Origin of the sequence: Bradyrhizobium sp. 139 (assembly GCF_023074175.1) — a bacterium.
Classification (GTDB): Bacteria; Pseudomonadota; Alphaproteobacteria; order Rhizobiales; family Xanthobacteraceae; genus Bradyrhizobium.
The window spans coordinates 1-57671 of the sequence record NZ_JADPKS010000006.1 but is presented as its reverse complement, the minus strand read 5'-3'; the positions used below and the strand labels follow the sequence as shown (position 1 = coordinate 57671).

General features: G+C 64.9%; 48 protein-coding genes and 4 pseudogenes (1 of these 52 running past the window's edge). 25 read left to right on the top strand and 27 right to left on the bottom strand.

The features are described 5' to 3' along the window. Nucleotides 1–1146, bottom strand: the 5' portion of a protein-coding gene (locus tag IVA80_RS00775; RefSeq protein ID WP_247424496.1) for an oligosaccharide flippase family protein. Its footprint begins 291 nt before the window's first position; the window shows 1146 of its 1437 coding nt (coding positions 1–1146); it begins with the start codon at nucleotides 1144–1146; the stop codon falls past the left edge of the window. Nucleotides 1147–1466: 320 nt separating this feature from the next. On the opposite strand from IVA80_RS00775, the gene IVA80_RS00770 reads away from it, so the two are divergent. Then, complete coding sequence (locus IVA80_RS00770; RefSeq protein WP_247424494.1) at nucleotides 1467–2534, top strand: endo-1,4-beta-xylanase; 1068 nt, start codon at nucleotides 1467–1469, stop codon at nucleotides 2532–2534. 12 nt (nucleotides 2535–2546) lie between these two features. On the opposite strand, the gene IVA80_RS00765 is transcribed toward IVA80_RS00770, so the two are convergent. From IVA80_RS00765 to IVA80_RS00755, 3 genes are all read right to left on the bottom strand, one after another. Then, nucleotides 2547–3497: a DUF6492 family protein gene (locus IVA80_RS00765; RefSeq protein WP_247424492.1), complete on the bottom strand. Its 951-nt coding sequence runs from the start codon at nucleotides 3495–3497 to the stop codon at nucleotides 2547–2549. Between the two features lie 95 nt (nucleotides 3498–3592). Further along, the gene (locus IVA80_RS00760; protein WP_247424490.1) at nucleotides 3593–4387 is read right to left on the bottom strand and encodes an rRNA adenine N-6-methyltransferase family protein; all 795 of its coding nucleotides are present in this window, start codon (nucleotides 4385–4387) and stop codon (nucleotides 3593–3595) included. Beyond that, nucleotides 4384–7848 carry an AAA family ATPase gene (locus IVA80_RS00755; RefSeq protein ID WP_247424488.1) on the bottom strand — a complete coding sequence of 1155 codons (3465 nt, stop codon included), beginning with the start codon at nucleotides 7846–7848 and terminating at the stop codon, nucleotides 4384–4386. The genes IVA80_RS00760 and IVA80_RS00755 overlap by 4 nt, the downstream gene beginning before the upstream one ends. A gap of 136 nt (nucleotides 7849–7984) precedes the next feature. Between IVA80_RS00755 and IVA80_RS00750 the strand changes: the two genes are divergently transcribed. The 4 genes from IVA80_RS00750 to IVA80_RS00735 all read left to right on the top strand — a co-directional run bounded on the left by IVA80_RS00750 (nucleotide 7985) and on the right by IVA80_RS00735 (nucleotide 16657). Continuing rightward, on the top strand, nucleotides 7985–14431 hold the full coding sequence (locus IVA80_RS00750) for a non-ribosomal peptide synthetase (RefSeq protein ID WP_247424486.1): 6447 nt from the start codon (nucleotides 7985–7987) through the stop codon (nucleotides 14429–14431). A 141-nt stretch (nucleotides 14432–14572) separates the two neighbouring features. After that, nucleotides 14573–14743: a hypothetical protein gene (locus IVA80_RS00745; protein WP_247424485.1), complete on the top strand. Its 171-nt coding sequence runs from the start codon at nucleotides 14573–14575 to the stop codon at nucleotides 14741–14743. A gap of 205 nt (nucleotides 14744–14948) precedes the next feature. Further along, nucleotides 14949–15680 carry a 4'-phosphopantetheinyl transferase superfamily protein gene (locus tag IVA80_RS00740; RefSeq protein WP_247424483.1) on the top strand — a complete coding sequence of 244 codons (732 nt, stop codon included), beginning with the start codon at nucleotides 14949–14951 and terminating at the stop codon, nucleotides 15678–15680. Beyond that, nucleotides 15677–16657 carry an LLM class flavin-dependent oxidoreductase gene (locus tag IVA80_RS00735; protein WP_247424481.1) on the top strand — a complete coding sequence of 327 codons (981 nt, stop codon included), beginning with the start codon at nucleotides 15677–15679 and terminating at the stop codon, nucleotides 16655–16657. Before IVA80_RS00740 ends, IVA80_RS00735 begins: the two co-directional genes overlap by 4 nt. A gap of 40 nt (nucleotides 16658–16697) precedes the next feature. Here IVA80_RS00735 and IVA80_RS00730 read toward each other — a convergent pair whose 3' ends face one another. Then, nucleotides 16698–17723 (bottom strand): histone deacetylase family protein, encoded by a 1026-nt coding sequence (locus IVA80_RS00730; RefSeq protein ID WP_247424480.1) that lies wholly within the window; start codon nucleotides 17721–17723, stop codon nucleotides 16698–16700. Between the two features lie 293 nt (nucleotides 17724–18016). Further along, nucleotides 18017–19016, bottom strand: a pseudogene (locus tag IVA80_RS00725) (PQQ-dependent sugar dehydrogenase); the annotation flags it as partial. A 201-nt stretch (nucleotides 19017–19217) separates the two neighbouring features. Here IVA80_RS00725 and IVA80_RS00720 point away from each other — a divergent pair. Further along, complete coding sequence (locus tag IVA80_RS00720; protein WP_247424477.1) at nucleotides 19218–19451, top strand: hypothetical protein; 234 nt, start codon at nucleotides 19218–19220, stop codon at nucleotides 19449–19451. 9 nt (nucleotides 19452–19460) lie between these two features. Beyond that, nucleotides 19461–19637: a hypothetical protein gene (locus tag IVA80_RS00715; protein WP_247424474.1), complete on the top strand. Its 177-nt coding sequence runs from the start codon at nucleotides 19461–19463 to the stop codon at nucleotides 19635–19637. Between the two features lie 21 nt (nucleotides 19638–19658). Here IVA80_RS00715 and IVA80_RS00710 read toward each other — a convergent pair whose 3' ends face one another. Continuing rightward, the gene (locus tag IVA80_RS00710) at nucleotides 19659–20432 is read right to left on the bottom strand and encodes an enoyl-CoA hydratase-related protein (protein ID WP_247424472.1); all 774 of its coding nucleotides are present in this window, start codon (nucleotides 20430–20432) and stop codon (nucleotides 19659–19661) included. A gap of 171 nt (nucleotides 20433–20603) precedes the next feature. Between IVA80_RS00710 and IVA80_RS00705 the strand changes: the two genes are divergently transcribed. Beyond that, a complete protein-coding gene (locus tag IVA80_RS00705; RefSeq protein ID WP_247424468.1) occupies nucleotides 20604–22193 on the top strand; it encodes a gamma-glutamyltransferase in 1590 nt (529 codons plus the stop codon). A 97-nt stretch (nucleotides 22194–22290) separates the two neighbouring features. After that, the gene (locus IVA80_RS00700; RefSeq protein WP_247424466.1) at nucleotides 22291–22503 is read left to right on the top strand and encodes a hypothetical protein; all 213 of its coding nucleotides are present in this window, start codon (nucleotides 22291–22293) and stop codon (nucleotides 22501–22503) included. A gap of 49 nt (nucleotides 22504–22552) precedes the next feature. On the opposite strand, the gene IVA80_RS00695 is transcribed toward IVA80_RS00700, so the two are convergent. The 4 genes from IVA80_RS00695 to IVA80_RS00680 are packed head-to-tail and all read right to left on the bottom strand — an operon-like array spanning nucleotide 22553 to nucleotide 26016. Further along, nucleotides 22553–23839 carry an FAD-binding oxidoreductase gene (locus tag IVA80_RS00695; protein WP_247424463.1) on the bottom strand — a complete coding sequence of 429 codons (1287 nt, stop codon included), beginning with the start codon at nucleotides 23837–23839 and terminating at the stop codon, nucleotides 22553–22555. 12 nt (nucleotides 23840–23851) lie between these two features. After that, nucleotides 23852–24583, bottom strand: a complete 732-nt coding sequence (locus IVA80_RS00690) for an amino acid ABC transporter ATP-binding protein (protein WP_247424461.1) — start codon at nucleotides 24581–24583, stop codon at nucleotides 23852–23854. After that, entirely contained in the window at nucleotides 24580–25233 is a 654-nt protein-coding gene (locus IVA80_RS00685) for an amino acid ABC transporter permease (protein ID WP_247424460.1), read from the bottom strand. The genes IVA80_RS00690 and IVA80_RS00685 overlap by 4 nt, the downstream gene beginning before the upstream one ends. Before the next feature lie 24 nt (nucleotides 25234–25257). Then, nucleotides 25258–26016, bottom strand: a complete 759-nt coding sequence (locus IVA80_RS00680; RefSeq protein ID WP_247424457.1) for an ABC transporter substrate-binding protein — start codon at nucleotides 26014–26016, stop codon at nucleotides 25258–25260. 180 nt (nucleotides 26017–26196) lie between these two features. On the opposite strand from IVA80_RS00680, the gene IVA80_RS00675 reads away from it, so the two are divergent. Further along, complete coding sequence (locus tag IVA80_RS00675; protein ID WP_247424455.1) at nucleotides 26197–26841, top strand: XRE family transcriptional regulator; 645 nt, start codon at nucleotides 26197–26199, stop codon at nucleotides 26839–26841. A gap of 202 nt (nucleotides 26842–27043) precedes the next feature. Here the strand turns inward: IVA80_RS00675 and IVA80_RS00670 are convergent, their stop codons facing one another. Both IVA80_RS00670 and IVA80_RS00665 read right to left on the bottom strand, forming a co-directional pair. Beyond that, complete coding sequence (locus IVA80_RS00670) at nucleotides 27044–28309, bottom strand: D-amino acid dehydrogenase (protein ID WP_247424453.1); 1266 nt, start codon at nucleotides 28307–28309, stop codon at nucleotides 27044–27046. A gap of 70 nt (nucleotides 28310–28379) precedes the next feature. Beyond that, complete coding sequence (locus tag IVA80_RS00665) at nucleotides 28380–29708, bottom strand: aspartate aminotransferase family protein (protein ID WP_247424450.1); 1329 nt, start codon at nucleotides 29706–29708, stop codon at nucleotides 28380–28382. Nucleotides 29709–29856: 148 nt separating this feature from the next. Here IVA80_RS00665 and IVA80_RS00660 point away from each other — a divergent pair, with 148 nt between their 5' ends. Beyond that, on the top strand, nucleotides 29857–30405 hold the full coding sequence (locus IVA80_RS00660; protein ID WP_247424447.1) for a cupin domain-containing protein: 549 nt from the start codon (nucleotides 29857–29859) through the stop codon (nucleotides 30403–30405). Between the two features lie 41 nt (nucleotides 30406–30446). On the opposite strand, the gene IVA80_RS00655 is transcribed toward IVA80_RS00660, so the two are convergent. From IVA80_RS00655 to IVA80_RS00645, 3 genes are read right to left on the bottom strand one after another with little or no spacing between them, the layout of a single operon-like run. Further along, entirely contained in the window at nucleotides 30447–32708 is a 2262-nt protein-coding gene (locus tag IVA80_RS00655; RefSeq protein WP_247424445.1) for a xanthine dehydrogenase family protein molybdopterin-binding subunit, read from the bottom strand. Continuing rightward, nucleotides 32701–33756, bottom strand: a complete 1056-nt coding sequence (locus tag IVA80_RS00650) for a xanthine dehydrogenase family protein subunit M (protein ID WP_247424442.1) — start codon at nucleotides 33754–33756, stop codon at nucleotides 32701–32703. The genes IVA80_RS00655 and IVA80_RS00650 overlap by 8 nt, the downstream gene beginning before the upstream one ends. Beyond that, a complete protein-coding gene (locus tag IVA80_RS00645; RefSeq protein ID WP_247424439.1) occupies nucleotides 33753–34250 on the bottom strand; it encodes a 2Fe-2S iron-sulfur cluster-binding protein in 498 nt (165 codons plus the stop codon). Before IVA80_RS00645 ends, IVA80_RS00650 begins: the two co-directional genes overlap by 4 nt. Nucleotides 34251–34491: 241 nt before the next feature. Here IVA80_RS00645 and IVA80_RS00640 point away from each other — a divergent pair, with 241 nt between their 5' ends. Beyond that, nucleotides 34492–35133 (top strand): TetR/AcrR family transcriptional regulator, encoded by a 642-nt coding sequence (locus IVA80_RS00640; protein WP_247424576.1) that lies wholly within the window; start codon nucleotides 34492–34494, stop codon nucleotides 35131–35133. 53 nt (nucleotides 35134–35186) lie between these two features. Here IVA80_RS00640 and IVA80_RS00635 read toward each other — a convergent pair whose 3' ends face one another. Next, complete coding sequence (locus tag IVA80_RS00635) at nucleotides 35187–36452, bottom strand: MFS transporter (RefSeq protein ID WP_247424573.1); 1266 nt, start codon at nucleotides 36450–36452, stop codon at nucleotides 35187–35189. Nucleotides 36453–36630: 178 nt separating this feature from the next. Here IVA80_RS00635 and IVA80_RS00630 point away from each other — a divergent pair, with 178 nt between their 5' ends. The 9 genes from IVA80_RS00630 (at nucleotide 36631) to IVA80_RS00590 (ending at nucleotide 44925) form a co-directional block, all read left to right on the top strand. After that, the gene (locus tag IVA80_RS00630) at nucleotides 36631–37053 is read left to right on the top strand and encodes a hypothetical protein (protein WP_247424436.1); all 423 of its coding nucleotides are present in this window, start codon (nucleotides 36631–36633) and stop codon (nucleotides 37051–37053) included. 76 nt (nucleotides 37054–37129) lie between these two features. Next, complete coding sequence (locus tag IVA80_RS00625; RefSeq protein ID WP_247424418.1) at nucleotides 37130–37414, top strand: hypothetical protein; 285 nt, start codon at nucleotides 37130–37132, stop codon at nucleotides 37412–37414. A 21-nt stretch (nucleotides 37415–37435) separates the two neighbouring features. Then, entirely contained in the window at nucleotides 37436–38860 is a 1425-nt protein-coding gene (locus IVA80_RS00620; protein WP_247424416.1) for a TolC family protein, read from the top strand. A gap of 13 nt (nucleotides 38861–38873) precedes the next feature. Next, nucleotides 38874–40238, top strand: a complete 1365-nt coding sequence (locus IVA80_RS00615) for a copper oxidase (RefSeq protein ID WP_247424413.1) — start codon at nucleotides 38874–38876, stop codon at nucleotides 40236–40238. An 82-nt stretch (nucleotides 40239–40320) separates the two neighbouring features. Further along, nucleotides 40321–40587 (top strand): copper-binding protein, encoded by a 267-nt coding sequence (locus tag IVA80_RS00610; protein WP_247424410.1) that lies wholly within the window; start codon nucleotides 40321–40323, stop codon nucleotides 40585–40587. 51 nt (nucleotides 40588–40638) lie between these two features. Then, complete coding sequence (locus tag IVA80_RS00605; protein ID WP_247424407.1) at nucleotides 40639–41253, top strand: cytochrome c; 615 nt, start codon at nucleotides 40639–40641, stop codon at nucleotides 41251–41253. Between the two features lie 240 nt (nucleotides 41254–41493). Then, nucleotides 41494–41985: a DUF305 domain-containing protein gene (locus IVA80_RS00600; RefSeq protein WP_247424405.1), complete on the top strand. Its 492-nt coding sequence runs from the start codon at nucleotides 41494–41496 to the stop codon at nucleotides 41983–41985. Nucleotides 41986–42288: 303 nt separating this feature from the next. After that, complete coding sequence (gene flhA / locus IVA80_RS00595) at nucleotides 42289–44430, top strand: flagellar biosynthesis protein FlhA (RefSeq protein WP_247424402.1); 2142 nt, start codon at nucleotides 42289–42291, stop codon at nucleotides 44428–44430. Nucleotides 44431–44724: 294 nt separating this feature from the next. After that, the gene (locus IVA80_RS00590) at nucleotides 44725–44925 is read left to right on the top strand and encodes a hypothetical protein (RefSeq protein WP_232994286.1); all 201 of its coding nucleotides are present in this window, start codon (nucleotides 44725–44727) and stop codon (nucleotides 44923–44925) included. A gap of 294 nt (nucleotides 44926–45219) precedes the next feature. On the opposite strand, the gene IVA80_RS00585 is transcribed toward IVA80_RS00590, so the two are convergent. The 6 genes from IVA80_RS00585 to fliI all read right to left on the bottom strand — a co-directional run bounded on the left by IVA80_RS00585 (nucleotide 45220) and on the right by fliI (nucleotide 51483). After that, the gene (locus tag IVA80_RS00585; RefSeq protein WP_247424399.1) at nucleotides 45220–46440 is read right to left on the bottom strand and encodes an NAD(P)/FAD-dependent oxidoreductase; all 1221 of its coding nucleotides are present in this window, start codon (nucleotides 46438–46440) and stop codon (nucleotides 45220–45222) included. A gap of 127 nt (nucleotides 46441–46567) precedes the next feature. After that, nucleotides 46568–47527: an AraC family transcriptional regulator gene (locus tag IVA80_RS00580; RefSeq protein WP_247424397.1), complete on the bottom strand. Its 960-nt coding sequence runs from the start codon at nucleotides 47525–47527 to the stop codon at nucleotides 46568–46570. A 231-nt stretch (nucleotides 47528–47758) separates the two neighbouring features. Then, nucleotides 47759–48814: an anti-sigma factor gene (locus IVA80_RS00575; RefSeq protein ID WP_247424394.1), complete on the bottom strand. Its 1056-nt coding sequence runs from the start codon at nucleotides 48812–48814 to the stop codon at nucleotides 47759–47761. A 74-nt stretch (nucleotides 48815–48888) separates the two neighbouring features. After that, entirely contained in the window at nucleotides 48889–49434 is a 546-nt protein-coding gene (locus IVA80_RS00570; protein ID WP_247424390.1) for a sigma-70 family RNA polymerase sigma factor, read from the bottom strand. 182 nt (nucleotides 49435–49616) lie between these two features. Beyond that, the gene (gene fliJ / locus IVA80_RS00565; RefSeq protein WP_247424387.1) at nucleotides 49617–50036 is read right to left on the bottom strand and encodes a flagellar export protein FliJ; all 420 of its coding nucleotides are present in this window, start codon (nucleotides 50034–50036) and stop codon (nucleotides 49617–49619) included. Nucleotides 50037–50157: 121 nt separating this feature from the next. After that, a complete protein-coding gene (gene fliI / locus IVA80_RS00560) occupies nucleotides 50158–51483 on the bottom strand; it encodes a flagellar protein export ATPase FliI (RefSeq protein WP_247424384.1) in 1326 nt (441 codons plus the stop codon). Between the two features lie 450 nt (nucleotides 51484–51933). On the opposite strand from fliI, the gene IVA80_RS00555 reads away from it, so the two are divergent. From IVA80_RS00555 to IVA80_RS00540, 4 genes and pseudogenes are all read left to right on the top strand, one after another. Then, complete coding sequence (locus IVA80_RS00555; protein WP_007600544.1) at nucleotides 51934–52635, top strand: response regulator transcription factor; 702 nt, start codon at nucleotides 51934–51936, stop codon at nucleotides 52633–52635. 168 nt (nucleotides 52636–52803) lie between these two features. Beyond that, a pseudogene (locus IVA80_RS00550) lies at nucleotides 52804–53207 on the top strand (DUF350 domain-containing protein). A gap of 14 nt (nucleotides 53208–53221) precedes the next feature. Then, nucleotides 53222–53632 (top strand): annotated as a pseudogene (locus IVA80_RS00545) (hypothetical protein). Nucleotides 53633–53635: 3 nt separating this feature from the next. Beyond that, nucleotides 53636–54796, top strand: a complete 1161-nt coding sequence (locus IVA80_RS00540; protein WP_247424381.1) for a glutathionylspermidine synthase family protein — start codon at nucleotides 53636–53638, stop codon at nucleotides 54794–54796. 168 nt (nucleotides 54797–54964) lie between these two features. Here IVA80_RS00540 and IVA80_RS00535 read toward each other — a convergent pair whose 3' ends face one another. The 4 genes and pseudogenes from IVA80_RS00535 to IVA80_RS00520 form a co-directional block, all read right to left on the bottom strand. Further along, a complete protein-coding gene (locus tag IVA80_RS00535) occupies nucleotides 54965–55837 on the bottom strand; it encodes a protein-glutamate O-methyltransferase CheR (protein ID WP_247424377.1) in 873 nt (290 codons plus the stop codon). Beyond that, nucleotides 55834–57030 carry a chemotaxis response regulator protein-glutamate methylesterase gene (locus IVA80_RS00530; RefSeq protein WP_247424374.1) on the bottom strand — a complete coding sequence of 399 codons (1197 nt, stop codon included), beginning with the start codon at nucleotides 57028–57030 and terminating at the stop codon, nucleotides 55834–55836. Before IVA80_RS00530 ends, IVA80_RS00535 begins: the two co-directional genes overlap by 4 nt. Before the next feature lie 74 nt (nucleotides 57031–57104). Continuing rightward, the gene (locus IVA80_RS00525) at nucleotides 57105–57470 is read right to left on the bottom strand and encodes a response regulator (RefSeq protein ID WP_007600538.1); all 366 of its coding nucleotides are present in this window, start codon (nucleotides 57468–57470) and stop codon (nucleotides 57105–57107) included. 71 nt (nucleotides 57471–57541) lie between these two features. Further along, nucleotides 57542–57671 (bottom strand): annotated as a pseudogene (locus tag IVA80_RS00520) (chemotaxis protein CheW); the annotation flags it as partial.

Here is a 57671-nt window from a genome sequence, read left to right as displayed (position 1 = left end):
GGCGAGCGTCGCCAGCGCCGCACCGTAAAGGCCGTAGCCGGCGACCAGGGCGAACATCAGGGCCACGCTCACAACAAGCGTGAGGAACGACTGCGCCGCCAGCATGAAGGGCCGCTCGGCGAGCTGGAAACTGATCTGCACATAGAATTGATTGGCGATGCCGAAGAAACGGGCGAGCACCAGCGTCGGCAGCAACGCCGACACGCCGGCGCGGAAATCGACGCCCACGAGCGTGCCCGCGACCTGGTCCGCCGCAAGCGCGAGCCAGACGGCGACGGGCGCGACGACGACGAGCAGCAGCTCGAGGCTCTCGGTCAGCCGCTCCCGCGTTACCTCGTTGTTTTTCTCCGACAACGACCGGAACACCAGCGGCACGGTTGCCGCGGCGACGCTGGAAGCGATCATGACCATGAACTGGCGCGGCAGATCGGCGGCGACGCCAAAAATCCCGGCGGCGTCCTTGCCGAGCCAGTAAGCGACAATGAGGCGGTCGCAGGCCGAATAGACCGCAACGGAAAGGCCGGCCAGCGTCAGCGGCAGGCCGTAGCGCGCCAACTGCATGAACTGGCTGCGCCGGAAGCGCGCGATCCTGGTCCGGTCGCCGACGAGGTTCAGGATGATGCCCGTAAGCGAACCCAGGCCGAATGCAGCGAGCAGCCCCAATCCCCCCCAGCCGAGCCAGATGCCGAGCAGGCCAAAGCCGACGCTCGACACGCTGCGCACGATCGAGATCGCCGCAAACCTGTAGGGGCGCAATTTGGCGCGTTCGAATTCCTGGCCGACATCGACGGCGTTGGCCATGATCGCGACGAACATGCTGGCGAGCAGCAGCTCAGCACTCACGTCGCTGCGGAACAGAAAGACCAGCGGCGTGGTGGCGCAGAGGACCGCGACCGTCAGCGCGAAGGCAACCATCGCCGTGCCGCGGAAATCCACCTCCGCCGACATCGCCTGATAGCGGGACACCGACAGCTTGATCCAGGCGAAGAAGATCGCGCCCAATATGCCGGCAAGGCTGATGCCGACGACATAGACGCCGTACTCCGCCGGTGTCAGCAGCCGCGTGTAGGCCGTGACCGCAAAGAAGCCCACCGCCGCGGGCAGGATGTAGGCGACGAGATAAATAGAGAAATGGCGGTTCAGCATGCGAGCACGGGACCGGCAACATTGTTGCGATTGTGACGGCCGTTAATCAATTGGACCGTGGCGGGGCGAATGAACTGCGCCGCAGCATCTCTCAAGAGTGTCACATAAGTCTGGAGATCGGGCGGCGAATCAAGCTGAGCGGCCGCTTTCGCGGGTTAGCGTTAAATTTGCCCTTTCCTTCAAGCGGCCTGCGCAATCACCGAAAAGAAACCACGATCTTAGACGTCTTCCGACACTTTCCAGTTAACCCAACAAGGGAAAACCCCGGCGTCGCAAGGCGCCGCTTGGTACATTCCTACGTTGGTTCCGAAAGGAAGGCCGTGACCAGTCTCGACAGACGCGAATTTCTCCTCGGCAGCGCGGCAGCACTCGCGGCGGGGGCATCGGCGTCTGCCGCGCCGGCATCAAAACTCGCCCAGCGGCGTCCTGGTTTCGGCGCTGCGGCCACGCTCTGGGACCTGCAAGCCGATCCGCGGCTCGGCGACGCCATCAGCACCTATTGCACGCAGGTGGTGCCGGTGCTCGAGCTGAAATGGCCGATGCTGCGACCGGACGCGCATACGTTCGCTTTCGAACGCGCGGACGCGATCCTGGACTTCGCCCGGCAGAACGATCTGACGATGCGCGGCCACGCGCTCGCCTGGTATCACGACATTCCGGACTGGACCAAGCAGATCAAGGACAGCAAGGGCGTCGAGCGCGCCTACGTCGACCACATCGGCACCGTCGTCTCCTACTACAAGGACAAGCTGACCTCGTGGGACGTCGTCAACGAGCCGATCCCAGACAATCCCCACAGTCCGAAAGACCGGCGCGACACGTTCTGGACGCAGCATCTGGGCAACAACTGGATTCCGCTGGCCTTCCGCACGGCGGCCGCGGCCGATCCGTTCGTCAAGCTTGCGATCAACGAATATGACATCGAGTCGGCGAAGGATTCGTTCATTGCCAAGCGCACGGCGTACCGCAATCTGATCATGGACCTGCTCGACCAGGGCGTGCCGTTGCACGCCGTGGGCCTGCAATCGCATCTGCATGCCGAGCTCGATATCGACACGCATGGGCTCGCCGAATTCGTCACCGAGCTGCGCTCCTGGGGACTGGAGGTTCTCGTCACCGAGCTCGACGTCGACGACCAGAAGCTGACGGGCAATCCGGCGCAGCGCGACGCCATCGTCGCCAAGCGCGTCGATGATCTCTTGACGGCGATTTCGACCAGCGGACCGGTGCGCTCGATCCTGACCTGGGGCCTCTCGGATCGCTATAGCTGGATCAACGGCACCTTCGCCCGCGCGGACAAGCAGCCGAACCGCCCCTTGCCGCTCGACGGCGAGTTCAAGCCGAAGCCGTTCATGGACGTCATCAGCAAGTTCACGAAGGACGCCTGAGAGCGTCGGATCTCAGCGCGTCTTCGGCACCTCGAATTCGGCCTCGTCGCCTATGTGGTCGGGTGACAGGCTCGGACCGCGGCGATCGCGCGAGCCGAAGCGGAACACGTCGCGGATGTCGTCGATCGAGGTCGACGAATAGGACTGGATGCAGAGCGCGACCTGCTCCGGCGAGGCGGCGATCATTATCGCTTCGATCGCCGGGCGGTCGAGCCGCGTGTCGTCCCAATGCGAGACGGCGATGCTGTTTTCCGTCACCCGGTGCGCCGCCAGATGCTTCGGCGAATTTGCGACGAAGTGGCCGTAGAGCAGATACTCCGAGAACTTCTTCTTCCGGCATAGTGCCAGAATCCAGTTCAATCCCGTCGCCGACTTGATTGCGTCGGTCATCGCGCGCGCGGTGTCCCTGTCCCAGACCAGCGCGTTGCCGACATAGTCGTCCGCGGGGAAGGACCTGTCCTTTACGCCTAGGAGCTGGTCGACCGTGCGCAGCCACAGGCCGTGCAGGGGCGCATCGGCGCTGATGGCCTTCGGAGTGACAAACAGCGGCGTCTTCTCACTGCCGGCATATTGACCGACGTCGAATTCGCGGAAGAACAGATTGTCCGAATCCAGGATGCAGACGCGCTGCTCCGGCGCGTTGAGGACGCCGGCGATCTTGAGGATCTGCTGGATGTGCCAGCCATGGACGGGCGACGACAGCAGCGAGAGCCAGACGCGCCGTTTGCTGATGAACTGGAGAGCCGGCGGCAGCGCCCAGAGCCATTTCGGCAAATAGCGCGAGGCCGGAACGATGACGCGCTTGTCGGAAGCGAACCGCGCGAACAGCGGCAAATCCTCATCGTTAACGAGAACATAATGCCGCGTGTAGCCCGTGAGCCAGGTGTCGATGCTCTCGCTGAGCAGCGAAAAGCGTTCGATATCCTTGGCGTAGCTGGCGGTCAGCAGGGCAACGGAATGCATGGATCGTGCTCAAATGGCCATCAAGCCGCACTCATAGCCGCGTCGAGACGCGTTGGATACTTACATTCGCAATCAAGGTAAAATGAAACGAAGCATTAGCCATCCGACGGCAACCCCTGCTCGATGCTGCGAAAGCGCAGCGGCGCCAGGGCGGAGGCGCGCTGCCACCAGTCGGCGACGCGGTCGTCGAGCACGGTCGCGCCGCGGCCCTGGCCGGGAAAGATCCGGATCTGCTGAACCGCCTCGGCTTCGAACCCTTTGCTCTTGCGGGTGATCTTGAGGGCGGCGCCCTCGCGGTCGCGCTGGGTCAGCGGGACCAGCAGGCGGCCGCGCGGGCGGAGCGACTGAAGCCAGAGCGGATGCGGGTGCGAGAAGCCGGCATGCACGATGATCACGTCGGCCGGCGCGCCGGTCTTCTCACATCCATCCCCATGGACGACATCGACGTTGCGATAGGGGCGAAGGTAATTCGCGGCGCGAGCGGCAAGCCGCCCGTCGCATTCGATTGCATGCACCCTGCCCTTGGGGCCCACGATCTTCGACAACACCGCCGAGAAATAGCCGAGCCCGCAGCCGATCTGGACCACGCGGTCCTTCTCCCCGACGTCGAGCAGATCGACGAAATGCGCCCACAGGCTCGGCAGCCCGGTGTCGAGCCTGCGGCGCGCATCGATCGCGACCAGCACATTGTCGTAAAGATGAACGGGATCGGCATCTGGCGTCAGCCGGTAGCTGCGCGCCGCCTCGCTCTTGATGCGCCAGGGTCCCTTCGCCAGAAAATCCTCGCGCGGGATCGCGGCGAGTGCTTCGAGCAGGCGTGGCGAGGAGATCCGCTCGCGCTTCGCAATCAACTCGGCGTAACGCACGCGCGCGGCGGTCAGATCGCTCATCTCACGGGATCGGCCTGTTCACGGACGGGCGCGTCCCCTCCGAGCTCGTCGACGAGCTGCATCGCCTGCTTCAGATCCGGGGTGGAAAAGCCCTCGCTGAACCTGCCGACGATTGGCACGAGCAGGAGACTTGCGTGCTCACGCTTGCCGGCTTCGTGCGACAGGCGTGCAAGGCTGACCGCGGCCCGAAGCTCCCATGACAGCGCGCCCTGCTTGCGCGCGGTCTCCAGCGACAGGGCGAACAGGTCCTCGGCCTCCTGCACCGACGCCGGATCACCGTTCGACATCGTGATCTCGCCTTGCAGGCGATAGACCTCGGCGAGATAGGAGTGATCGCCGGTCCGTCTGGCGGTCGCGAGCGCGCCGTCCAGCGCGCGCAAGGCGGCATCGCGCATCCCGACCTTGGCGTAGGCCTCCGCAAGCAGGCAGCGGAACCAGCAGCCGGCGAGCCAGGAATCCATCGCCTCGTATTCGTCGAGGCCGAGGCGCATCTGGCTGAGACCTTCGTCGGCCTCGCCGAGCTGCGCCAGCGCCCAGCCGCGCAGGATCGCCGCCTGCTGCTTCCAATGCAGGAAATTGTGCTCGGTGGCGATGATCATGGCGCGGTTGGCGTGGTCGCGCGTGCCCTCGACGTCGCGCAAATGCTGGCAGAGATAGGCGCCGAACACGAGCGCGAAGGCGAGCGTGAAGGGATGGCGGATCTTCTCGGCATTCGCGATCGCCTGCTCGTTGTGCTGGCGCGCCGCGTCGGGCCGGCCGAGGAACCAGAGGAGATAGCCGAGATAGGACAGCGAAACGACGCCGGGATCGGTGCCGTGCCGCTCCATCAGATCGGAATGCAAATCGGGGCTGTAGAGATTGATGCAGCGGTGCAGATGATGTTGTGAAGCAGCAAAGCGGCCGCGATAGAGCATGGTCATCGCGATCGAGCGGTGCGCCTCGATCAGATAGCCGGTCTGCTGCGCCGGCTGCGTCCGCTCGTTCAGCCGCTCGCGCTTGGCGAACTTCAACAGCTCGACGCTGAGATCGTGCGCGCGGGTGAGATCGGCGCGGATGAAATGGCAGACCCAGAGCCCGCGCGTGGCGGCAAAGGCCTTTTCGTCGTCGTCGAGCTGCTGGCCGAGCTCGAGCGCGCGGATGTAATTCTCCTCGACCTCCTGCACGGCGTAGCCCCTGGCGGCAATCAATGCGTTGCCGAGCGCGATGCGCAGCTCGAGCTCCATCTCGTCGGCGCCCTGCATGCGCGCATTGGCCTGCACGACGCTCAAGCCCCGGCGCAAATGCCCGATCGCCTCCAGATTGGCGCCGCTCTTGGCCGCCTGCTTGCCGGCCTTGAGCCAGAAGCTTGCGGCGCCCTCGCTCTGCCCGGACTCGGTGAGGTGATGGGCGAGCAGTTCCGGTTCGCGCTCGGTCTTCTCCGGATACATCTCGGCGAGCACCTGGGCGATCCGAGAATGCAGCTTGCGCCGCTCGCTGTGCAGCAGGCTCGCATGCGCGGCGTTCTGGATCATCACGTGCTTGAAGGAATAGAGCGCGTCCGGCGGATGGCCGCGGCGCATGATCAACCCCGCCTCCTCCAGGTGATTGAGCGCGGCCTCGACCTGCTCCGCCGGCGTGTTGGCGACCGCGTGCAGCGTCTTGTAGGAGAACTCGCGGCCGATGGTGCCGCCGATTTGCGCGATCCGCTTGAACGGCCCCATCCGGTCCAGCCGCGCCATCAGCGAGTCGGTCAGGGTTGCCGGGATCGCGAGCTGCCGCCACGGGCCCGACAGCACGTAGCGCCCGTGCCGCTCGGTCAGTAGATCGGATTCCAGAACGGTCTTGGTCAGCTCTTCGAGGAACAGCGGGACGCCATCGGTCTTGACGATGATCTCCTCGACGACCTCCTTGGGAAGCTCGCGGCCCGCAACGCGCTCGACCAGCGTCGCGCGCAGCTGCCGGCTCAAGCGGTTCAGCACCAGCGTCGTGATGTGCGAATGCGCGTTCCAGCTTGGCTGGAATTCGGAGCGCGCGGTGATGATGACCAGGATCGGCCGGTTCTGCACGCGGTCGACCAGGAGGTCGATCACCTCACGGGAGGTCGGATCGATCCAGTGCAGATCTTCAAAGGCGATCACCAGCGGCAGCTCGCGCGCAAGGCCGAGGAAGTGATTGACCAGCGCCGCGACGGTTGCATCCTTCTGCTGCTGCGGCGACAGCTCGAGCGGCGGATAGCGATCCCCCGTCGGGATCGACAGCAGCGCGGCAAACAGCGGCGTGACCTGCTCGATATCGCCATGAGCGGCGGTGATCGCGGTCTCCAGGCTCGCCAGCGACTGCGCGGAAGCATCCTCGCGGTCGAGGCCGAGCGAGAGTTTGAGCTGCTCGGCGAACGGATAGAACGCCGTGGAGGTGTAATAGGGTGAACACTGGAACGAGACCTGTCCATGGCGGTCGCCCGATATCCGCTCGAAGATCTCCTGGATGATGCGCGACTTGCCGATGCCGGGCTCGCCGAACTTGACCACGACCTGGCCCTCGCCCTCCTTGACCTGCAGCCAGCGCCCCATCAGGAGCGCAATCTCTTCCTCGCGGTTGACGAGCGGGGTCAGCCGCGTGCCCATGGCGGCGGCGAAGCGGGTCTCCACCCGCGAGGCGCGCATCACGTGCCAGGCCTGTGCTTTCTCGGAGATGCCTTTCAAGACATGGGCGCCGAGATTGCGGTAGTCGAACTTCCCCTTCAGCAGCGACTGGGTCGAGGAGGAAATCACCACGCCGTTGGGCGGCGCCAGTCCTTGCAGGCGTGCGGCCAGATTGACGGTCTCTCCAACCGCGGAATCGCGCTCCTCGGTGCCCTGTCCCACGAGATCGCCGACCACGACAAGACCGGTCGCAATTCCGATGCGGACGGCGGGAGCGTGGCTCAGCGCACCGCGCGGCTCGGTCGCGCGCGCGGTCGACAGCATCCGCACAATATCGAGCCCGGCCCGCACCGCGCGCTCGGCATCGTCCTCATGCGCGGTCGGATAGCCGAAATAGACCAAAATGCCGTCGCCGACGAAGCGGGCGGCAAAGCCCTCGTAATGCTTCACCACACGGACGCAGGTTTCGCGGAAGCTCGCGATCAGGTCGCGCACGTCTTCCGGATCGAACTGCACCGACAGCGAGGTGGAATCCACCATGTCGCAGAACATCGTGGTGAGCTGACGCCGCTCGGCGCCGACCTCCGTGCGGGCTTGCGGACGCGCCGCAGCGAGCGGCGCTTCGGCCCCTTCAGCCTGGAACAACGCCGCCATCGCCCGCTGGAGCCGCTTGCGATCGCCCAGCGGCAGTCCGAGCGCGACGAGATCGGATTCGGTCAGGTCGCCCATGACGTCGAGATCGAGGCGGTGCTGCACGAACAGATCGCTGTACTGGCCAAGACCGATGCCTTCGAGCCAGCGCTGCAATCCGCCTTCCGTTCCCGGTTCTATCTCCAGCATGGTGATTTCCGCCCGACAATTACTCCGTCGAAGGGCTTAAGGCCCCTCAACCACAGATTTTGGGGCCCAAACTTCACCTCGGACTGGACGCGTTCCCTTAGTTCCTGAAAGAATAGCTCAATCAGATCAAAAGGGAATGGACTTGTCGGACATTGCATCCCGAGCCGGAGAGGGATCAACCGAAACCAAGGTCTTTGCCCATCTCGGCGGCCTTCTCGACTTCTATGCGCGGAAGACGCCGGCGGCACCTGCCCTCCTTGCCCCTGGCCGTCCGGCCCTTAACTACGGCGTGCTTGGCCAGCGGACGCAGGATCTCGTCCGTACGCTGCGCGGGCTCGGCATTGCCCCTGCCGACCGGATTGCGGTTGCACTGCCGCGCGGCGCCGACAGCGCGCTGGCATTGATCGCGGTCGCCTCAAGCTGCGCCTGCGTCCCGGTCAATCCCGATCTGACCGCGGACGAGCTGCAACGCTGTTTCAGCGAATTGAAGCTGACGGCGCTCGTCACGGGGGCCGACATGAACTCAGCCGCTCGCGGCGTCGCCAAGGCGCTCGATATCGCGGTGATCGATTTCGTGCCGGGGCCGCAGCACGATCTCGGCGGCTGCGCGTTCGTCGGCCCGGCTGTCGGGCCCGCGACCGCCAGCGGCGCCTCGCGCGGCGATGACGATGCGTTCATCCTCTTGACGTCAGGCACGGCGGCGCGGCCGAAAATGGTGCCGTTGACACATCGCAATGTGTGCCTGTCCGCCACCAATGCCGGCCGCGTGCTGTCGCTCGCATCCCAAGATCGACTGCTCAACATCCTGCCGCTATTCCACGCCCATGGCCTGATCTCCGGCCTGCTGACGGCGCTGGCCGCGGGCTCCAGCGTGATCTGCACCAACGGCTTTGACGCATCGTCCTTCTTCGGCTGGATGCGGGAGCTGCAACCGACCTGGTACACGGCGGTGCCGACCATCCATCGCGCGCTGCTCACGGCGGCGGAAGCGAACCCGGACCGCGCCCGGTCGTCGTCGCTGCGCGTGATCCGCTCGGCTTCCGCCTCGCTTGCGCCTGCGATCCTGAACGGGTTGGAGGCGACGTTCGGCGTTCCCGTGCTCGAAACCTACGGCATGACGGAAGCGGCCTCGCAGATCGCGGCCAATCCGTTCGAGCTGCGCAAGGTCGGATCGGTCGGCCGCGCCGCGGGCCCCGAGATCGCGATCATGGACGAGGCGGGCCGCACGCTTGCGCGTGGCGAGCATGGCGAGATCATGCTGCGGGGACCGAATATGAGCCGCGGCTATTATAATGACGAGGCGGCGACACGGGCCGCGTTCCGCAACGGCTGGTTCCGGACCGGCGACCTCGGCTATCTCGACGCCGATGGCTATCTCTTCATCGTCGGCCGCATCAAGGACGTCATCAACCGCGGCGGGCAGAAGATCTCGCCCCTGGAGGTGGAAGAGATCCTGCTCAGCCATCCGGCGGTGCTGGAGGCCGGCGTGTTTGCCGTCCCGCACCAGACGCTCGGCGAAAACGTCGCCGCCGTCGTGGTGCTGCGACCGAACTCCGAAGCGACTTCGGACCAGCTTCGGCAGTTCGCGCGCAAACGTCTTGCGGCCTACAAGGTACCGAGCCTGATCCGCAGCGTGGCCGCACTGCCGAAGGGCGCGAGCGGCAAGGTCAAGCGCAACGCGCTGGCCGATCTGATCGCAACCGCGGAGCATGGCGAGGAAGCGCAATTGCCGCGCAACGCGCTGGAGAGTCAACTCGCGGGGATCTGGGCCGGCCTGTTGGAGCTGCCGCAGGTCGGCATCGATCAGGACGTCTTTGCGCTCGGCGCGGACTCGCTCGCGGTGACGCAGATGCGCTCACGCCTGCGCGAACGCTTCAATGTCGAGTTCTCGTTCGAGGATATCTTTGATTGTGCCACGGTCGCATCGCTTGCGGCCCGGATCGAGACCGCCACAATTCATCGCGAGGCGATGCTGCCGGCATGGCACCAGACGGCGGCAGGAGACGCGCCGCTGTCGTTCCAGCAGCACCGCATGTATGTGCTCTCGCGGCTCGATCAGACCCGTTACAACTATAATGTCGTTGAACTCGCTGTTCTCAAAGGCCTGGTCGACGTCGCCGCGCTTTCTGCGAGCCTCACATCGATCTGCGCGCGCCACGAGGCACTGCGCTCGGTCTTCATCGAACGCCAGGGCGAGCCGGCGCAACGGGTGCTGCAATCACCTCCACGGTTCGAGCGGATCAAGCTCAAGCCCTGCGCCGCGGACAAGCGGGCCGCGGTGATCCGGCGCGAGGCGCTCAAGCTCGCGCAATATCCGTTCGACCTGACGCGCGAGCCGCCGCTGAAGGTCACCCTGCTGTCGTTCGACAAATCCAGCCACGCGCTGGTGGTCAACGTCCATCACCTCGTCACAGACGGCTGGTCGCAGCGGCTGTTCTGGGAGGAGCTTGCCGCCCATTATGTCGCCGCGCGCAAGGCGAGCGCGGCGACGCTGCCGCCGCCCGCCTGCCAGTATCGCGACTTTGCGCTGTGGCAGCAGAGCTGGGCCCAGACACCGGCGGCGAAGGAGCAGCTCGACTACTGGAGGACGCAGCTCGACGGCGTCACCACGCTGCCGCTGCGGACCGACCGGCCAAGACCGGAGATCTGGAGCGGTCACGGCGCCCGTCACTATCTCGAATTCTCCAAAACGCTGTCGGCTGGTGTGAGAGCCCTGAGCCAGGACCAGGGCATCACGCCTTTCATGACGCTGCTCGCGGCTTTCCAGTGCCTGTTGTTCCGCCACACCGGACACGAGGATGTCGCGACGGGATCGCTGATCGCCAACCGCAACCAGATCGAGAGCGAGCGACTGATCGGGCTGTTCGCCAACACCCTGATCCTGCGCAACGATTTTGCCGGCGACCCGAGTTTTGGCGAACTGTTGCGGCGGGTGCGGCAGGTCACGCTTGATGCCTACCGCAACCAGGACCTCCCGATCGAGGAAGTGCTGCGCGCGCTCCAGATCGCGCGCCGGAGCGATGGCAATCCACTGTTCCGGATCATGTTCATTCTCCAGAACGCCTCGATCGAGACGGCACGTTTCCCCGGCCTGTCGACGCGCCGGCTGGAGCTCGACCCGAAAGTCGCGCGCTTCGACATCACACTCGAACTGGTCGAGGCCGACGGCGGCTTCACCGGCTTTTTCGAATACGCCACTGATCTGTTCGACGCGGCGACCATCGAAGGCATGGCCGTTCAGTTCAAGACTCTGCTCAAGGCCGTGACCGCCAATCCGGAGCAGCGCATCTCGCGGCTGCCGCTCCTGACGGAGGCCGAACGCCGGCAGTTGCTGGCGAAAGGCCAGGGCGTAGCGGCCGATTTCATCACGCGCGGCAACTTAAGCGAACGCTTCGACCGCCAGGTCAGGCGGACGCCGAACGCGATCGCGGTGTCGGACCGAAGCGCAACCCTGACCTATCGCGAGCTGGCCCGCCGCAGCGAGGCCGCCGCGCGCTGGCTGGCGCGCGAAGGCGTCGGTGCCGAGAGCGTGGTCGCCTTGCTTGCGGATCGCGGGCTCGACCTGCTCGCCGCGATGATCGCCGTGCAGCGCGCAGGCGCGGCCTTCCTCAATCTCGATCCCGACCAGCCGCCGGCGCGGCTCGCGACGATCCTCGGATCGAGCTGCGCCCGCATGCTGCTGACCGGGCGTGCGCAGTCGCCCATGGTCGAGGCGCTGCTCGAACCACTGGTCGAACGCATCCATGTCGCCAAGCTCGAGGACGTGATCGCGCCCGGATCGACCAGGCCGGCCCGCGCCGCGCGGCGCGCAGCCTCGAGCCTCGCCTATCTCATCTACACATCCGGCTCGTCCGGAGCGCCGAAGGGCGTCATGATCGAACAGCGCGGTCTGTCAAACCATCTGGCGGCGCTCATTTCCGAGCTTAAACTTTCGGCCAGGGACGTGATCGCGCAGACGGCGCCGCAGAGTTTTGTCATCTCGGTGTGGCAGTTCCTCGCGGGCCTCATGGTCGGCGCGCGCGTCCATGTCTGTGCCAGCGCGATCGTGCAGGACCCGATCCTGCTCGCGCGGGAAATCGAGCGCGAAGGCATCACGGTGCTCGAGATCGTGCCTTCGCTGTTGCGCGTGATCCTCGATCGCATGAACGAGGCGCCGATCCGGCGCGCCTTCGCAAGGCTGCGCCTCCTGATCTCGACCGGCGAACCGCTGCCCGTCGATGTCTGTCGCGCCTGGTTTGCGCGCTGCCCGAAGGTACCGCTGATCAACGCCTATGGCGCGTCGGAATGTTCCGACGACGTCTCGCTGCATCGCCTGACCAAAGCGCCGGCGGCCGCGACGGGCAACGTCCCGGTCGGTGCGCCGCTGCCGAACACCCAGCTCTACGTGCTCGACGCAAACCTCCAGCCTCAGCCGGTCGGCGTGACCGGTGAACTCTGCATCGGCGGCGCCGGAATCGGCCGCGGCTATGTCAACGATCCCGCGCAGAGCAAACAGCGCTTCCTGCCCGATCCATTCGCTCGCCGCACCGGCAGGCTTCTGTACCGTACCGGCGACCTCGCGCGCCGCCGCGACGATGGGACGATCGAATGCCTTGGCCGCGCCGACCACCAGGTCAAGGTCCGCGGCTATCGTGTCGAGCTCAAGGAGATCGAGAACGCGCTTGCCGACCATCCCGCTGTGCGCGCCGGCATCGTCGAGCCGCGCCGCGAGGCGAGCGGCGATGTCAGGCTGATCGCCCATATCGTCGCAAGGACCGGCGGCCAGAGCAGCGCCAGCGAGCTGCGCCAGTTCCTGAAGAGCCGGCTGCCGGGCCATGCCATCCCGTCCGCATTCCTGTTCCTGGATCAGGTGCCGCTCAATGCCCATGGCAAGATCGACCGGTCCGCGCTGCTGGCGCCGGCGCAGCAGGAAGTCTCCGGGCCGGACGCCGCCGTGCCGGCACGGCGCTTCACCGAAAAGGCGCTCTCGGACATCTGGATCGACCTGCTGAAGGTCGAGAGCCTTGGCGTGACCGACAATTTCTTCGATCTCGGCGGCCATTCGCTGCTGGCGGGCCAGGCGATGGCGCGCGTCGCCCGTGCGCTCGGCGTGTCGCTGCCGATCAAGACCATCTTCGAGGCTCCGACGATCGAAGAACTCGCCCGGCGGGTCGACGAGGCCGTGGCGGCGAAGCCGCGCAAGCCGGCAGCAGGCGTGCCAAGTTTGGCTGGAACAAGGCTGGCTGAAAGCGGGCCACCAACGCTCTCGATCGCGCAGGACCAGATGATGCGGATCGAGCAGAACCTGCCGGACTTGCCGCTGTTCAACCTGCCTTTTGCCTTCCGCCTCCGAGGTCCGCTCGATCCAGCTATCCTCGCGCAGGCGTTCGGCGACATCGTGCGCCGCCACGAATCGCTGCGGACCGGGTTCGGCTGGAGCGGCGAAGAGCCCGTCAGCCGCATCGCCGCACTCAGCGAACTCGGACCTGTCCTCACCGTCGAGGTCATCGGCGACGGACGTCCACACAACAACAAGCGGCGCAAAGCCCTCGAACTCAGGAAAATCGATCTCCTGATCGAGCAGGCGACCTACGTCCCGTTCGACACGGCGCGGCCGCCGCTGTTGCGGGCGCGGCTGTTGCGGCTCCATGCCGACGATCATGTGCTGCTACTGACGCTGCATCATGCCATTGCCGACGGCTGGTCGATCGGCGTGCTGTTCGAGGAGTTGTCCAACCGCTATGCGGCGCTGGCCGGACGTCCGTCTGTGCCGCTGCCGAAACTGCCGCTCGCCTTTTCGGACGTCGCTCGCTGGCAGCGCTGGTGGTGCGGCACCGACGCTGCCCGCCGCCAGGCTGCCGACTGGACCGAGAATCTACGCGGCGCGGCCCCAGTCTTCGACGGCGAACCGAGCCCGAGTGCGTCCACCGGGCATCATCCGGTCAGCATCGAGCGCGAGCTGATCGGCCGGCTCACGGCGTTCGCCAGCCAGCATAACAGCACGCTGTTCACGTGCCTTCTCACCGGCTTGAAAGCCCTGCTGCTGGCGCAGACCGGCCGCAACGACATTTCGGTCGCCACCGCCATGGCCAATCGCACCCAGCCTGACACCGACCGGGTCGTCGGACCGTTCGAGAACACGGTGATCGTCCGTACCCTGATCACGCCGGAGCTGTCGTTCGCGCAAGCCCTGGCCCGGGTGCGTCAGAGCGTACTAGACGCGCATGCGCGCCAGGAGCTGCCGTTCAACATCCTGGCCGACCATCTGGAGCGGGAGGGGATCGATCCAGCCTCGCTGCTCCAGGTCTATTTCACCCTGCAAAATCCACTGCGCCAGCCGCTCGATTTGCCTGACGTCACGATGGAATCGATCGGCCGCATCGCGCGCGAAGGTCAGCCCGTGCTGCCGATCGACCAGACCTGGCTATCGCTGATGCTCAAGGAGCGCCCCACCGGAATCACCGGCTCATGCAATTACAAGAACGAATTGCTCGATGGCCGCAGGGTCGGCGCGTGGATGGCGCATCTCGTCGCGCTGCTGGAGGCGGCCGTCGCCCAACCCAACACGCCGCTCGGCCGATTGCTCGCTCGCAGGGCGGCATGACCGGCTGTACAGGACGTGCGAACACAGATTCACTCGTCAAAGCTGTGAATGACCAAGTTGCATCTTGATTATTCGGCGCCAGCGCGCAAGATTATTCTCGCGTTTTGATTTGGATGAATATTTTCGACCGGGGAGTTTGTTATGGGTTTCATCAAATTTACCAAGGGTACCTCGTTGAGCGACAAGGATCGCAAAGCACTGCAAAAGCTGCTGGGCGCCGAGAAGAAGAAGCTCCAGTCCGCGCTCAAGGATGTCGACGCCAGCCTTTCGGTGCTGGGCGCGTCGAAGAAAGCCAAGAAGACAAAGAAGTAAGGCTCGTCGGCCGGGACGCCGCACGAATCTTCAGGCTTCACTTTTCGGATATAGGCCGCTCGCTCGTCGAGTTGGGGTCTCGCACAAGCTTGCGCCTGTAAACCGGCCTGCAAAATCGACAAGAAATTGCCCGGGCGGTCCGCTCAGTTGATTCTTCCGTCAGGATCGGAGACCTGGGCTCCGTCTGACTCCATGGGCCTTATTGATGGCAGACGACAGAATTGAACTGTTTGTCGGACTGATCGAGACCATCGACGCGCCGGGCGCAGTTGATGCATGCCGACGCGTGCTCTCGGTCGACGAACGGATCCGCGCCGACCGCTTCATGTTCGAGCGGCATCGGCGGCAGTATATCTTCGCGCACGCGATGCTGCGTCTGGCGCTGTCGCAGGTCGCGCCCATTGTCGCGCCTTCCGACTGGTCCTTTGCAGCCGGCCGTGACGGGCGGCCATTTGTCGCAGCGCCCGCGATCTCGACCGCGCTGCATTTCAGCCTGTCCCATGCCGACGGCTGCGTTGCCTGCGTCGTCTCTGGGCACGAGACCGTCGGCGTCGACGTCGAAACCGTGTCACGGCGTGTCGCGCCATTGTCCACCGCGCTTCGCTTCTTTGCGCCGGAGGAGGTCGAAACGTTGCGCGGTCTGCCCGAGCCCGCCGCGATCGAGCGCTTCTTCGACTACTGGACGCTCAAGGAGGCCTATCTGAAGGCGAGGGGCTTTGGGCTCAATTTGCCGCTCAACGGCTTCGCGATGCGAGTGTCGCGGGAGGCCATCGAGATCAGCTTCAAGCCCGATATCGCCGACGATCCGCTGGGATGGCGCTTCTCGCTATGCTCGCCATCGCCCTCGCATCGCCTCGCGATCGCCGATGGCTCCCGCGCGGACGGCGGCCTTCCCATCACCCGCAATGCCTGGCCGCTCCAGGAAGCGGCTGCATGACGCCGCCGCGGCTGCGCGTCTTTCCCGCGATCTCGCGCAACCGCGATCCCAAAAAATATGTCGGCGAGCTGATGCGGGTCGCACAATTCGCCGACCGCAACGGCTTCGAAGGCATCCTGCTGTTCGAAGGCAACGACGTGTTCATCGAGCCCTGGGCGATGGCCCAGCACATCATGGGTGAGACGACGCGATCTTCGCCCCTGATCGCGGTCAATCCGGTCTACATGCACCCGTTCACGGCGGCGAAGTTCGTCTCGTCCCTTGCGCAGCTCCACGGCCGCAAGGTCTATCTCAACATGATCACGGGGACCGCGGTCAGCGACTTGCACGGACTGGGCGACGAGCAGTCGCATGCGGACCGTTATGTCCGGCTCGGTGAATTCGTTGCGCTGATGCGCCAATTGCTGGAAAGCCCCCGCCCCGTGAATTTCGAGGGACGGTTCTACCGCGCGCGCAATCTGCAGCTTCGCCCGCGCCTGCCGGCGGAGCTGATGCCGGAATTTCTAGTCGCGGGCCAGTCGGAGGCGGCGCAGCGCGTGGCGAAAGAGACCGGCTGCATCAAGATGCAGATGCTGCCGCCCGATCTCGATCGCGGTCTCGATGCGCCCGGAATGAATTTTGGAATTTTCGCCCGCGAGGGACGCGACGAGGCACGACAGGCGGCAAGGGCGCGCTTTCGCGACAACCCCGACGATCGCGGGCTGCTCGCGCTCACCGTGGAGAACAGCGATTCCGTGTGGAAGCGGCGTCTCTATGAAGGCCAGAGCGGCGAACTCGCGGACAACGGCTATTGGCTGCTGCCGTTCCTGACCTTCCAGTCCGACTGCCCCTATCTCGTCGGCAGCTACAAAGAGATCGGCGCGAAACTGAAGGAGTTTGCCGCGAAGGGCCTGACCACGATCATGCTCGACATGGTCGCAGACGAGACCGAGATGCAGCACGTCTGCAAGGCGCTCGCGGCGAGCGGGATGTTTTGAGGTTCTTCTTTCTCGCCCCGCAAGCGGGGAGAGGCGAAGATCACCGCGCCTCTTCGAATCCGGCCAGCACCGAGGTCAGGTTCGCGCCCAGAATATCCGAGAGATAGCCGCCCTCCTGCACGAATACGGTCGGCAGGCCGATCTTCGCGATGGCCTGGCCGATGCGGCGGAATCCCGGCGTGGTGACTGCGAGGCCGCGAAGCGGATCGTGCTCGGAGGCGTCGAGGCCGAGTGCGATGACGAGGGCGCCGGGTGCAAAGGATTCGATTGCCTTGCGCGCAAGATCCATCGCCTGAATGTAACCGTCGTCGCCGGTCCCGATGGCCAGGGGGATGTTGAGATTGGTGCCGAGGCCGGGTCCTTCGCCGCGCTCATGCGCGTAGCCCCATACGTAAGGATAATACGCGACGGGATCGGCGTGGATCGACACCGTGTACACGTCCGGCCGCGCGTAAAAGATGCCTTGCGTGCCGTTGCCGTGATGAACGTCGACGTCGAGGATCACCACGCGCTCATGCTTGAGCCGCAAATGTGCAGCCGCGATCGCGCTATTGTTGAGGAAGCAGAAGCCGCCGGCCATGTCGCGATAGGCGTGATGGCCGGGCGGGCGGCAGAGCGCATAGGTCGCATTCTCGCCGTCCATCACCATCTGCGCCGCCGTGACCGCAACATCAGTGGCGGCGCAGGCCGCGGCCCAGGTGCCGGGACCGATCGGCGCCGCGGTATCGGCGGTGTGCCAGCCGAGCTTGCCGACGATGTGAGTCGGATAAGTCGCGGCATGGCGCACGGGATGGATGTTGCCGATCATCTCCGGGCCGGCATCGCCAAGCGCGGTCCAGGCGTCCCAGGCTTCGCTGAGGAACGACAGATATTCCGGGCTGTGAATGCGCGCGCGGGGTCCCTGCCCGAACGTCGTCGGCTCGACCAATTGATGCCGGCCATCCTTCAATCCCTTGAGCAGCCGATCGGCGCGCTCGGGCTGCTCGGTAGTGCGCTTGACGACACCGCGAACCAGGAAGAATTGCGGATCGTGGCTGCGATGCAGTTCGGTATGGACGGCTTTCACTCAACACTCCGTGGTCGCGGGCTCTTGACTCTCGTTTTGACGCGTTTTCTTTACGCGAACCGGTATCCACTTCGCTCGAAAACGCTCTGACGGTGCCACAAATGTCTAAATCCGTGCAGCGGCCAGATGCAAGCAAGAAGAATGCCGCCCCTGTCACGCCGTCCTGCGCCGGAAGCAGATCGCCTACGCTCAGCAGCGTCCGCGCTGAAGGCAGTGCTCGCGGCCCTGCTGATCGCTACGAGAGGTTTCAGCTCGTGTTGACGATCATCCTCCCCTCCTGTTCTCCTGACGCTACCGGATTGCAGCACGAGCTTGAATTCGAGGCTCGTCGTCGACAGGTCGTAGCAATAGGGCCAGCCGTAATGCTTGCCCTGCTCGATGGCGTTGATCTCCTCGTTCGGCTTGAAGATGTCGGGCAGGTCGCGGCCGTTCTCGCCTTGCAGGAAGGCGTAGCCGGTATCGGGAAAATTCGGGTGCAGCACCAGCGCCATCGAATTGCGCAGGCCGCGTGCATAGACGGTGTGCGGCGGGTCGGGATCGCTCGGCTTCAACGCCGGGAAGCTGCCGCCAGCGGCGGCGCGAACAGCCAGATCGATGCCATCGCGGAAGCGCCCTCGGCGGCCGCGCAAGGCTTTGTGATCGGCGACGGTGTGATGCAGTCGTCGCTGTGCGAGCCGACATTGACGAACAGCCGCCCGTTCCTGTCAAAGACGAACTGCTTGAGCGGATGAGCGCTCTCGTCGAGCCTGGTGCCGTCAGGCAATGTGATCCGGCGACCGGGCATGTGCCGGATGATGGTCTCGACCGTGCTGCGGGGATTCTCGGCGAGCGGATCGAACCGGAAGATCGTCTCCGCGGTCGAAGCATAGAGTTTCTTGTCAGGCCCGATCACGAGACCGAACGGGTATTCGATCGCCGTCAGCAGTTCCTTGAATCTCTGGTCCTGGGGCGTATGCAGATCAAGCAGCAGCAGCGTCCGTCGGTGTGGCCCCAGCCGCCCATATCGGCGACGACGAACAGCTCACGGCCCGGCACCTGGACGATTGAACGGGGAAATTTGAGATGATCCTCTTCGCTGGCGACGAGACCGGCGCATAATCCCGCCTTCATGTCGATTTGGATTTTGGGAAAAGCAAGATCGCCGCTGCCGCAGGTTTCCGTGCCGATCACATAGCCGCTCCTGCGGACCGGCTCGCACGAGGCACCCGGGGCAAGACCGAACAGCGCTCCGGCGACGGCCGCCGCAAACAGGCGCCGGCTTCGCCGCCCCCGCGAGAATGTGAGCTGGTTCACGGCGGCCTCCCGGACTTTCTGTCCAAAGTTGTTCCATGGGAACGCCGTCCAGTTGACGATCACCCCCTGTGATCAAACCCGCAGGGGTCTTGGCGCCGACCAATCTCCGTAGATTCCCTTACCGGGTTCGCCCCGAATGTTTCGCGAAGGCCTCGGGTGGTATCACTTTGCCGTCCCAATCGCTCTCGACAGGAGACGCATATGGTCCAGGTGTACTTTCACTGCTCCAATAACGACGGCACGCTGATCGATCGCAGCGGCACTGCGGTGGCCAACCTGACCGAGGCGCGTGACCGTGCCGCTCAGATCATGAACACGATGATCCTGACGCCCGGCGCTGAAGACTGGCGCGACTGGGTGATCCATGTCAGCGGCTCTGACGGCGAGGAGATCTTTGATCTCCCCTTCACCGCCATGCTCGGCAAGCCGCATTGAGGTGATGCCGTGCTGTTCGCTTCACTGACCCTGATCTGCCAGCCGCTGAACTTCGTTGCCACCAAATGGCAGAAGCTGGTGCGGATCGCTGGCAATCCGTACCGCCCAGAGCTTCATTACATGCGCGGCCCTGGCCCGAAATGGCACGCCAAGCATCGGGCCGGCCGCCAAGACGGCGCGCTCTGAGCGCTTCTCGCGTCTCCTCCCCTACTTACCCGTAAACTTCGCCTTGCGTTTCTCGACGAAGGCATTGCGGCCTTCGATGGCATCAGTGCTTTTGCGGATCGTGGCCTGAACCTCGATCTCGCGGCGGAACTGCGCCTCGTAAGCTGCATGCTCGCTCTCCTCGACAAGCGCACGCGTTGCGACGAGCGCGCGCGTCGGGCCGTCAGCCAAACGGCGCGCCAGGACCAGCGTCTCATCCATTAGCTTCGCATCGTCGACGACTTGCCGCACCAGGCCGATCTCCTGGGCGCGTTCGGCCGTTAGCGGTTCGTTCAGCAGCATCAGTTCGAGCGCACGCTGGCGACCGATCAGGCGCGGCAGCAGCCAAGTCGAACCGAGATCAGGCACCAGGGCGATCCGGCTGAACACCTGGACGAAGCTCGCCGACCGCGCCGCAACAATCATGTCGCCGGCCATCGCAAGGCTGAAGCCGCCGCCGGCCGCGATGCCGTTCACGGCAACGACAACAGGCACGCGGCATTCGCGCAGCGCCCTGAAGGCCGGCCAATAGAAGCGCATGACGCCGGCCGCGATGTCCTCGCCGAGCGCCTCCGATGCCTTCAGATTCTGGCCCGAGCAGAAGCCGCGTCCCGCGCCGGTCAGGATCAGGGCACGAACCTCCTCGTCCCGCGCCGTCTCGGCGACGGCCGCGGCGAGTGCGCCGAGCAGGTCGGGCGTCATCGCGTTCAGGCTCGCCGGCTCGTCGAGGGTCAGAATCCCGACCGCGCCATCCCGCGTCTGTTTCACACCTGCCATGTCGCGTCTCTCTTTCGATGTTTTCGTTGGCGGCAATGTGCCATTGTCCGTGCGCTCCGCCAATGCGGAGCTTCAAAGTCGGCGCAACGAAGCCAAGACAACCAATCCAAGACAACCAAATCCAAGACAACCGAAGCCAAGACAACCGAAAACCGCACACAAGACGACATCATGCCTCATCAGTTCAGCCTCGCCCAAGCCGTCCGGAAAACCGCCATCAAATCCAAGGGCGGCATCGTCGCCTCGCAATCGCGGCGGGCGGCCGAAATGGGAGCGCAAGTGCTGGCGGCGGGTGGCGACTGCGTGGACGCGATCGTCGCGACCACCTTCGCGCTGAACGTGCTGGAGCCTTGGAACAGCGGCATCGGCGGCGGCGGCGCGATGGTGCTGTACCGCGCCAAGGAAAATCGCTACGAGGTGATCGACTACGGCATGTGCGGGCCGCAGAGCCTGCGCGTCGCCGACTATCCGCTCAGCGGCGCAGGTGCGGCCTCCGATCTCTTTCCCTGGCAGCGGGTAAAGGACGATCGCAACATCCATGGCCCGGGTTCGATCGCCGTGCCCGGCGTCGTCGCCGGCATGGAGGAGGCACATCGCCGCCACGCCAGGCTGCCGTGGAAGGATCTTGTCGCGCCGGCCGCCGCACTCGCCGGCGAAGGCATGCTGGTCGATTGGTGGACCACGCTGATGATCACGGCCTCGGCGGCCGACCTTCGGCGCTATCCCGCGAGCGCGGCAATGTTCCTGAAGGATGGCCTGCCGCCGAGCGCGCCGTGGGGCATCAAGGCCGAGACGCGGCTGCCGCTGGCCACCTTGCAGGCAACGTTGTCGCATCTGGCCGCTGCCGGTCCGCGCGATTTCTACCAGGGCGATCTCGCCAAGAGCATCGCGTCCGACATCAAGGCCGACGGCGGCTCGCTGTCGGTGGAGGATCTCGCCGCGTTCCGAGCGCACCTGCGCGAGCCGCTGGCGATCCCCTATCGCGGCGGCAAGGTGTTTGCCACACCCGAGCTCACGGCCGGACCGACAATGGCGCACGCGCTGCGTTTGCTGCAGCAAAATTTGCAGCCGACAGCCACGCCCGACGCAGCCGCCTATGCCGAATATGCGCTCGCACTGCAATCGGCCTATCGCGAGCGGCTCAAGGATATGGGCGATGCCGACGGCAAGCGCTCGCTCGGCGCCGAATATCTGGCGCCCGCCTGCACCACGCATTTCTCCGTGGTCGACCGCCACGGCAACATCGCAGCGGTCACGCAGACGCTGCTGTCATCCTTCGGCTCGAAATATGTGACGCCGAACACCGGCATCGCCATGAACAACGGCATCATGTGGTTCGATCCGACGCCGGGCACCACCAACTCGCTCGCCCCCGGCAAGCGCTGCCTCACCAACTACACGCCCGTCATTGCCGAGACCAGGGACCGCAAGCGTCTCGCGGTCGGCGCCTCCGGCGGTCGCCGCATCCTGCCGTCTGTGATGCAGCTCGTGTCTTTCGCAATGGATTTTGGCATGGATCTCGATACTGCCATCCACCAGCCGCGCATCGACGCCAGCGAAGGCGAGATCGTGATCGGCGATGTCAGACTGCCGGCGGAAATACGCAAGACGCTGGCAGAGCGCTTCGACTATGAGGAGAGCCGGGTGCAGTCCTTGCCGCAGAAGTTCGCCTGCCCGAGCGTGGTGATGCGCGAAGGCGACACGAACTCCGGTGCGGTCGAGATCTTCCAGCCCTGGGCCGATGCGGTGGCGGAACGCTGAACGCCGCGACTCCTCCACATTCACATTTGCACGGAACTTACGTGCGCGCAGTCCATTCATTGACCGGACAAGTGCGCTCGCCCTCATGGAGGACATGATGAAGAAACTCGCCCTCGCCGCGTCGCTGATCATTGCGGCCGGCTTCACGCTTGCCAACCCTGCTCTCGCCAGGGGCGGACACGGGCACGGTCATGGCCATGCGATGGGCCATCATCGCCATGGCACGCCGCCGGGATGGTACCACGGCCGCAAGGTCGGCTGGCGCGGCATGGGCTGCCCGCCCGGCCTGTGGAAGCAAGGCCGCTGCTAAATCTCGGCAACGATCTGGCGCCGTTCTTCAAAAGAGCGGCGCAACGCTTTTAGATCCCCAGCCGGTCCCGCACCCGGCCCGCGATCACGGCGGTCGTCACACCCACCGGCCAGAACGCATGCATCGGGATCGGCTTGATGCCGGTGACGGGCATGTCGATCTCGGCCTTGGCGCCGCCGATCAGGCGGCGGGCGAGCTGGGCGCCCATCGCGGTCGAGAGTGCGACGCCGCGGCCGTTGCAGCCGAGCGAGATCAGGATGTTTTCCGCGGGCTCGTGCACATGCGGATAATGGTCCTTGGTGATGGCGAGCCGGCTGTTCCAGCCATGGGTCCAGGCGACGCCTGCAAGCTGCGGCCACAGCCGCTCGGCATAGCGGATGAGATAAGCGACGTCGGACGGCGACTTGATCCAGCGCATCGGGCCACGACCGCCCATCAGCAGACGATTGTGCTGATCGATGCGGTAATAGACGGTGATGTGGCCGCTTTCGTAGAGCACCGGCCGCGTCGGCATGATCGAACGGGCGACCGCGTCGGAGAGCGGCGCGGTGGCGGCAATCGACGAGAACACCGGCACGATGGTGCGGCGGAGCGCCGGCCAGAGATCGTCGGTGAAGCCGTTGGTCGCGAGCAGCACTTTTTCCGCATGCACCACCGCGCGCGGCGTTTCGATGCGCCAGCGCGTGCCCTTACGGCGAAGCGATAGCGCCGGCGTCTCACCGTAGACCTTCGCACCGGCCGAGATCGCGGCGCGCGCGAGACCGCGGGCGTAGCTGAGGGGATGCAGATCGCCGCCGCGGGTGTCCAACATGGCGCCGATATAGCGATCCGTGCCGGTCATCTCGCGCAATTGCTTGCGATTCAGGTACGTCACCGGCATGCCGCGGCGAATGCATTGCTGCGCGGTCTTCTCGATCGCGGCGGCGCTCGCCTCGTTATAGGCCGCCCGCAGCGTACCGTTCTGCCGTGCCTCGCAGGGGATTTGGTAACGGCGAATCAGGTCGTGCGTGAAATTCGTGGTGCCGTAGGAGAAGTCGATCATGCGGCGGCCGAGATCAGTGCCGAAATCGGCCTCGATCTGATCGGGATCGTGCTTCAAGCCTGGATTGGTGTGGCCACCATTGTTGCCAGACGCGCCCCAGCCGGGCTCCTGCGCTTCCAGCACCAGTGCCTCAACACCCTGCTCCGCCAAATGCAACGCGGTGGACAGGCCGGTGTAGCCGCCGCCGACAATCGCGACGGAGACGGTCTTGTCTGCGTCGAGCGGCGGCGTCGCGACCGGCGCGACGGCGGTGTCGGCATAGAGCGAGGGCGGCAGAGGCAGGCGCGTAGTCATGGCATAGACCGGTCAGAGCGGATGCAGCACACGCCGCAAAAAGTCCTGCGTGCGCGGATGCTGGGGTTGATTGAGCAGCGCCTTCGCGGCCCCCTGCTCGACGATGACGCCGCCGTCGATGAACAGCACGCGGTCGGCGACGTCGCGGGCAAAACCCATCTCGTGGGTGACGACGACCATGGTCATGCCGTCGTCGGCGAGCTTGCGCATCACTCCAAGGACGTCGCCGACGAGTTCGGGATCGAGCGCTGAGGTCGGTTCGTCAAACAAAATCGCCTTCGGCTGCATGGCGAGAGCGCGTGCGATCGCGACGCGCTGCTGCTGGCCACCAGAGAGCTGCGGCGGATGCACGTCGGCTTTCTCGGCGAGCCCGACTCGGGCAAGCAGCGCACGGCCCCGCTCGAACGCCTGGGCGTGAGATTCTCTCTTGACGTAGAGCGGCCCCTCGATGACGTTTTCGAGCGCGGTGCGGTGGGGGAACAGGTTAAAGCGCTGGAACACCATCGAGACCTGGGTGCGGACTTTCACAATCGAAGACGCGTCGCGGTCGACCTTCAATCCCTCGACGCTGATCTCGCCGCGGTCGTAGCTTTCAAGCCCGTTGATGCAGCGCAGGATCGTCGACTTGCCCGAGCCGGATGGGCCGATGATGCAGACCACCTCGCCCTTCTGCACCGACGCCGTGATGCCCTTGAGCACCTCGACCTTGCCAAAGCTCTTATGGACGTCGCTGAGCTCGATCATCGCTTGCCGGCCCGCTTCTCAAAATGACGGACCAGCAGGATCAGCGGGATGCTCATGGTGAGATACATCAGCGCCACCAGCGTGAACACGTTGGTGTTCTTGAAGGTCGAGGAGGCGATCAGCTTGCCTTGCAACGCAAGCTCGGCGACGGTGATGGTGGAGGCTTGCGAGGAATCCTTCAGCATCATGATCATGACATTGCCGTAGGGCGGCAGCACGATCCGCACCGCCTGCGGCAGCACCACGCGCCGCATGGTCAGCCACCAGCCCATGCCGATCGACTGCGCCGCCTCGATCTGGCCCTTGTCGATCGCCTCGATGCCCGCACGGAAGTTTTCCGCCTGGTAGGCCGAGTAGGCGATGCCGAGCCCGAGGATCGCGGCCTGCAAGGCCGACAGCGTGACGCCGAGATCCGGCATCACGAAGTAAAGATAGAACAGCAGCACGATGATCGGGATGCCGCGGATCACGTTGATTAGGCTGGCGCTGAGCATCGACAGGACGCGGATGCCGGAGACCCGCATCATCGCCCAGATCAGGCCCAGCACCGTCGAGAGCAGCAGCGAACCGATGGTGACGACGATCGTCAGCGCGACGCCGCTCATCAGGATCGGGAAGAACTCGGCGGCGTCGTGCCAGAAGCCTTTCATCGACTAGCCTTCAATGAGCCTCTATCAGCCTTGCGCCTTCAGGCCCCATTTATCGAGGATCTTGTCGATGGTGCCGTTGGCCTTAAGCTTCGCGAGCGAGGCATTGATCTTGCCGAGCAGCGCGCTCTCGCCCTTGCGCACGCCGATGCCGACCGAACCGACGGTGACCGGCTTGTAGCCGTCGACGAGACGCACCTCGGGGAAGCCGCCCTGCTTCAGATTGTAGGCCAGGATCGGATAGTCGGCGTAGCCGGCCTTGAGGCGGCCGGTGTTCACGTCGCGCAGGATGTCAGGGATGGTGTCGTAGGCCTTGACGTCGGCGAACAGGCCGGACTTCTTCAGCGCGTCGACGAAGGCGGTGCCGACCTGGGCGCCCACCGTCTCACCTTTCAGATCGTCCTGGGTGACATAGGTCTTGGTGTCGCTCTTCGGCACCACCAGGCCTTCACCATAGGTGTAGATCGGGTCGGAGAAATCGACGACTTCCTTCCGCGGTGCCGTGATGAACATCGCGGCCGCGATGATGTCGATCTTGCTCGAGGTCAGCGACGGAATCAGCGCGGAGAACTGCATCGGCTCGATCTGCACGTTGAACCCGGCATCCTTGCCGATTTCGGTGACGAGATCGACCATGATGCCCTGGATGGTGTTGGTCTTGGTGTCGAGGAAGGTGAAGGGAATGCCGGTTGGCGTCGAGCCGACCTTCAGCACCTGCTGCGCCGAAGCCGGCACGATTGCGGCTAGTGCGAGCGCCGCGACCGCGGCCTGGACAAAACGCTTCATCGCATCCCCCTTTGGGTCCGGCCGATGCGGCGCTCGCAGATGTCGTGATCGCAGACATTGCGGGCCGAGCCGTTTCGGCCTATTTTCACCAATATGAAAATTTGGTCATACTTTCACGAGCGACGCAAGCAGTTTTCATGCAGATGAAGGAAGCGGTTTGACGTGAGCGGTGGCAAGAGAATGCGCAAACCGGCCGCCGCAAAGCCGGCAAAGAAGGTGAGAGCGAAGGCTATCACCAAGCCGGCCGAGCCCGCGATGGTCATTGCGGTCGGCCGCCGCATCCGCGACCTCCGGCGCGTCAGGCGATTCTCGCTGGAGACGGTCGCAGCGCGCGCGGATCTTTCGATTGGCTTTCTCAGCCAGATCGAGCGCGGCCTGTCGTCGCCGTCGCTGCGCGTGCTGGCGACGCTCGCCGACGTGCTCGGCGTCGGCATTGCCGCACTGTTCGGCGCGAGCCCAAGTGCCGACGGCGTCTCCGATCATGTGGTGACGCGCGGGCTTGAGCGGCCCGAGCTGAAGCTCTGGCGCACCGGGGTGTCGAAGCAGTTGCTGAGTCCGGCAAGCGCGGAGAATCGACTCAATCTGTTCCTGGTGCATCTCGAGCCCGGCGGCTCGACCGGCGACGAGCTCTACACCCATGACGGCGAGGAAGCGGGCCTTGTGCTCGAAGGCGAGATGATGCTGACGGTGGACAGCCAGACATGGTCGCTGAAGACGGGCGACAGCTTTCGCTTCGCGAGCCGGCGGCCGCACCGGTTTTCCAATCCGGCGCAGGATGCGAAGGCCGTGGTGCTGTGGGTGAATTGCGTGACGGGGGCGGGGTAGCTCTCTCCTCCCTCCCAGAGCGCTCTCAGTCCCGTCATCCTGAGGCGCGAGCCGTGCGGCGCAACGCGCCACATGGAGAGCCTCGAAGGATGCGCGGCCCCGATAGAGCCGGGCCGCCCCTTCGAGGCTCGCCGCACGGCGCGTTGCGCCGCGCAGCTCACGCCTCAGGGTGACGGGATGGACTAGCGGAGCGGAGAGAGCCTCACCCAAACCGGTGATTGTACCGATCCACCGTCAGCGCGCTCACGTCGACCTCCGGCTTCCTGCCCGACAGCATGTCCGCGAGCACGCGGCCGGAGCCGCAGGACATGGTCCAGCCGAGCGTGCCATGGCCGGTGTTGAGGTGGAGGTTGCCGTACTGCGTCGGACCGATCACCGGAGGGCCATCCGGCGTCATCGGACGCAGGCCGCTCCAGAATGTCGCCTTGGAGAGATCGCCGCCGCGCGGGAACAGATCGGTCAGGGAGTGATCGAGCGTGGCGCGGCGGGCGTCGTAGAGCTTGGCCGAGAAGCCGGAGATTTCAGCGGTGCCGCCGACGCGGATGCGATTGCCGAGGCGGGTGATCGCGACCTTGTAGCTCTCGTCCATCACGGTGGATTCCGGCGCGCCGGAGGCGTCCTTGATCGGCACCGTGATCGAATAGCCCTTCACGGGGTAGACCGGCAGCGAGATGCCGAGCGGCGCGACCAGCCGCGACGACCAGCTTCCGAGCGCAAGAACGTAGGCATCCGCCTGCAACATCCCTGCGCTGGTCGCAACACCACTGACGCGCGCCCCGTCGGTGACGATGCGGTCGATGCCGGTGTTGAACAGGAAGCGTACGCCGAGCGCTTCGGCATGCTTGGCCAGCGCCTGCGTGAACATGTGGCAGTCGCCGGTCTCGTCCTGCGGCAAGCGAAGTCCGCCGGCGAATTTTTCTTTCACGCCCGCAAGTGCGGGCTCGACCGCGATGCAGCCTTCGCGGCTCAGCACCTCGAAAGGCACGCCATATTGCTTGAGCACGGCGATATCTTCAGCCGTGCCGTCGAGCTGGGCCTGATAGCGGAACAGCTGGAGCGTGCCCTGCGAGCGCTCGTCATATTGAATGCCGATGTCGCGGCGCAGGTCGCGCAGACAGTCGCGGCTGTATTCCGCAATCGGGATCATCCGGCTCTTGTTGACCGCGTAGCGCGCGCTCGTGCAGTTGCGCAGCATCTTGAGCAGCCAGACCCACATCACAGGATCGAGCTTCGGCCGGATCACCAGCGGGCCGTACTTCATCAGCAACCATTTGACCGCCTTCACCGGCACGCCGGGACCGGCCCAGGGCGAGGAATAGCCGGGCGACACCTCGCCGGCATTGGCAAAGGAGGTCTCCAGCGCCGGCTCGGGCTGACGGTCGACGACCGTCACCTCATGGCCGGCACGCGCAACGTAGTAGGCAGAGGTGACACCGATGACACCGCTGCCGAGGATCAAAACTTTCACGCTTCGTCAAACTCCCGCGGCATCACGCTCGCCGCTGCCAGGAAACAACTCGCAACGGCGAGAGCAATTATCAGGCCACCCGCTTGATGGCGTCGCCGAGGATCGAGACCATATCGTCGATGTGGCTCTTCTCGACGATGAGCGGGGGCGACAGCGCAAAGGAATCGCCGCTCATGCGGAAGTACAGCCCGCGATTGAAGCAATCGACCATGACGTCGTAGCCGCGCGCACCGACCGTACCGTCACGCGGCGACAGTTCCACTGCGCCCATCAGGCCGCAATTGCGGATGTCGACGACGTTCGGCAGGCCCTTCAGCGAATGCAGCGCATCGCGCCAGTAGTCGGCGATCGACGCACCGCGCGTGAGCAGGCCCTCGTCCTTGTAGATGTCGAGCGTCGCGATGCCGGCGGCGCAGGCCGTCGGATGCGCCGAATAGGTGTAGCCGTGGAACAGCTCCATCTGGTTCTCCGGGCCGACCATCAGGCCGTCATGAACCTTGCGGCTCGCGAACACCGCGCCGCAGGGAATGGTGCCGTTGGTGATGCCCTTGGCTGTCGTCATCATATCAGGCGTGACGCCGAAGAAGTTGGCGGCGAACGGCGTGCCGAGACGGCCGAAGCCGGTGATGACCTCGTCGAAGATCAGGAGAATGCCGTGCTTGTCGCAGATCTCGCGCAGGCGCTGGAGGTAACCCTTCGGCGGCGGCAGCACCGCGGTCGAGCCCGGCACCGGCTCGACGATCACGGCGGCGATGGTCTCGGCGCCGTGCAGGGCCACCAGACGCTCGAGATCGTCGGCGAGCTCGGCGCCATGCTCGGGCTGGTCCTTGGCGAAGGCATTGCGGGAGAGATCATGGGTGTGGCGGATATGGTCAACGCCCGGCAGGAGGGTCGCAAAGGCGCGGCGGTTGGCGACCATGCCGCCGACCGACGTGCCGCCGAAGCCGACACCGTGATAGCCGCGCTCGCGGCCGATCAGGCGGGTGCGACTCGACTGGCCGTTGGCGCGGTGATAGGCCAGCGCGATCTTCAGGGCGGTATCGACCGACTCCGAGCCGGAATTGGTGAAGAAAATGCGATCGAGCCCCTTCGGCGCGATCTCGGCGAGCCGCTCGGCGAAGTCGAATGCCAGCGGATGGCCCATCTGGAACGACGGCGCGAAGTCCAGCGTCATCAGCTGGCGCTCGACGGCAGCGGCGATCTGTTTGCGGCCGTGGCCGGCGTTGACGCACCAGAGACCGGCGGAGCCGTCGATCACCTTGCGGCCGTCGACGGTGGTGTAGTGCATGCCCTCGGCCGAGGAGAACAGGCGCGGCGCCTTCTTGAACTGCCGGTTGGCCGTGAACGGCATCCAGAACGAATCGGTCTTGATGGTGTTCGGAATCTGATGAAGGGTCACGGCCACGCTCCTTTGCTGACCCGCTAGCAGAGCCACGGCTTCAACAGGGCAGCAAGTCCTTTTCTGGCGGCCTGCAAGCCATTGATTTAACTGGGGCTGCCGGTCCATATTTGCGCGATCCGCAACACGTGCAACACAGGACCAGGGCATGAGCGTCGACATCGGTGGACGGCTGCGATTCATCCGGGCGCGGCAGAAGCTGTCGCAGCGGGAGCTCGCCAAGCGCGCCGGCGTCACCAATTCGACGATCTCGCTGATTGAATCCAACCAGATGAATCCGTCGGTCGGCGCGCTCAAGCGCATCCTCGATGGCATCCCGATGGGGCTCGCGGAATTCTTTGCGCTCGAGCCGGAGACGCGGCGCAAGATCTTTTACCGCTCAGAAGAGCTCACCGAAGTCGGCAAGAAGCCGATCTCGTATCGCCAGATCGGCGACAATCTGTTCGGCCGCACCTTGCAGATCCTGAAAGAGCGTTACGAGCCCGGCAGCGACACCGGGCGCGTTCACCTGGTCCACGACGGCGAGGAAGGCGGCATCGTGATTTCAGGCAAGCTCGAAGTCACCGTCGAGGATGAGCGGCGCATCCTCAACCCGGGCGATGCCTATTATTTCGAGAGCCGCCGCCCGCATCGCTTCCGCTGCGTCGGCGGCAAGCCGTGCGAAGTGATCTCGGCCTGCACGCCGCCGACGTTCTGAGGAGGCGGCGGGCCCGGATTGCTCCCGCCTGCCGCGATCCGTCAGAGCTGCGTCAACAACTCCTCGATCCGAATCGGAAAACGGCGGACACGCACGCCGGTCGCATGCCAGACCGCGTTGGCGACCGCACCGGCGCTGCCGGTGATGCCGATCTCGCCGACACCCTTGATGCCGAGCGCATTCACATGCGGGTCGTGCTCCTCGACCGTGATCACGTCGAGCGGCGGCACGTCGGCATTCACGGGGATGTGGTACTCGCCGAGATTGGCATTCATGATCCGACCGCTGCGGCGATCGGTGATAGCCTCCTCATGCAGCGCAAAGGACATCCCCCAGATCATGCCGCCGAAGAGCTGGCTCTTCACCAGATGCGGATTGACGATGCGTCCCGCCGCGAAAGCGCCGACCATGCGGCTGACGCGGATCTGCCCGAGCTCGGGATCAACCTTCACCTCCGCGAATACGGCGCCGTGGGCATGCATCGCATATTCCTCCATCGCGGCCGGGTTCGGCGCGCCCGTGCCGCGCGCCTCGACCTCCGCGACGCCCGCGCGCGCAAGAATCTCGGCGTAGCTCTCGCCGCGGCTTTCGTCGTCGCGCCGGATCAACCTGCCATCGCGTGCGATCACGCCGGCATTGCCGGCGCCGAACAACGGAGATCGCTCATCACCGGTGGCGAGATCGGCGAGCTTTGCGATCACGGCGGCACCAGCGCCGTGGATTGCCGCACCTGCGGTCGCCGTGTGCGCCGAGCCGCCGGCAATGCCTGCATCGGGCAAGTCGGATGAACCGGCTTCGAACTCGACACGGTCTATGTCGAGCCCGAGTTCGTCGGCCGCGATCTGGGCCAGGGCCGTCCAGGCGCCCTGCCCCATGTCATGCGCGCCGATCTCCATCGCACCCGTGCCGTCGCGGCGAATTACCGCACGCGCCTCGGCCTGGAACATCAGCGCCGGGAAGGTCGCGGTGCCCATGCCCCAACCGACCAGATGGCCGGCATCATCGCGCATCTGCCGCGGCTGGAGCGGTCGCTTCGCCCAGCCGAAGCGCGCCGCGCCCTGCTCGTAACAGGCGCGCAGCGCCTTCGACGAGAACGGCTTGCTGGTGATCGGCTCGACCTCGGCATAATTCTTCAGGCGAAAGGCGAGCGGGTCGATGCCGCAGGCCCAGGCCATCTCGTCGACCGCGCTTTCGAGTGCAATCGATCCGGTCGCCTCGCCGGGCGCCCGCATGAACAGCGGCGTGCCGGTGTTGACGCGCACGGCGTCGTGCGAGGTGCGGATCGCAGGCGCCGCATAGAGCGTGTGCGAGGCGTCGGCCGCGGGCTCGTAGAAATCGTCGAACGTGCTCGATACGGTCCGGGCGTGATGATCGAGCGCGGTCAGGCGCCCGTCACCGTCGGCGCCGATGCGCAGCCGCTGACGGGTCGGCGCGCGATGGCCGACGGGACCATACATCTGCTCACGGCGGAGCACCAGCTTGACCGGCTTGCCGACCAGCTTGGCAGCCATGATGCCGAGGGTTTGTGGCCCGGCCATCAGCCCCTTGGAGCCGAAGCCGCCGCCGAGGAAAGGGCTGCGGATGTGAATCTTGTCGTGCGCGATGCCGAACAATTCGGCGATGCGCGCCAGCGACAGCTTCAGGCCCTGGGTCGGCATGTCGATCGACAGCTTGTCGCCGTCCCAGTGAGCCACGATCGCATGCGGCTCCATCGCGTTGTGATATTGCGGCGGCGTTTCGTAAATCGCGTCAATCTGCTTCTCGGCCGAGGCAAAACCCGCCTCGACATCGCCGCGGTAATTTTCCGTGGGGTTGCCGACGCCGACGACCGGCGGCACGAAACTTTCGCCGGCGTCGAGCCCGACGAGCGCGGGCAGCGTCTCGTAACGCGGCGCCAGCAGCACCGCGCCTTCCGTGGCCGCCTCCAGCGTCTCGGCGATCACGACGGCAATGGGCTGGTTGGCGTAGCGGACTTCATGGCTCTGCAACACCTCCATCCGGAACACGAACGGATTGGTCTTGATTTCAGGGTCGATCGCGAGCTGTGGCTTGTGGTCGGACGTCATGATTTCGACGACGCCGGGATGGCGTTTTGAGGCGGCGACATCGAGCGAGGTGACGCGGCCGCGCGCGATGCTGGAGACGGCCATCACCGCAAACAGCATGCCAGGCGGATGATTGTCGGCGGCGTAGGTCGCCTGTCCCTTCACCTTGAGGACGCCATCACGGCGGGTCAGCGGCTGGCCGATGTTCGAGCCGTGGCGCAGATGGGCGGGCGCGCTGGTCAGGTTGAGCTCAGGCATGGATGGCTCCAGACGTCGTGGCAAAGGGAGAGGCCGGCAGCGCGGGAATACGCGCAGGCGTACCGGCCGCGGCAAGGATCAGCGCGCGCACGACGATGCGACGCGCGAGCTCGATTTTGAAGGCGTTGTCGCCGGACGGTTTCGCATCGGCGAGCGCGCGCCGGGCGGCTTCCTGGAACGCGTCAGCCGTGGGCGCGACGCCCCTGAGCACGTCTTCCGCGGCGCGAGCACGCCAGGGCTTTGCGGCGACACCGCCGAGCGCAAGTCGCGCCTCCGCGATCTTGCCGTTCTCGATCCGCAACGCAGCCGCGGCCGAGACCATGGCGAAAGCGTAAGACGTGCGCTCACGAACCTTGAGGTAACGCGCGTGCGCGGCGAAACCGCCCGCCGCGGGCGGCAGGCGCACCGCGACGATGAGGTCTCCGGGTTCGAGCGCTGATTCACGCTCTGGCGTACTGCCGGGCAGGCGATGCAGGTCGTCGAGCGCGATCTCGCGGCGGCCGTTCCTGCCCTCGATCTCGACGACGGCGTCGAGCGCGACCAGAGGCACGCAGAAGTCCGACGGATGCGTGGCGATGCAGTTTTCGCTCCAGCCGAGCACGGCATGGGTGCGGTTTTCACCGCCGCGGGCGTCGCAGCCGCTGCCGGCCTCGCGCTTGTTGCAGCGGCTGGCTGTGTCGTAGAAATACGCGCAGCGCGTCCGTTGCAGCAGATTGCCGCCGACGCTCGCGGCATTGCGCAGTTGCGCCGATGCGCCGGAGAGCAGCGCTTCAGCGACGGCCGGGTAGGATTTTGCAAAGTCGACGTCGTGCGCGAGATCGGCGTTGCTCACCAGCGCGCCGATGCGCAAGCCGCCGTCGGCCAGATGCTCGATCTCATCAAGCCCATCGAGATGCGTGATATCGACCAGGCGGTCCGGACGGCTGACGCCGCCCTTCATCAGATCGAGCAGATTGGTGCCGGCGGCGAGATAGGTCGCACCCGGCTGCGCGGCTGCAGCGACGGCCTCGGCGACCGTGGCCGGCCTGACGTAATCGAACGGTTTCATGCGGAGCGCCTCTGATTGGATTCGTCCATTCCGGCCTGCGCCTCGAGCACGGCATCGACGATGCCGGCATAGGCGCCGCAGCGGCACAGATTGCCGCTCATGCATTCGCGGATGCGCTCGGGATCGTTGCCGGCCTGGGCTTCGCGCATCATGCCGATCGCGCTCATGATCTGGCCGGGCGTGCAGAAGCCGCATTGAAAGCCGTCGTGGGCGATGAAGGCGGCCTGCACCGGGTGAAGCTGGTCGCCGCGCGCGACGCCTTCGATGGTGAGGATGTCGGCGCCGTCATGGCTGATGGCGAGTGCGAGACAGGGGTTGATGCGCTTGCCGTCGACGAGAATGGTGCACGCGCCGCACTGACCGCGGTCGCATCCTTTCTTGGTTCCGGTGAGATGGAGGCGCTCACGCAAGAGATCGAGCAACGTGACGCGCGGATCGTCCAGGACGAATTCGCGCCGCGCACCGTTCACGGTGAGGCTGATGGAGTGGTTCATACAAGGCTCCGATCAGATACGGACATGAGTCATCGCGCAGCGCGCCACCGCCGTGGCCGCCGTCGATTCCGCGCCGCCCGAACATGATCCGAGCCGACGCCTCAGTGAAGATACGGAGGCACCCTCCGCTTAACAAGAGCGGCGCAAAAATTTTTGGAATTCGTCAAAAGCCCGTGCGCATACAACGCGATGCAGCCCTGCAAGGGTTCAATCTAACCAATTCGTGATCTACATTGCCTGGATGGACGAGCACACCGACCAGACCCGGAAGCCCCGCGCCGATGCCGTGCGCAATCGCGAGCGCGTGCTCGAGGCGGCCAAGGCCGTATTCAACGCGGGTGGTCCGGAGGCGAGCCTGGAAGCCGTTGCAAAACGCGCCGGCGTCGGCATCGGTACGCTCTATCGAAATTTCCCGACGCGCGAGAATCTGTTCGAGGCGGTGTACCGGCGCGAGGTCGAGCAGCTCAGCGAGCTCGCCGAGCAGTTGAAGAATGCCAAGGACCCTGTCGACGCCTTGCGGCGCTGGCTGCGCTCCAATGTCGAATTCGTTGCCACGAAAAAAGGCATGTCGGCCGCGCTGGCGCTGACGTTCCAGAGCTCCTCGGAACTCGCGGCGTTCTCGATGGACCGGCTGACCAAGGCGATCGGCTCGCTGCTCGACCGCGCGGTCGCGGCCGGCGAGATGCGCGGCGATGTCAGTCCGGAAGACCTGCTCAGGGCGCTCGTCGGCATGTGCTACATGCACGACCAGCCAGGCTGGCAGTCGTCGGTGCTCCGCATGCTCGACGTGTTCGTCGATGGCCTGCGCGTGCAGGCCGGCGGTAGGGTCAAGGCGCGCGCCGCGGCCAAGACTGCGAAACCGACGGCGAAGCGGAAGCGATAGCCGACGGGAGCTACAAGATCAGGCTGCATGCTCTTGAAGGTGGGGCAGGAAGCCTAGGTGGCAAAACCCCGCCCGGTCCTCGCCACATTCATCCGCGACCGGATCAGCAGTGTCAGGACGATGCCGATATTGAGCGCATTCCACGCCACGCCGTTGGCGAAGGCTGCGCCGTAGGAGCCGGTGCCGTCGAAGATAACGCCGGAGACCCAGCCGCCGAAGGACATGCCGAACACCGAGGCGAAGATCACGATGCCGACGCGCGTTGCCGCCTCGCTTGCCGGCATGGCCTCGCGCACGATGATGGCGTAGCTCGGAACGATGCCGCCCTGGAACAGGCCGAACATCGCGGAGATCAGATAGAGCGAAGTAAGGCTATCGAAGAACAAATAGAAAACCAGCGCAAAGCCCTGCGCCAGCGATCCGACCAGCAGCGTGCGGATGCCGCCGATCTTGTCGGCAAGGTAGCCCGAGCCGATGCGGCTGACGATGCCGCAGGCCATCATCAGCGACAGCATCTCGGCGCCGCGCGCCACGCCGTAGCCGAGATCGCCGCAATAGGCGACGATGTGCACTTGCGGCATCGCCATGGCGACGCAGCAGGAGATGCTGGCGATCGAGAGCAGCACGGTCAGCGTATTGGTCGATAGCTTGAGATCGACCTGCGGCGGCCGCGCATTGGCGTGATTGCGGACCTTGTCGTCGCCCATCTGCGCGCGCAGGACCAGCACCAGGATCGTCATCAAGACCACGCAAACGAGGCCGATGCCGATATGGGTGTAGCGCCAGCCGATCGTTTCCATGCCCGAGCTGATGAGCGGCGGCCACATCGTGCCGGCGACGTAATTGCCGCTCGCGACGATGGTCACGGCAAGTCCGCGATAGCGCTCGAACCAGTGCGAGGCCTCCGCCATCAGCGGCGCGAAGGTCGCCGAGGTGCCGAGCCCGATCAGGAAATAGGCCGCGACGAACTGCCAGAGCTGGGTCGAGAGTCCCGCCAGCACGTTGGCGACGCCGAGGAAGGCGATGCTGATCGCCATCGCCGGCACGATGCCGAACTTGTCGGTGATCTTGCCGGCGATCACGCCGCCGAGCCCGAAGCCGAACATCATGAGGGTGAAGGCGAGCGACACAGCCCCGCGCGTGGCGGCGAACTCGGACTGCACCACGGGCATCACCACCACGACCGCCCACATGCCGACGCCGCCGATCGAACCGATCAGCAACGCAATGACGAGGCGCACCCAAGCCTGACGGGAATCAGGCGTGAATGAGGCCGGTAACTGTCCTGGATGATTTGGCGCGTGCACGGCGCGCACCATGTTTGGTGATCGCCTCACGGTCAAGCATCGTGCCGCGATATTGGGCATGCGCGGTGCACTGCGGTAAGAAGTGCTTGGCGAATTGGCGATTTGCCATTAGTTTGCAATCTGCGCGTGGATCACGGCGCGCGACAGGTGTTCCGGGCGCATGTTTCTTCGGTTGACGCGATCAGTACGGATGAAGGCGGGATGGCTCGTTGCCCTGGCCTATCTGTTCTGCGCAGTCGCGCCGGCCGCGGCGCTTGCCTGGGGCACGGCGGCGCCGTGCCTGACCGACAATGCCGTGGTGGCCGATCCTGTGCCGGCGCATCATCAGACAAGCGATATGCACACCGACAACGCGGTGCACGATCATGCCAAGTCCCATGCCAAGTCCCCTGGTCATCACCAAGCCGCTGCGCAGGATGCACCCGCGGAACATCACCACGACGGCAAGGGCAAGCCGGGCCCGTGCTGCGCGATGATGTGCGTGACGGCGCTGCCGGCCGATCTGCCGAGCATCGCAAAGCCGGTCCAGCCGATCTCCACTTGCGCACCCGAGATCGCCGTTCGCGTGCACAGTGAGGCGCCGCCCCTGCTCTACCGCCCTCCCATCGTCTGATCTGAACATCACGACTTGAGGCGTCGCGCGTCTGCGCGCGCACGCCCGTGGTCCTCGGTCAGATCAGGGATAATTCATGCTTACGCTTCTCGTGGTGAGTGCCACCGCCGCATTCCCGGCGCGTGGACGACACTTTCGAATCAATTGGCCATTGCTGGCCGCGCTTGGACTGGCGCTGTCCGGCTGCATGCCGGCAACCACGCCGCTGGCCAGCGCCGATCCTGCTGATCCTGCGGCCAAGGTCGCGCCCGTCGGCTATCGCTCGACGATCGCGCCCTACACGAGCCTGCGGCCTGCAACGCCGGCGCCATGGCGCGAGCGCAATGACGGTGTCGCGCCGCAGCCCAAGCAAGATCAGTAGGGCCGCGCCATGGCACACCATATGGCACACCATCTTGCGCGCAGCCTGCTGCTCCTGACAGCGCTCGACCTCTCCGGCTGCGCCGCTTTCTCCCCCGACAGCGGCATGACCGCGGTCTCGGACCTGACGAACCAGACCATCAACAAGGATGTCGCCTTTGTCCGCTCGGCCGAAGGTACGGAGGCAGTGAAAGCGACCGTCCGCCGCCTGCTGTCGCGCCCACTGAGTGCCGATGCCGCCGTTCAGGTCGCTCTGCTCAACAACAAGGGACTGCAAGCCGCCTATAACGAGCTGGCGCTGGCCGAGACCGATCTGGTGGAACAGAGCCTGCCGCCCAATCCCGTGTTCTCGATCTCGCGGATCTCAGGCAACGGCGCCAGCGAGATCGAGCGCCAGGTGGTCGGCGACATCCTCGCGCTGGCCACGCTGCCGTTCCGATCCGACATCGCGCGCGAGCGCTTCCGCCAGGCCCAGTTGCGCGCGGCGCTGGCGACGCTGCGGCTCGCCGCCGATGTGCGGCGTGCCTATGTCCGTGTAGTTGCCGGGAATGAAATGGTAGCGCTGCTCACCGACGCGAAGGCGACGGCGGACTCGACCGCACAGCTCGCGGTCAAGCTCGGCGAGACCGGCTCGCTCAACAAGCTCGACCAGGCCCGCGAGCTGGTGTTTTACGCCGAGACCACCGCCGACCTCGCAACCGCGCGGCAGGCGGCGACGAGCGCGCGCGAAAAGCTGGCGCGGCTGATGGGGCTGTGGGACGGCGGCCTCGACTTCCATCTGCCCGACCAACTGCCGCCGCTGCCGCGCCGGCCACAGGCGCTGCCCTCGATCGAGATCGATGCGGTTGCCCATCGCATCGACCTGCAGATCGCGCGGCTGGAGCTGACGGCGCTGGCCAAAGCGCTCAACCTCACCGAGGCGACGCGCTTCGTCACTCTGCTCGATCTCGCCGGCATCTCCCGTCGCACACGGGATCCGGAAAGTGCGCCGTTCCGCGAACGCGGCTTCGACCTGCAGTTCCAGATCCCGATCTTCGACGGCGGCGAGGTACGGGTGCGACAGGCGGCTGAGACCTACAACCTCGCCTTCAATCGCCTGACCGAGCGTGCCGTCAATGTGCGCTCTGAGGCGCGCGATGCTTATCGTATCTATCGCTCCAGCTACGATATCGCCAGCCACTACCAGCGCGAGATCCTGCCGCTGCGAAAAATCATCACTGAGGAGATGCAACTCCGCTTCTCCAGCATGCAGGTCGATATTTTCGCGCTGCTCACCGAGGCGCGGCAGCGCCTGGCGTCGCTGCGCGGCGCGATCGATGCCAAGCAAAAGTTCTTCCTCGCCCAGTCCGAATTGCAGACCGCAGTCAATGGCGGCGGCGCACCTGCTTCTGGCGGCGACAATTCAACCACCGTCGCCGCGGCAGCACCGGCCGATGGCGGTCACTGATATGGAGGCCAGCATGTTTTCCCGCCGAGGATTTTTGGGCACTGCCGCGCTCGTGAGCGCAAGCGCCATTCAAGGCCGCGTCCAGGCCGCGAGCATTCCGGAAGCGCCGCACATGGACAAGGCGGCGATGCAGCCGCCGCAGCATCCGATCAGCGGGCCGGATTATCGCCCAGTCGTCACGCTCAATGGCTGGACCCTGCCCTTCCGCATGAACGGCGACTGGAAGGAATTCCATCTCGTTGCCGAGCCCGTGGTACGCGAATTCGCCGAGGGCATGAAGGTGAACCTCTGGGGCTATAACGGTCAGTCGCCGGGACCCACGATCGAGGCGGTCGAGGGCGACAAGGTCCGCATCTTCGTCACCAACAGATTGCCCGAACACACCACCGTGCACTGGCACGGCATGATCGTCCCGAGCGGCATGGACGGGGTCGGCGGCCTCACCCAGCCGCACGTTAAGCCCGGCAAGACCTTCGTCTACGAATTCGAGATGAAGAAGAGCGGGACGTTCATGTACCACCCGCATTCCGACGAGATGGTGCAGATGGCGATGGGCATGATGGGCATGGTCGTCGTGCATCCGCGCGACATGTCGTTCCGTCCTGTCGACCGGGACTTTGTGTTCATCATGAGCACCTATCTCATCGATCCCGGCACCTATCTACCGAAGGTCAACGAGATGACCGACTTCAACATGTGGACATGGAACAGCCGCGTGTTCCCCGGCATCGATCCATTGCCGGTGCGGCTTAATGACAAGGTGCGGGTGAGAATGGGCAATCTCAGCATGACCAACCATCCGATCCATCTGCACGGCCACAGCTTTGCCGTGACCTGCACCGATGGCGGATGGATCCCCGAGACCGCGCAATATCCGGAGGCGACCGCCGACGTTCCCGTCGGCGCGGTGCGCGTGTTCGATGTTCTCGCCGACAATCCCGGCGACTGGGCATTCCACTGTCATAAGTCCCACCACACGATGAACGCGATGGGCCACGACATGAGGAACATGATCGGCGTCTCGAAGAAGGACCTCGCCAAGGCCGTCGGTAAGCTCGCGCCAGACGCCATGGCGATGGGCTCGACCGGAATGGCGATGGGAGAGATGGAAATGCCGACACCCGACAACACGCTTCCGATGATGACGGGCTCCGGCCAATTCGGCCCGATCGAGATGGGCGGCATGTTCACGGTGATGAAGATCCGCGAAGGCTTGGCGCGCGACGACTACCGCGATCCGGGACCATACAAGCATTCAAACGGGACGGTCGCCTACGAAGTCGACGCCCCAGCGACGGAGCCGGTGCGACCGGGTCCTTCCACGAACAAACCGCCAGAGCACAATCACGGCGGATCAATGAAGGGGATGAAAATGTGAGCCGCGATCAAGGAAGCGATTCGAAACCGACAATGGAGAACCGAAAATGAAGACGGCAACTAAAACTCCGGCGGCCGCAGCGTTGGTCTTCGCGAGCCTGTGCGGCCCATCGGCATTCGCCGACAGCGCCAGCGCCACCGGGCAGTTGACCAAGGTCGACGCCGACGCTGGCAAGGTGACGATCAAGCACGGGCCCATCAAAGCGCTCGATATGCCCGATCCGATGACGATGGTCTATCGCGTGAAGGACCCGGCGGCGTTGCGAGCGCTGAAGGCTGGAGACAATGTCAAATTCGACGTCGACCACGAAACGTCGGGATACATCGTCACCCGCATCGAAAGGCAATGAGCAAAGCGGCGGAGACCGAATGCCCCCGCCCACCACTTTGAAGGACCGAAAATGAAGATTCTCTGGGCAGCGCTAGCAACTGTCTGTCTGATCCTGATTGGCGGCGCAATCGTCGCCTGGAGCGGCGCCTACAACGTCGCAGCACTCGCGCCAACGGCTTCCGTCGAGCGGAGCCTGCTACATGGGATCATGCAGCAATCCGTGCGTGCGCATGCCGCTGCCGATCACATCGAGGCACCGCAAGATCTCGCATCGCGGGCGCCGAAGGGAGCGCGCGATTTCGAGGAAATGTGTTCGACATGCCACGGGGCGCCGGGCAAGGGGCCGAGCGAGATCGGCGTCGGCCTCAACCCGCGGCCGCCCCGCCTGGAAGAGGCAAGCCTTGCCTGGTCGGCACCGGAAATGTTCTGGATCGTGAAGAACGGCGTCAGAATGACCGGCATGCCCGCGTTCGGGCCGACGCACGATGACCAGCGTATATGGTCCATCGTGGCTTTCGCTCGAACGCTGCCCGGCATGAGCAGCGACGCCTATGCCCATGCGACTGGCGGAGCCGCCGATGCGGGCTCGATGCACGATCACTCTGCTCACGGACACTCGCATGATCATGGCGACGATCACGGCCATGCAAGCGAACATGATCAGGGCCATCAGGAGAGCAAGTAGGCAGACTCGAATCGTACCTGGGAGGAACACTCTTGGATTGAAAACGTCGTCACGGGCGGCGCCGACGGCGGCCGCTCCGATGCACGCCGTCGCCGACGTTCCATTCCTCGATTTGCAGAGGAACAACAGCTTCGACGAACCGTTGCGAGTGGACGCAATTCGCTCGGCACCCTCGCTACCATCCTTCCGCTTTCCGCGTTTCCCGCTCGAGTGCCCGTATATCATATGAGAGGAGGAGAAATGTCCTACGGTCGTTTCGCCGCCATGATCGCCACATCGACGGTGGTCATGTTCGGATTGATGTACCTGAATACGTTTGCCTTGGATCATATCTGGTACAGTCAGACCCGCACCTGGATGGCGCTTCTCATGGGCGCAGTGATGGCCACCATCATGCTGGCATTCATGTGGAGCATGTACAAGAACCGCGCAGCCAACATAGCCATCCTGTCGGCAAGCGCTGTTGTGTTCGTGGGCGCGCTCTGGCTGGTGCGCAGTCAGCAGACGGTCGGTGACATCTCCTACATGAAGGCGATGATCCCACACCACTCCATCGCCGTTCTGACAAGTGAGCGGGCGCATATCAGGGATCCGCGCGTTCGAAAGCTGGCGGACGGGATCATCGAGGCACAAGTCAGGGAAATCGGCGAGATGAAAGGCCTGATCGCCGAGCTTGAGAACAAGCCTGTGCCGAGCGGTGCTCAGGATCTGCCGCCCCGTCCCGCCAATTAGCGGAGGTTCGCCGGTGCGCAATCAAGCACCTGAGAATCTCGAGATTCCGGGTTCGGCTGTCGGAGCCGCCCGGAAATGACTGCCGAAGGGGCCTCAATTCGCGCTCTCCCCCACCCGCCGTTAACCCTTTGCTAACCATACACCGGGCAAAAATTGCCCAGTGGAGTCGAGTATCGTCAGCCGCGTAGAACGGGAGCTCCCGTGGACGCCAGTGCGGTGCCTCACTTTCGGAACGGCGGCCCGTCGGCCGCCGCGCAGACATTTGGGGCGCGCGGACGGCAGTCGCGCGGGGGAGCAGCTACCATGGTTGACGTCACCGCGGGACAGGGCGCAGGCGGCACGAACGCCGGCTTCCCCACCCTCTCCGAGGTCATCGCCATCCTCAAGCGCGGCGATATCGCGCTGGCGCTCGGCGTCCTCACCATCCTGGTGGTGCTGATCCTTCCCCTGCCCGCGATCGTGCTGGACCTGTTCCTGGCGATCTCGATCACGCTCTCGATCCTGATCCTGATGACGTCGCTGTTCATCCAGGCGCCGCTGGAATTCTCCGCCTTCCCGACCGTCCTGCTGATCTCGACCATGTTGCGGCTGTCGCTCAACATGGCCTCGACCCGCCTGATCCTCTCGCACGGGCACGAGGGCACGGACGCCGCCGGTCACGTCATCGAGGCCTTCGGCAGCTTCGTGATGGGCGGCAATTTCGTCATCGGTATCATCGTCTTCGCCATCCTGATCATCGTCAATTTCGTCGTCATCACCAAGGGTTCGGGCCGTATCGCCGAAGTCGCCGCGCGCTTCCACCTCGACGCCATGCCCGGCAAGCAGATGGCGATCGACGCCGACCTCTCCGCCGGCCTGATCGACGAGACGGTCGCCAAGCAGCGGCGCAAGGACCTGGAGGACGAGAGCGGCTTCTTCGGCGCCATGGACGGTGCCTCCAAATTCGTGCGCGGCGACGCCATTGCCGGCCTTTTGATCGTCTTCATCAACGTCGTCGGCGGCATGATCATCGGTGTCGCGCAGCAGGGCCTGTCCTTCGCCGATGCCGGCCGCAGCTACACGCTGCTGACGGTCGGTGACGGCCTCGTCACCCAGGTGCCGGCGCTGATCGTCTCCACCGCGGCCGGCCTGCTCGTCTCCAAGGCCGGCGTTTCCGGCGCTGCCGATAAGGCGCTGATGAGGCAGTTCTCCGGCTATCCGCAGGCGCTCGCGATGTCCGCGGCGGTCATGCTGGTGCTGGCCGCCCTGCCCGGCATTCCGACCATCCCCTTCCTGGCGCTCGGCGCCGGCGCCGGCGCGCTCGCCTGGCACGCCCGCAACCGCAACCGGGCGACTGCGAAGGCTGACGAAGTTGCAAAGAACGCACCTGCGCCGGGAACGCCGGGTGCAACGGGCTCCGCCGCGACGGAGGAGCCGATCTCGGCCGCGCTCAAGATCGACGACCTCAAGATTGAGCTCGGCTATGCGCTGCTGCCGCTGGTCAACGGGCCCGACGGCACCGATCGCCTCACCGAGCAGATCAAGGCGCTGCGCCGTTCGCTCGCCATCGAGATGGGCTTCGTGATGCCCGCCGTGCGCATCCTCGACAACGTCCAGCTCGAAGCCAACACCTACATCATCAAGATCAAGGAGGTCGACGCCGGTACCGGCAAGATCTGGCCGAACCAGTTCATGGTCATGGATCCCGGCGGCAGCCAGGTGCAGGTGCCCGGCATCCACACCACCGAGCCGACCTTCGGCCTGCCCGCGACCTGGGTCGATGCCAGCCTCAAGGAAGAAGCCTCGCTCAAAGGCTACACCGTCGTCGACGCCGCGACCGTGCTCTCGACCCACCTCACCGAGCTGCTCAAGGCCAACATGTCGGATCTGCTCTCCTATGGCGAGGTGCAAAAGCTGCTCAAGGAGCTGCCGAAGGAGCAGGGCGAGCTGGTCAAGGACATCGTGCCGGGACAGGTCACAGTCTCCGGCATCCAGCGCGTGCTGCAGCTGCTGCTCGCCGAGCGCATCTCGATCCGCGATCTCTCCACCATCCTCGAAGGCATCGCCGACTCGCTCGCCTTCTCGCGCAATCCCGCCACCATGGTCGAGCATGTCCGCGCCCGCCTGGCGCGGCAGATCTGTGCGCAGAACACCTCCTACAACGGCTATCTGCCGCTGATCGCGCTATCGGCGCGATGGGAGCAGGCCTTTGCCGAATCCATCATGGGCCAGGGCGAGGAGCGCAGCCTCGCGATGCAGCCTTCGAAGCTGTCGGAATTCATGACCGCCGTGCGCGAGGCCTTCGAGCGCGCGGCCCGCGAGGGCGAGGCTCCGGTGCTGGTCACCTCCGCGGCAATTCGCCCCTTCGTGCGTTCCCTAGTCGAGCGGTTCCGGGCCCAGACGACGGTGCTGTCGCAGGCTGAAATCCACCCCAGGGCGAGATTGAAAACGGTTGGAAGCATCTGATTTGCCTTAAGAAGCCGTGTGTTTTTCGGCCACAGGCAAATGGTTTTTGAGTTCCTGGCCTCTCGTTGCCCGAACGCCGCCAAGACGGCTTGCAGGCACATTACGACTTTGAAATATTTACGAAATCGCACGAACAAGGGTCGCTTTTGATCGCGACCTTTCACGTCCTTTCACGCTCTTGTGATGGCCTCTTGGGAACGAACACCCGCAATACTAGGTTGTTGGGCACCGGAAGCATGAACCTGCCTGACCAGGCCGGCTACTACTTCGGGTAGATGGCGGCAGGAGGCTTCCATGAACCATTCGATCTACAGCGCGGATCGCTCGACCCATTTGAAAATTGTGGTCGTGGCCCTCGTCGCAGGGATCGCGCTTGCTGGCTTCGGCATCACGGCACGCACGGGTTCGGATGAAGGCCTGACCCAGACCGCCCGTGTCATCAAGGCCGGCAAGCCGGTCGTTATCACCAGTTCGAACGCGTCCCTCGTTCGCTAAGGAGATTCTGAGTTTCAGGAATTCACGCGGCTCTTTACCAGCCCCCCAAAGTCGCCACGTGGATATGTAGACGACCCTAACCCCAAGTCGACTACAGAAAGCGCCCGCCCCCCACGGGCGCTTTCTCATGTGTGGGGGTGCGATTGCTTGCGGACGCGGTGCGAGCAACTCTCCACACTGACGCTGTCATTCCCCGCGCAGGCGGGGAATCCAGTACGCCGCAGCCTCTCCTTATGCCCTCGCCGTCTCTGGAATACTGGATCGTCCGCCTGCGCGGACGATGACAGCAGTGCCCTACCGCACCCCATAAGTTGGCGGCGGCGCCTGCACGGTCGGCGCGGCGGCGGCGAAAAGGTCGGCCTTGCTGCCGGTGAGCGGCGGGTAGATGCGCTTGCGGTTGATGGTCTGTTTGGTCGCCTTTGCGGCCGCGCCGATGGTGCGAACCTCGCGATCCCACCCTTCCGTATAGAGCGCGCCCCAGCCGCCGAGATCGAGCACGGTCACGTACCAGTCGATACGCAATGGCAGCATCGGTTCGCCTGCAAGATCGGCCACCACATTGTGGCCGGCGAAGCGGCCCATGGGACGGGCGAACTGGCAGGACATCACGGTCGGATGCAGCCCGTCGACCACGCTCGAGGCGATGTCGCCGGCGGCGAACGCGCCCGGTACATCAGCAACCCGCATGAAGGGATCGACCAGCAAACGCCCGAGACGGTCGCGCGCGCCCGCGAAGCTCTCGCCCAGCCGGCTCGCGCGCATCCCGGCGCACCAAATCACCGTCTGCCCCGGGATGAACTCGCCCGAGCTCAAGTGCATGCCGGCGGCCTCGACGGACACGACGCGCACGCCAAGCCGCGTCTCGACGTCGAGCGAAGCCAACGCCGTCTCGATGACGGGACCCGCATGCACGCCGATGGTGGCGCCGACTGCAGGATTGGGATCGACCAGGACGATGCGGCGGCTGCCGGTGATGCCGGCGCGCGTCAGCCTGTCGGCCATCTCGGCCGCGACCTCGATGCCGGTGAAGCCGGCGCCGACCACCACGACCGTCCCGCGCCCCGGCGAGGGCGCGCTACGTCCGAGCGAGACGAGATGATTTTCGAGGCGGAGCGCGGCGGCATAGGTATCGACGTCAAAAGCATGCTCGGCAAGGCCGGGGATGGCGGGACGCATCACTTCGCTGCCGAGCGCCAGCACCAGGCGGTCGTAACTCAGCATCTCCTTGCCGCCGCTCGTGACCAGTGAAATCTCGCGCCGTGCCGGATCGATGGCCTCGACCTCGCCAAGGCCATGGGTGACGCCGATCGGATCGAGCAGTTGCGGCAACGGAAGCGCGATCTCACTGAGGTCGGCCTCGTAATTGCGCACCCGGATGTTGTGATAGGGATTGCGGTCGATAACGCGGATCTCGATGTCACGGCCGGCCGCGCCGATCTCGTCGCGCTTGCGCGCGGCGCCGATGGCCGCCCACAGACCCGCAAACCCGGCACCGAGCACGATGATACGCGCCATGTCCGTTTACTGCGTTGTCCCAAGAATCCAGCGGTCAATCCAGCGGTCTGCCCCGCGCAGGCAGATATAGCTTATTCGCCCCGATCGACCAACTGCGGCGGCGCCGCGGCGCTGCACAAATCGCGCCTTAGGCCTCGCGCAGTTCCGATGGCGTCGCGCCAAAACGCTTGCGGAAGGCGCGGTTGAAATAGGACAGGTCGGAGAAGCCCGCGGAATGCGCGATGTCGCTGATCTTGCGCGCCCTCGCGCGGGGATCGCCGAGCAGCTTGCGCGCCAGCACCAGGCGCTGCTCCAGCACGAATTCGGTGAAGGTCGTGCCGGCCTGCTCGAACAAGCGTTGCGCCTGCCGCGGGCTGAGCCCCGAGCGCGTCGCGATCTCGGACAGGCAGAGATCGTTGCGGCCAAGCGCAGCCATCACGTCAGCACGCATGAGATCGAGGCGGGCCGCCGCATGTCCGCGTCCGCGCGCAAGGCCTGCATGCTCAGCATCGGTGCCGAGCAGGAGGCCGACGAGATCGACCATGTGCTGCGCGGTCAGACGCTGGCCGACGGCATCGAGATGCGGCGCGTGATTGGCGGCGAGTGCGTGGTAGCGCAAGATCGTCTCGGCGATCGCGCCGTCCGAGAGCGCCTGCGACAGCTTGTCCTCGGCGCGCGGATTGATGTCGAGCAGCGCGCGACGCGGCATGCGGATGGTGGTGAAGCGATCTTCCTCGGTGTGGCCGACGGTGCCGGTGATGCCCATGTCGACGAGCATCATCTGCGCGGGTGCAAGTTCGACGGTATGGCCGTTCTGCCCGACGCGGACGAGACCCGCATGTGCCGCGATCAGGACGAGATCGTCGCTGCCGTCGGCAAGATGGCTCTGCGTGCGTGAATATTGCGCGGAGGCCCCTTCGGGAATGGCCAAAGCGATATTGTCGACCACGCTGACCTGGAGCCGGCAATCGATGCTGTCGCCATGGCTCGGCCCGATATCGAGGCCGCAGCAACCGAAGGCCCGCTCGCGCCAATGTTCGAAAGCCGGACCATGCGGAGGACCCGCATATTGGTGGACGAAGATGCCCGGCGTCTTTGCTGCATCCATCTGACTTCTGCCCCTCTCCGGCACCATGATCGCCGGCGCCGACTGCAAATTCCGGGCATTTGACGCCGCGGATTGCGGGGAGGTTCAAATCGGGGGCGGATTCGGCGGCACTTGTCGGATTGCGACAGCTGGATGGACGGTGGCGACAGTTTACGCGCTTGTAGCCCGTATGGAGCAAAGCGGAATGCGGGGCGGTGGTCCCGGATTGCGCTGATTTCCGGGCCACGGCGTCTACTTCTTCGCGGGCGCCTGCGGCTGAGACGGTGGCACGGTCTCGATCAGCTTGCCGGAAAACACCGGAGCCGAGGTCGGCTGGCCGTTGGGCGAGCCGCCGGCCTGCTCGACGGTGACGGCGTAGGTCGCACCGTTGACGACGTCGGCATCGTAGGAGCCGAGCACCGGGCGCGCGGTGAAATCGCCCGCGCCGATCACGCCGAGCGAGCGCGGACGCGGCAGCTTGTCGGAGATCAGCCAGAGCTCAAAACTCTTGCCGGCCTCCGGCGTCGCGCCGACCTTGCGCACGGTGAAATTCCGCGTCGCGCCGTCGATGGTGAGAATGAAGGCGGGGCCGCCGCCCTGGTCCTGCAACAGCGCGACGTATTGTGACGACGCGGTGAGCGGCGCAGCCGGCGTCTTGACCTCCACCGTCTGGATGCGCGGCGCCGGACGCAAGCCGCCCGGCAATGCATCGGGCTGGAAGATCTGGAGCGACAGCATCACCAGCAGCGCAGCCGCGAGCGCGCCTACGGCGGAGGCGATTGTGCGCCAGCGTTTCACCCGACTCTCGAGCCGGATTACGTTGCTGTTGTCGATGACCGGCGCCTGCGGCGCGCGCGCGACCTCGGGATCCGGCGCATGGACCTGCGGCATGAAGATCGGCGCGACGTCGGCAAGCGCATCGGGCGCCGGCCGCGCCGTCCCGGGCTGCTCTGCTTCGGAAGGCTGCAGCTCCGGTTGCGGCGCGCCGTCCGATGACAGACCAGGCGGTGCAGCTTCGATCGAGGAGAACTCCGGCACAGGCGGCGGCGACGCTTCGGGCGCAGGTGACTCCTGCGCAAAGTCCGTCCGCGCAAGCTCGGACCGGATGTTCTCCCACACGATCGGACGCGGCTCGACCGAACCGACCATCTGGTTGAGGGCGCCGAGCCGGTAAGCCCAGGCCTGCACGACGTCGGCGAACGCCTTGTCCACGGCCATCATGGTCTCGACCTGCGCGCGCTCGTCGGCGTCGAGCGTGCCGAGCGCATATTCCGCGGCGAGCGCGATATGGTCCTCCGTGTAGGCCATCAATGTCCTTCACCTCTTCGATAGGGAGAGGCAAAGTGAGAACGCCGCGCTAGCATATTCACTGACATCATCCTCTAAAGTCCGAGGCACTCGCGGATATCCAACATGCTGCGCCGGAGCCACGTCTTCACCGTGTTGACCGGCGCGGCGAATTTCTCCGCCAATTGCTCGCGGCTCCAGCCGTTGTAATAGGCGAGAAGCACGAGCCTCTGACGATCCGGCTCGAGCCGGCCGATGCATTCCAGGAGCCGCTTCAGCTCCTCGGACATTTCCCGGCGCGCCAGCGGATCGGGACTGTCGGCGGCGACTTCCATCGCCTGGGGCTCTTCCTCGATCGAGACTTCCGTCTTCTTGCGCACGATGTCGATGGCGCGGTTGCGCGCGATCGACGCCATCCATGTGATCGGCGACGACAAGGCCGGATTGAACTGGCCGGCGCTGTTCCAGATCTTGACGTAGGTCTCCTGAATGACCTCCTCTGCGAGATCCTGTCGGCGCAAGATACGGAGCACGACGCCATAAAGTTTCGCGCGCGTGGCGACGTAGAGGCGCTCGAACGCGGCCTGATCGCCCTTCGCCACTGCCTCAATCAGCCCGACCAGCTCTGCTGGCGTCAGCATTCAGCCCCCCAACGCGCAGGGCCCCGTCGCGTTGTGCCGCGCGGACCCAGGCACTCCGCTACCATAGCGCGCGGCAAAGCCCATCACCAAGAGGCGCGGCGCCACACTGTGGATAGCGAAAACCCGGACCTTGCGGCTCCGGGTTTTGCAAATTCTCCGCGGTCTGACCGCAGGATGCGCCTTTAGGCGACCGCGCCGATGCGCGCGCGCATCAGGCCGATGCTGTCGAGATCGGCCTGCTCGCGGGCGTTTTCCTCGGCGCGTTCGCGGGCCTGGTCGCGCTCGTCGAGGAGCTCGACCTTCTTCAGCTCCTCGAAGGCCTCGGCCAGCGCGGCCTTGGCTTCGTCGAGCTGGCCCTTCAGCTCGTCGGCCGAGCGGGTCAGGTTCTCGCGGCGCTGGATCGCGGCCTTGGCATAGGTCGGATAGGCGAAATGCGAGGGATCGTTGATCCCGGCACGCTCCTGCTCGGTCGTGATCTCGCGTTCAAGATCGGTCGACATCCGCTGGAAGTCGGCGATCATGGTTTCGATCTGGGTGACCCGGCGGCGCTTCTCGTCGACCTGAAACTTCTTCAGGCGGATGAGGGTCTCACGTGACTTCATCGACTCATACTCCCCAGAAGTCCCCTAGCTGCGCGTGGGACGACACCGGTCTCCCCACAGGCCCGACTGGGGCCAAGACCGGCTCTGCTACTCTGTGGGATGGGATGATGACGGGACAAAGTTAGCGTTCCGTTTCCAAACTACCGAGGATTTGCGCCAACTGGCGGTAGCCGTCCGCCAGCGATGCATTTTCATCCTTGCGCTGGCGCAGGAACGCCTCCAGCGGCTCGTGCAGACGAATCGCCTCGTCGACCTCGGGGCTGGAGCCGGCCCGGTAGGCCCCGAGCCGGATCAATTCCTCCATGTCGGCATAGGTCGCCATCACCTGGCGGGCCCGCTGGATGGTCGGCCAGAACTGCGGATCGGCCGATTTCGGCATGGTGCGGGAGATGGATTTGAGGATGTTGATGGCGGGGTAGCGTCCGCGCTCGGCGATCGAGCGCTGCATCACAATATGGCCGTCGAGGATGCCGCGGACGGCATCCGCAATCGGCTCGTTGTGGTCGTCGCCGTCAACCAGCACCGTGAAGATCGCGGTGATCGCACCCTCGCCCAGGCCGGGCCCTGCGCGCTCCAGAAGCTTCGGCAGTTCTGTGAACACCGTCGGCGTATAGCCCTTGGCGGTCGGCGGTTCGCCGGCGGACAGGCCGATCTCGCGCTGGGCCATGGCAAAACGCGTCACCGAGTCCATCAGGCAGAGCACGTCCTTGTCCTCGTCGCGGAAATATTCGGCCACCGCGAGCGTCAGATAGGCGGCCTGGCGACGCATCAGCGCCGGCTCGTCCGAGGTTGCGACCACCACGACGGAGCGCGCCAGACCCTCCTCGCCCAGATCGTCCTGCAGGAATTCCTGAACCTCGCGGCCGCGTTCGCCGATCAGCCCGATGACGCTGACCGCGGCATCGACGTTGCGCGCGAGCATCGACAGCAGCACCGATTTGCCAACGCCGGATCCTGCGAAAATCCCCATGCGCTGGCCGCGGCAGCAGGTGAGAAACGTGTTCATCGCGCGCACGCCGAGATCGAGCGGAGCGCCGACGCGCTTGCGCGAATGTGCCGGCGGCGGCGAATTGCGGTACGGCATCGGCGCCGGGCCCTGCGGCAACGGCCCCTTGCCGTCGATCGGCTCGCCCAGCGCGTTGACGACGCGGCCGAGCCATGCCGCGCAGGGCCGCACCTGATTGGCGGCGTTGGCGATGACTGCCTTGCAGCCGCGGCGCACGCCATCCAGCCCGGCGAACGGCATCACGACCGCGTTGTTGCCGGAGAAGCCGATCACCTCACAGGGAATGTCGCGACTGGCGCCGGTCTCGATCACGAGCCGCGCACCGACCGACATCGCGTGGATCGGTCCGGCCACCTCGACCATCAGGCCGCGAACGCCGACCACACGGCCATAAATGTTGACGCCGTCGATGTCGCCGATCTGTTCGGCAAGAGCCTTCATAAGAGGGCCTTCATCAGGGGCGCGCCTTAGCCTTAATAGGGGCCTTCATAAGGTGGTCGCCTTCGTAATCCCGGGCTTTCATGGCGAAAACCTTAAGTTTCGCCATATTTCTGAACGGCGCTTAACTTCGTGTTTACCCGCATCGTTAATCATTGCGTCACTGTCTTTGTGACTGAGCGTGACTCCCCTTCAGAAGAAGGCTGAGTCGCGGGAGTCGGTTAGGCCCGTCTCTTAAAGTGGAGCTTGAACGGAACAGGGTGACAAAAGCTGCTTCGCGCGCAAGACCTTAGGGCGATTCGACAAAAATTGCACCGGGGGACTTGCGTTCTAGAATCAGAGTTTGTTAACCATCTGTTGTCAGGATCCGAATCAGTTGTTCAAAGGCGTTTTGTTGAGTGCCGCGAATGCGGCCGACCTGACGCCCAGGAGCGGCGACTATGGGGAACTGGCATGCGCGTTTTGCTGATTGAAGATGACAGCGCCGTCGCGCAGTCGATCGAGCTGATGCTGAAGTCTGAGAGCTTCAACGTCTATACGACCGATTTGGGGGAAGAAGGCGTCGATCTCGGTAAATTATACGATTACGACATTATCCTTCTCGACCTCAATCTGCCCGACATGTCCGGCTACGACGTGCTCAAGCAGCTCCGGGTCTCCAAGATCAAGACACCGATTCTGATCCTCTCCGGCCTCGCCGGCATCGAGGACAAGGTCAAGGGTCTCGGCGTCGGCGCCGACGACTACATGACCAAGCCCTTCCACAAGGACGAGCTGGTTGCCCGCATCCACGCGATCGTGCGCCGCTCCAAGGGCCATGCCCAGTCGGTCATCCAGACCGGCGATCTCGTCGTCAACCTCGACACCAAGACGGTCGAAGTCGGCGGCCAGCGCGTGCATCTGACCGGCAAGGAATACCAGATGCTGGAGCTGCTCTCGCTCCGCAAGGGCACGACGCTCACCAAGGAAATGTTCCTCAATCACCTCTATGGCGGCATGGACGAGCCCGAGCTGAAGATCATCGACGTCTTCATCTGCAAGCTCCGCAAGAAACTCGCCAACGCCTCCGAAGGCCGCAACTTCATCGAGACCGTGTGGGGCCGCGGTTACGTGCTGCGCGAGCCGCACGAGGTCGAGGAGCGCATCCCCGCCTGATCAACGTTTACGTCGCGAGCCCTTCGGGGCTTGCTCCTCCCAGCCTGGACCCCGCCGCAAATGGCGGGGTTTTGTTTTTGGGGACGCGAACAGGACTTCATCGTCCTCCCGCCGTTGAACCGCTATCCCTCTCCCGCCGACGAATGGTCGCTGCACGATGGGGGAACGATGATCCTGCAATCACTCGCCGGCCTGCCCGCCTTCCTGGTCTATTTCTGCACCGGGCTGATCGCGATCGTGGCGTATCTGTTCCTCTACACCCGCATCACCCCGCACAATGAATTCCAGCTCATCCGCGACAACGAGCCGGCCGCCGCGATCGCGCTCGGCCTCAGCCTGCTCGGCTTCGTGGCGCCTCTGGTGAGCGCCATCGCGCATTCGCCCAATGTGCTGGATTGCCTGATCTGGGCAGTGATCGCGCTGATCGTGCAGGTCATCATGTTCTTCCTCGTGAAGGTCCCGGTGCCGAACCTGTCGGCGCGGATCGCGGCGGGCGAGCTCGCTCCGGCCATCTGGCTCGGCTGTCCTCGCTCGCGGCAGGCTTCCTGAACGCCGCCTGCATGATCTACTGACGTGATCCACTGATATGGCCGGCAAACCCTCCAACAAGCAGTTCGGCAAGCGCCGGCCGCCGGCTGAGCCGCCGCCTCCGCGACCACCGGTGAAGCGCTCCGGTCATGTTGCGCTGCTGGTGATGGGCACGATCGCGGTCGGCACCACCGCCTACACACTGATGCCGCGGCAACACTGCGAGCCCCCTCCTCCCGGGGCGACAGTCCCCGGCGCGGACCCAGCGGTGCAGGCAAGCACCGCGTGCAGCGGCAGAAGCAGCTCCTCGAGCGGCGGCAGCGGCTCGCGCTAGTCGTCGCGATCGAGCTTCTTCAGCAGCGATTCCTTGAGCCATTCCTCGTCCGGAACGTCATCCGACTCAGGCTCCAGCAGTGTGAGCCGCGGCGGCTTCGGCTCGTTCGGCCATGGCTTTTCGGGCGGCGGCTGATCCATGCAACGCATCGTCTGCCCCGAGCGCGACGACTGGCGGCGGACCGCCGAACAATGCGGCTTCGCCTTCCACACCATCGACGGCGAACGCTACTGGGACGAGAGTGCCTATTACGCCTTCACGCTCGACGAGATCGAGCGCGGCATCGAGATGCCGACCGGCGAGATCGACGCGATGTGCTTGGAGCTTGCCGGCCGCGTGATCGGTGACGAGCGCCATCTGCGGCGTTTGAAGATACCGGAAGCGTTCTGGAGCTTGATCGCGGAAAGCTGGGAGCGAGATGACCGCAGCCTTTACGGCCGGCTCGATCTGAAATTCGACGGCCAAGGCCCTGCAAAACTGCTCGAATACAACGCGGATACGCCGACTTCGATCTTCGAGGCCACAGTGTTTCAATGGACATGGCTCGAGCAGGCGATCGAACGTCGCATCATCCCTGCGCGCGCCGATCAGTTCAACTCCATCCACGAGCGGCTGATCGTGGCCTGGAGGGAGATTGCCGCGGGCCGCCGTGTCCATCTTACCGGCGCCACCGGCAATGAGGAGGACGCCGGCACGTTTGCTTATCTCGAAGATGCCGCGCGGCAGGCGGGGCTCTCGACCACGCTGCTCGACATCGAGGAGATCGGCTGGCGCGATGAGGCCGGCGGCTTCGTCGATCTCGACGATCGCGACATCGCGCTCGCGTTCAAGCTGTATCCCTGGGAATGGATGTTCCACGACGCCTTCGGCGCAAAGCTGGCCGAAGCGCCGACACGCTGGATCGAGCCGCCGTGGAAGGCGGTGCTCTCCAACAAAGGCATCCTGCCGCTGCTCTGGGAGATGTTTCCGAATCATCCCAATCTGCTGCCGGCCTTCTTCGAGGACGATTCGCGGGCAGCCGAGCTCGGCAGCTCCTACGTGCGCAAGCCGCTGCTGTCGCGCGAAGGCGCCAATGTCACGCTGGTCTCTGGCGGCATGCCGCTCGACGAGCAGGCGGGTCCCTACGGCGCTGAAGGTTTCGTGCGCCAGGCGCTCTCACCGCTGCCGAACTTCTCGGGCTTCTATCCGGTGGTGGGAAGCTGGGTGGTGAACCACGAGCCCTGCGGGTTATCGATCCGCGAAGACGAAAGCCCGATCACCGGCAATGGCTCGCGGTTTCTCCCGCATGCGATTTTGTGAAGGCCGCTCTTCTCCCCTTCTCCTCTTGTGGGAGAAGGTGGCGCGTAGCGCCGGATGAGGGGTTCTATCCCCACGCTTCAATGCGAGAGGTTCACTCGCGGAGAGAGACCCCTCATCCGACACGCTACGCGCGCCACCTTCTCCCACAAGGGGAGAAGGGAAGAAAAATCACCTCGCAGCGGCGACCTTCAGCGGCTGCGGCATCAATCCGCCCATCGGGCGGCCGGAGCGCGCGGGGTTGAGCTGATAGAGGCCACGGCGGTCGGCGATCGGGCGGAAGACATCGGTGATGCCGACGACGGATTCGGCGGCGCCGAGCAGCAGTGTGCCGTCGGCTTCCAAAACCTTCGCCATGCGCTCGAAGATCACGGCCTTGGTGTCCTGGTCGAAATAGATCAGCACGTTGCGGCAGAAGATCACGTCGAACGTGCCGAGATGGGAGAAGTCCTGCAACAGATTGAGCTGGCGGAACTGCACCATCGCGCGGATGTCAGCATTGAGCTGCCAGACCTCGCCCAATTGCGCGAAGTACTTCATCAGGTGCTGGATCGGCAGGCCGCGCTGCACCTCGAACTGGCTGTAGACGCCGGCCCTGGATTTTTCCAGCACCTCCTGCGACAGATCGGTGGCGACGATCTCGATGCGCCAGCCGGCGAAGGCTGCGCCCATCTCCTTCACGCACATCGCGATCGAATAAGGCTCCTGCCCCGTCGAGGACGCCGCCGACCAGATCCGCAGCGACTTGCGCGCCGCGCGCGCCTGGTGCAGGCCCGGCAGGATCGTTTCGCGCAGGTGATCGAACGGGATCTTGTCGCGGAAGAAGAAGGTCTCGTTGGTGGTCATCGCCTCGACCACGTCGGTCGCAAGCCGGCCGTCGCCATTCCTGATCTTCAGCACGAGATCGGGAATGCCGGGAAGACTTGCCTTGCGCGCGAGCGGCAGCAGCCGGCTCTCGACGAGATACTGCTTGTCGGCGGAGAGGTCGAGGCCGGAGCGCTCTTTCAGGAACTTGCGCAGATACTCATAGTCCGTCGGCGTCACGAGCGGTCTCCCGCGAACAGGCGGTTGACCTTGGCCCCGATCTGATTGAGCGGCAGGATCGCCGCGCAGATGCCAGCATTGGCCGCCGCGCCAGGCATGCCCCAGACCACGCTGGAGGCTTCGTCCTGCGCGATCACGCTGCCGCCGGCGGCGACGATGTCCTTGCCGCCGCGCATACCGTCCGAGCCCATACCCGTCAGGATCACCGAGAGGATGTTGCCGTGCCAGATGTCAATGGCGGAGGCGAAGAGCGGATCGACCGCGGGCTTGCAGAAATTGACGGCGGGACCGTCATCGAGCGCGATCGCCGCGTCTGCGCCGCTGCGCACGACACGCATGTGCTTGCCGCCGGGCGCCAGATAAATCCGTCCCGGCTTCACCGGCTCGCCGTCGACCGCCTCGGCCGCCGGCTTGCGGCTCGAGCGCGCCAGGTGCTCGGCGAGAATGGTGGTGAAGGTCGGCGGCATGTGCTGGGTGATCAGCACCGGGAAGCGGTCGATCACCGGGCCGAGTTCGGTGACGAGCGCCATCAGCGCCTGTGGACCGCCGGTCGAGGAGCCGATCAGCAGCACTTTCGGTGCCTGGGTCGAGAACGGACGCGTGACCAGCGGCGCCGACGATGCAGGATGCACGGCCGGGGCCGGTGCAGGCGCGGCGGGCCGCGCGACGGGTCCGCGCGCGGCGGGAGCCGGGCTCGGCGGCGCCAGCGGCGGGCTTGCGACCGCGTGCTTGCGGCGCAGCCGTGCACCGAGGTGGCGGATCTTCTGGATCAGGTCGTGATGAAAGATGTCCGCGGCCGATGCTTCGCGCGTCGACTCCGGCTTCGGAATGTAGTCGGCGGCGCCGAGCGACAGCGCCTTGAAACTGATCTCCGCGTTGCGGCGGGTCAGGGTCGAAGCCATGATGATGACGAGATCGCGCTTTTTCGCCAGCAGTTGCGGCAGCGCCGAGATGCCGTCGAGCTCGGGCATTTCGATATCGAGCACGGCAACATCAGGATTGATGCGTTCGATCTGGTTGACCGCCTCGAGCCCGGTGCGCAGCGAGGCCGCGACCTCCATGTCGTGCTCGGCGCCGACCCAGCGCGAGATCAGACCGCGAATGACGACGGAGTCGTCGACGATCATCACCCGCAGCGGCCCGGCGTCGCGCGACGGGCTCGTGGTCGAATTGCCTGCGAACGCAACACTCATTACTCACCAACTCAGACTGAAACGGTCAGTTGTAAACAATCCCCGAAGGATCCGTTCAGCCTCCGGATGTTCGCTCAGATAAGCCCGACTTCCTGGAATTTCGCCGTCACGATGTCCTTGTCGAAGGGCTTCATGATGTATTCGTTGGCGCCGGCGTGCAGCGCACGGGCGATGTGCGCGACGTCGTTCTCGGTGGTGCAGAACACCACCTTGGGCTGGTCGCCGCCGGGCATCCGCCGGAGATGGCCGAGGAATTCGTAGCCGTCCATGACCGGCATGTTCCAGTCGAGCAGAACGGCATCGGGCAAGCCGCGCTTGCAGGCTTCCAGCGCCTTCTCACCGTCCTCGGCTTCGAGGATTTGGAAGTCGAGGCCCTCCAGGATCCGGCGCGCAACCTTGCGGATGACACTGGAATCATCAACGACGAGACAAGTTCGCATGTGAACCTCTGCTTCCTGCCCTTTGCGGGGACACTTCCAATTGCAGGTATGTCGGCGGCGATGCCGCCGTATCAGGCCGCCATCATCTCGGGCGCGAGCTCAAGGACGCGATCGACGTCGAGGACGACCATGAGCTGTCCGTCGAGGCGATGGACGCCGCCGGCGAGCTTGGCCATGCGGGGATCGAGGTTGACGGGGTTG

Coding starts and splice junctions, on each gene's coding strand:
- IVA80_RS00580 (WP_247424397.1), bottom strand. CDS start 47,527: ATGGATGCAGCAAAGACGCCGGGCATCTTCGTCCACCAATATGCGGGT.
- IVA80_RS00630 (WP_247424436.1), top strand. CDS start 36,631: ATGAAGGCGGGATGGCTCGTTGCCCTGGCCTATCTGTTCTGCGCAGTC.
- IVA80_RS00655 (WP_247424445.1), bottom strand. CDS start 32,708: ATGCCTGAGCTCAACCTGACCAGCGCGCCCGCCCATCTGCGCCACGGC.
- IVA80_RS00615 (WP_247424413.1), top strand. CDS start 38,874: ATGTTTTCCCGCCGAGGATTTTTGGGCACTGCCGCGCTCGTGAGCGCA.
- IVA80_RS00570 (WP_247424390.1), bottom strand. CDS start 49,434: ATGCTGACGCCAGCAGAGCTGGTCGGGCTGATTGAGGCAGTGGCGAAG.
- IVA80_RS00710 (WP_247424472.1), bottom strand. CDS start 20,432: ATGGCAGGTGTGAAACAGACGCGGGATGGCGCGGTCGGGATTCTGACC.
- IVA80_RS00690 (WP_247424461.1), bottom strand. CDS start 24,583: ATGATCGAGCTCAGCGACGTCCATAAGAGCTTTGGCAAGGTCGAGGTG.
- IVA80_RS00695 (WP_247424463.1), bottom strand. CDS start 23,839: ATGACTACGCGCCTGCCTCTGCCGCCCTCGCTCTATGCCGACACCGCC.
- IVA80_RS00750 (WP_247424486.1), top strand. CDS start 7,985: ATGGACTTGTCGGACATTGCATCCCGAGCCGGAGAGGGATCAACCGAA.
- IVA80_RS00720 (WP_247424477.1), top strand. CDS start 19,218: ATGGTCCAGGTGTACTTTCACTGCTCCAATAACGACGGCACGCTGATC.
- IVA80_RS00745 (WP_247424485.1), top strand. CDS start 14,573: ATGGGTTTCATCAAATTTACCAAGGGTACCTCGTTGAGCGACAAGGAT.
- flhA (WP_247424402.1), top strand. CDS start 42,289: ATGGTTGACGTCACCGCGGGACAGGGCGCAGGCGGCACGAACGCCGGC.
- IVA80_RS00740 (WP_247424483.1), top strand. CDS start 14,949: ATGGCAGACGACAGAATTGAACTGTTTGTCGGACTGATCGAGACCATC.
- IVA80_RS00640 (WP_247424576.1), top strand. CDS start 34,492: ATGGACGAGCACACCGACCAGACCCGGAAGCCCCGCGCCGATGCCGTG.
- IVA80_RS00650 (WP_247424442.1), bottom strand. CDS start 33,756: ATGAAACCGTTCGATTACGTCAGGCCGGCCACGGTCGCCGAGGCCGTC.
- IVA80_RS00755 (WP_247424488.1), bottom strand. CDS start 7,848: ATGCTGGAGATAGAACCGGGAACGGAAGGCGGATTGCAGCGCTGGCTC.
- IVA80_RS00555 (WP_007600544.1), top strand. CDS start 51,934: ATGCGCGTTTTGCTGATTGAAGATGACAGCGCCGTCGCGCAGTCGATC.
- IVA80_RS00530 (WP_247424374.1), bottom strand. CDS start 57,030: ATGAGTGTTGCGTTCGCAGGCAATTCGACCACGAGCCCGTCGCGCGAC.
- IVA80_RS00635 (WP_247424573.1), bottom strand. CDS start 36,452: ATGGTGCGCGCCGTGCACGCGCCAAATCATCCAGGACAGTTACCGGCC.
- IVA80_RS00600 (WP_247424405.1), top strand. CDS start 41,494: ATGTCCTACGGTCGTTTCGCCGCCATGATCGCCACATCGACGGTGGTC.
- IVA80_RS00625 (WP_247424418.1), top strand. CDS start 37,130: ATGCTTACGCTTCTCGTGGTGAGTGCCACCGCCGCATTCCCGGCGCGT.
- IVA80_RS00675 (WP_247424455.1), top strand. CDS start 26,197: ATGCGCAAACCGGCCGCCGCAAAGCCGGCAAAGAAGGTGAGAGCGAAG.
- IVA80_RS00605 (WP_247424407.1), top strand. CDS start 40,639: ATGAAGATTCTCTGGGCAGCGCTAGCAACTGTCTGTCTGATCCTGATT.
- IVA80_RS00620 (WP_247424416.1), top strand. CDS start 37,436: ATGGCACACCATCTTGCGCGCAGCCTGCTGCTCCTGACAGCGCTCGAC.
- IVA80_RS00735 (WP_247424481.1), top strand. CDS start 15,677: ATGACGCCGCCGCGGCTGCGCGTCTTTCCCGCGATCTCGCGCAACCGC.
- IVA80_RS00700 (WP_247424466.1), top strand. CDS start 22,291: ATGAAGAAACTCGCCCTCGCCGCGTCGCTGATCATTGCGGCCGGCTTC.
- IVA80_RS00685 (WP_247424460.1), bottom strand. CDS start 25,233: ATGAAAGGCTTCTGGCACGACGCCGCCGAGTTCTTCCCGATCCTGATG.
- fliI (WP_247424384.1), bottom strand. CDS start 51,483: ATGAAGGCTCTTGCCGAACAGATCGGCGACATCGACGGCGTCAACATT.
- IVA80_RS00705 (WP_247424468.1), top strand. CDS start 20,604: ATGCCTCATCAGTTCAGCCTCGCCCAAGCCGTCCGGAAAACCGCCATC.
- IVA80_RS00590 (WP_232994286.1), top strand. CDS start 44,725: ATGAACCATTCGATCTACAGCGCGGATCGCTCGACCCATTTGAAAATT.
- IVA80_RS00540 (WP_247424381.1), top strand. CDS start 53,636: ATGCAACGCATCGTCTGCCCCGAGCGCGACGACTGGCGGCGGACCGCC.
- IVA80_RS00575 (WP_247424394.1), bottom strand. CDS start 48,814: ATGGCCTACACGGAGGACCATATCGCGCTCGCCGCGGAATATGCGCTC.
- IVA80_RS00765 (WP_247424492.1), bottom strand. CDS start 3,497: ATGCATTCCGTTGCCCTGCTGACCGCCAGCTACGCCAAGGATATCGAA.
- IVA80_RS00680 (WP_247424457.1), bottom strand. CDS start 26,016: ATGAAGCGTTTTGTCCAGGCCGCGGTCGCGGCGCTCGCACTAGCCGCA.
- IVA80_RS00660 (WP_247424447.1), top strand. CDS start 29,857: ATGAGCGTCGACATCGGTGGACGGCTGCGATTCATCCGGGCGCGGCAG.
- IVA80_RS00760 (WP_247424490.1), bottom strand. CDS start 4,387: ATGAGCGATCTGACCGCCGCGCGCGTGCGTTACGCCGAGTTGATTGCG.
- IVA80_RS00645 (WP_247424439.1), bottom strand. CDS start 34,250: ATGAACCACTCCATCAGCCTCACCGTGAACGGTGCGCGGCGCGAATTC.
- IVA80_RS00525 (WP_007600538.1), bottom strand. CDS start 57,470: ATGCGAACTTGTCTCGTCGTTGATGATTCCAGTGTCATCCGCAAGGTT.
- IVA80_RS00585 (WP_247424399.1), bottom strand. CDS start 46,440: ATGGCGCGTATCATCGTGCTCGGTGCCGGGTTTGCGGGTCTGTGGGCG.
- fliJ (WP_247424387.1), bottom strand. CDS start 50,036: ATGAAGTCACGTGAGACCCTCATCCGCCTGAAGAAGTTTCAGGTCGAC.